Genomic DNA, 52615 nt, shown 5'->3' on the forward strand with positions numbered 1-52615 from the left:
ACGCCCTTGCTGTTCGGCTAACGGTTCCCATCACCAGGGCCCGTAGAGGACTTTCACCTCCAAGTCATCGACCGGATACCATCCCGGTCAAACGGTGATTGCGCACCACGCGCCATGCTCGGCGCACCCAATAAAAAACCCGGCTTTTGCCGGGTTTTTCGTCAATCAGGTTGGAAGTCTGATCAGGCCTTCTTGCCGTGGAAACCACGGATAGCACCGATGATCTTGTCGTGATCGGCTTCCGACAGATAGGGGTGCATCGGCAGGCTCAGAATACGGTTCGGCAGGCTTTCCGAAACCGGAAGACCGCCCGGTGCAACCGGATAATGCTTGTATGCGGTCTGCTGGTGCAGGGGCTTCACATAATAGATGACCGAAGGAATGCCTTCCGCCTGAAGATGTGCCTTCAGACCGTCACGGTTTTCGCTCTCGATGGAATATTGAGCCCATGCCGAACGGTTTCCAGCCGGAAGGGCGGGAACCTTGACGACATCCTTTAGCGCTTCATTGTAGCGCTTGGCGATACGGTCACGTGCTTCCATTTCGTCTTCCAGGATCGCAAGCTTTTCCAGAAGGACAGCGGCCTGGATCGTATCGAGACGCGAGTTGATGCCGATACGGACATTGTCGTACTGGGTCTCGCCCTTACCATGGAACAGGACTGAACGCAGCGTATCAGCCAGTTCGGCGTCGTTGGTGAACATGGCGCCGCCGTCGCCGTAGCAGCCGAGAGGCTTGGCCGGATAGAAGCTCGTCGCGCCGACATGGCCGAACGCACCGCACATGACATTGTCACGCTTGCCGCCGATCGACTGCGCAGCATCTTCGATGACGAACAGACCTTCGCGGTCGGCGATGGCGCTGATGCGGTTATAGTCGGCAGCCAGACCGAACAGATCGACCGGGATGATCGCCTTTGGCTGCAGGCGGCCTTCCTTGCGGATAGCGGCGATGGCAGCTTCAAGCTGCTCGACATTCAGATTGTAGGTTTCCGCATCTACGTCGATGAACACCGGCTCTGCGCCGACCAGCGCAACAACTTCCGCCGTGGCAGCAAAGGTGAAAGACGGAACGAAGACAGCGTCACCTGGGCCGATGCCGCGTGCCATCAGGGGCATCTGCAAGGCGTCGGTGCCGTTTGCACAGGCAATGACATGTTCCACGCCCAGATATTCGCCGAGCTTCTTTTCGAATTCGGCCACTTCCGGTCCAAGAATATAACGGCCTTCCGCAACAACCTTGGAAATGGCGGCATTGAGACGGTCTTCGATACGCGCGCGCTGCGCTCCAAGATCAATAAACTGCATGTTGGCTCCAATATATCTGGCCCGCACAAATGGATATGCGAATCCTCGGCAACCTATTTATTCGCTTGCGCCCTGCCCCGCTATGGCCAGAGCGTTCAAAGTTTTGCGATTCCTGTAACACCGCTTGACGCAGATTACCCGGATCGCACGGCTCCCTTTTAACGCGGGTGCCGAACAGTACCTTCCGTGAGAATGCGCAGCACGCTGATCGCTTCCTTGCCATCGGTACGCGGCTTTTCGCGCGTCTCAATGCAATGCATGAAATGCTGCAATTCGCGTGTCAGCGGCATGCCTTCCTCAACCGGGATATAGACCGGCTCGACGGATTTGAAAGACCACTGATCGTTTTCCCGCCAGACTTCATGATTGTAGAGCGCAAGCTTGCGATCCCATGGCTCGCCGTCGTCGAACACGGCCATGCCCTTTGTGCCGGTGACGGTCAGGCGGCGCTCGCGATAGGCATTCAGGCGCGACGCAAACAGATGGCCGCGGATGCCATTCGGAAAATCGAGATGAAGATGGGCTATATCGGTGAGATGATCGAGCGTCGCGACGCCTTCGCCGCGAACCGCGCTGGGTTCTTCACCCGTGATGGCCAGAATCATCGAAAGATCGTGCGGCGCAAGATCCCACAGGGCGTCGAACTCGTTGTGGAATTTGCCGAACCCGACGCGATGCGAATGCACATAGCGAATATCGCCGAGCTCGCCGCTTTTCACCATGTCGAGAAGCTTTTCGAAGGCCGGATGGAAACGCAGCACATGGCCAACCATGAACACACGACCATTTTCGCGGGCAGCTTCCACTTCGGCTTCTGCAGCCGGAATGTCGAGCGCGATTGGCTTCTCGACCAGAACGTCCTTGCCGTTCTTCACTGCCTGAATGGCATATTGTGAATGAAACTGCGCTGGCAGCGCCAGAACGATGCCATCAATGTCCGGACGCGCGAACAATTCTTCGACAGGAACACTGGGAACATTGAACTCGGTCGCGAAGCGTTCCGCCTGTTCTGCCCTTGAGTCCGAGACTGCCTGAAGGGCACCGAGGCTCTTCAGGGTACGAATGTGATTGCCGCCCCAATAGCCGCAACCCAAAACCGCAATACGAGGTGCCATAAAACTATGCCTTTGCTGATGCAAAGTTCCTTATCGGTGCAAATGATAGAAAACAAGACGAAAGCTATGCGAAGAGTGCTTGACAGCTTTTCATTCCGCACATATACCGCCGCCATTCCTTGCAGGAACAACGATTTGTCCCACCGGAAACGGCGATCATGAAGTTGTCTCTGTAAAGCGACGCGTGGCGGAGTAGCTCAGTAGGTTAGAGCAGAGGAATCATAATCCTTGTGTCGGGGGTTCGAATCCCTCCTCCGCTACCAACGCACCCCCCAAACCACCGGGTGCATAATCTCCCGTAAGTGCTGACAGGTATGTGAAGACGTCGAGTTCGTAACCATTCGCGGCGCTATCGCTCACGATGACGTGAGAAATCAGTTCGCGCATTGCTTCGATTTTCTCTGGGTCTTTCAACATTTCATAGTTTTCATATTCGGCCTTGGCGCGCGAAAGCAGCTTGATAAAGCGTTCGACGGCCGCCGGGTGCAATTCAATAACCGGGACCGCTTCGCGTGCCGATGCGGCTTCATCTTCCAGCGCCTTCCGCTGTTCCTCCAACTCGGTCAATCGGGGCTTAACCCGGTCAAGATCGAGCACTCCGGTTTGAAACAGCGTGATAAGCCGCTCTTGCTCTCCTGCGACCTTGGCGAGCTTCGCCTCGATTTGTGACGCCGAGCGAGTTGCATTGTCGATATTGGCGCGCCGCTCTGCGACATATTCGCGGATATAGCGTTCGGCCGCTTCTTCATCTTCCAGCTTAGAAAGAATGCCGGTAACGACCGCGTGCTCGATACGCTCGGCGTTGTATTTGCGATTGTTGTCGCAAGAGCCGCTTTCGCGGTTCTGCGAACACTGCACCCGCAGCCTTCCGCCGTTGAAGCCGACGGAAGCCATACCCGCACCGCAGATCGAGCAACGCAACAGCCCGGACAAAAGACGCTTCGCCTTCTTTGTCGACGCGCCTTGTTCAACAAGCCGCGTGCGGTTCGCTTTGCGAGCTTGCGCAGCGTCATACGTTTCCCGGTCAACAATCGCCAAATGCGGCGCTTCGGCAATCTTCCATTCGCTTTCGGGATTGAAACGGCTGACACGCTTCCCGGTGTCCGGGTCGCGGACCATATGCACGCGGTTCCAAACGATTTGACCGTTGTAAAGCGCATTCACCAAAATGCCGTAAGAGCGGTTCTTGCTGCCGTTGATCGTGCTTGCATTCCATTTCGATCCACGCGGCGGCGGAACGCCCTCCGCGTTGAGACGCCCGGCAATGTCACGCGGCGACGCGCCGCCGACATATTCGCGAAATATACGACGAATTACCGCAGCCTGTTCCTCGTTAATTGTGCGCTCGCCCGGTTTGCCGAGCACGACGTCGTAGCCGTAGGCGTTCCCTCCTGCGACGCGGCCGTCGTTAACAACGCCAGCCATGCCCCGGCGAACCTTGTGCTTAAGGTCGGAGAGAAACATCGACCCGAGAAGGCCACGAATACCGACCTGCACGGCATCGGCGACACCTTCATGCACAGCGATGATCTCGACATTGGCAAAAGACAGGCGCTTAAAAACGCCTGCCAAATCTTCTTGATCGCGAGAAATTCGGTCTAAGGCTTCTACGATAACGACGTCGAATTTGCGGGCCTTGGCGTCGTCGATAAGGCTCATGATGCCCTCACGGCCGACAAGCGACGCGCTCGTTTGAGCGCGGTCGCTATAGGACTGAATTACGCGAAGGCCGTTCTTGCGGGCGTACTCTCGACATAGTGCCACCTGATCGTCAATGGAACGTTCTCTTTGCATGTCTGTCGAGTAGCGGGCGTAGATTGCGGCCCGCCGGATTGTGGTGGTTTGGTCGCGCAAGGCTTTTCATCCTTGAAATTGGCATTGGTGTTAGTGTTTTTGCAGTCCTCGCGGGCATCCACTTTTGCGAAAATGGAGACGAGGGATAACAGCTTCGGGTCGATTTCCATCCCGCCGCTTTTTTTACCTTTGCGTTTTCTAACTATTTTTTCTAGCCGCCCGCGTGTTTCATCCTGACAGCTTGGGGAAAAAACCCGCTTTTTCGTTTCAGTCATCGTTGGTTTTCTCACAAACAGGGCAAGGTAATCCCCGCCGGATTTCGGTTGCCGTAAGATTGAATTGCCATCCAGCATCATGCCCGCACCGGGAGCATTTGAAATGCCCGCCCTGTGCAGTGTGCCAGCCCGGCATTAAGCCGGGCGCTTCGCCGTGGTCGATCGCGTGCATTCGCACGACGCGGGGCTTGCGTGGGATAAGGCCGAATAGATCATTCATTTTTCCTCGCCTACCCATTCGTGAACGTCTCCCCGATGTGCTTGATTTTGATGCCCCACCGCGTTGCAAAGCGCTCTGCGCCGTTCTTGTCGGTCGAAACCCGGAACCTTATGGGGTGGCGAAGCCGAGAGTTCTTGTAATATCGATCAACGGTCCACCCGATATGAAAGACCCCTGCGCCGAGGTCGACCGCGCTGTGACGGTAGGATTTTGACTTGCCGTGGCGGCCCATTATGCCGCCCTCGCAATCTGATCGATATTCCCGAGGATCGGCCGGAAGGTGTAGGCGGCAACCCAAGGGTTGGCTTCCCACGCTGCGGGGCCATTGATTTCCGTCCAGAGCGATGCAAAGGACGCGATAGGACAATCGACATATCCGAGGCCGGAGGCGTCGCGATATCGCCGCCAGTGTCCTTTAGGCTGGAAGTCAGTGAACGGATCAATACCTTCCGCAATAGCATCTTCTTCGCTGATATCCTGCAAGCGCTCAACCTTGACGCCGGTCACTTCAAGCGTGATCCGAGAAGCCCACCGGGGCATATGCATAGCCTGCCGGAACTTCCCGGCCCAATCCGGCCGTTCTCCGATTTCGGGCCACACTGCGGACTTCCAGTCGCCGGGGGCGTCCTGATTTGCGATTGAGCCTCCCGCTTCAAAGAAAACCGTCATCGTGCGCGGTTTCAGATCACGGGGCGCTGTTTGGTCGTGCATGCGGGACACCCGCCACGCTTCGCGGACGTAAAGGCGATCGCCTTCATTGATCCGAAGGAACTTTCCTTCCCGGATTTGCCATTCGGCGGCTTCAATCACGCGGTCGCCCAACGTTACCGTTCCCGATGCCGTCGGCTGCGGCTTTATAATCCGGCGCGTCTGCGTTTTGCCGGTGCCCGGATTCTCGATTTCCCGGAGGATCGCGCGCACCATCGGCGCGCTGAAAAGGATAGGAAGATCGGCCATAGCTTACCCCCTCCATTCGGGAGCGAACGGAATTTCGTCGTCCAAATCGCGCGAGAAGCCGCCGCCGTAGCCGCCGGAGGATTGCCCCCGGTCGTCGTTCGAATACCTGCCGGACGACCTTGAACCGCGGTCGTCATCGCGGCCACGCGAATTGCGATCTCCGCCGTTGTCGTCTTTGCTGCCAAGGAGATAGAGCGAGCCGCCAAACGCACCGACGACAACTTTTGTCGCCTGCCTTTTCTGTCCGTCCTTTTCCCATTCCTCGTTATCAAGCTCGCCCTCGATCCCGATAAGCGAACCCTTATTGACGTATGGGCGAATGACGTTCTCGATCAGAGAGTTATTCAACACCTTGATCTTGTGCCAAGTCGTTTTCGATTTGCGCTCCCCGGTGTTTTTGTCGCGCCATTCCTTGGACGTGGCGAGTGAGAACTCGGCGACTTGGTCGCCACTGTTGAAGCGCCTGACTTCCGGGTCTTGCCCGACACGACCGACGAGAATTGTTTTGTTTATGCCTGCCATGGTTTTTCCTCGTGCGAAGCCCGCGTCTGCGCGCGGCTCCATCTGAATTCAGTGAAACTTTCAGTCGGTCCAAAGGACCGAGAGCGACGCCGCAGTCATGCCCGCAATTACAAGGGCGACCGTCCAATCCCGATGAACGAACTCTGCGCTCACAATCAGAGCGCACCGGCAGACCCCGAACGTGCCGATAAGGCGAAGGATGATGCCGTCGGTTTTCATGGCCGCCACCTCATTGCCGCGAGCGCTTCTTCCCGAGCCTGATTTAGCTCTGCCATTGCTTGGTGCGACCCGCCTTTGAGGTCGGGGTGAAAGTCTTTCGCCAGCTTCTTAAAGCGAGCCTCGATAACGGCCGCCGTGAGGTGATCCAAGGTCGAAAAACCGAGAACGGTTCGCCAGTTACGTTTCTCGCTTTGCGGCGGTAGCGCCATAAACCCGGCGAACATTTCCGCCATATCGGCCACGCCGTACCGCTCGATTGCCCGCGTAGCTTCAATGTGCTTCGCGATGGCTGCAATGTTGTCGGCAACGCGGTCGTAGCGGTCGCAAGGCAAACAGTGCGGTTTATCGCCAAGGTGGAAATAAAGGGCGACGCCACGGTCTTTCGGTTCGGCCTGTCCAGATCGAGGCAAACCGTCGAGCCGTAGCTCGACATTGCTCGAAAGGACGTACTGTTTCGCGCCGAGAAGATCGACTTCGCGTTGAAGGCGGCCGAGCGCGTCGGCGATCGAAAGCGATTGCGTTTCCGCGTAGGATTTCCCCGGCCGGACAACCTTTTTGTTGAAGGTTGCGCGAACTGGCGAAGACGTTCGCGGCCGGTGAGACGGCCAATGAAGGGGGAAAGCGGCAGTCATTGAACCACCGTCACTTTCTCGGCCGCGCGGGTAATGGCCGTGTAAAGCCAGCGCTCCGGCTCCGGGAAGATGCCGCCCTCGTCAAAGACCATGACATTATCCCATTGACTGCCCTGCGCCTTATGGCAGGTGAGCGCATAGGCGTAATCGAAAGGCTGGAAACGGCGCGCATCCTTCCAATGGAGGTCACGCTCCTGCCCTCGTGTCCAAGCGTGGTGCGTGATGACCTCGACCGGCTGTTTCGTCATGCCGCTATCGAGCGGCGAGACATACATCGAAGTCGTGTCGCGAGACTGCCGGAGCACCTTGTCAACGTTCCAGATGCCGCCATTCAAGAGGCCCATTTCTCGATTGTTTTTCAGGCAAACCACGCGGTCGTTGACCTTGAAGTCACCTTTCAAGCCCTTCAATTCCCGGAGGCGTTGATTGAAATTGCGGCGGGTGTTGTTCTTCCCGACGAGGATTTGGTCGGCCGCGAGAACTTCGGCAGTGTCAAGGCTTTCCCTGCGAATGACGCGGCTATCGCCGAATGCGCCAAAGTCGAGGGCTTCACGTTGCCGAACCTTCATCGACATAGCGATAATTGGATTGTCTGCCGCCTGCCGGTGAACCTCCGTAAGCATGAAATCGGGATCGCCTGCGGTGAAAAAGCCCTCGCCCTTGACCGGCGGAAGCTGCGCAGGATCGCCGAGAACAAGTACTCGCGTGCCAAATGATAAAAGATCGCGGCCGAGTTCTTCGCCAACCATCGAAACTTCGTCCACGATAATGAGGTCGGAAAAGCGAACTGCGCTATCGTAGTTTTTGACAAATCGCGGAATGGGGCTGTTCGGGTTCTCGATCTTATAAATCAGGCTGTGAAGCGTGCTCGCGTCCTCGCAGCCTTTTGAACGCAGGACGAGCGCAGCCTTGCCGGTGAAGGCTCCGAAGCAAACACGGCCGATATCCTCGGCGAGCCGACGCGCAAGCGTCGTCTTGCCCGTTCCAGCGTAGCCGGCGAGATAGAACGTTTGTTTAGCCGCCGGGTCTTTCAGCCAAGTGGAAACGGCCTTGAGAGCCTGATCTTGTTGCGGTGACGGCTTCATACTTCGCCGCCTTCCGTCGCCGGCTGTTCGCCAGTCAAAACCGATGACGTCGTCGAGAGCTTTTGGGCGATAAGCACCAACTGCGCGGCTGTAATCGAAAGGCGTCCCGCTTCGATCCGCGTAATCGAGTTTTTCTTGACGCCAATAACTTCGGCCAGATCGTCGGCCGACAACCCGCGAAGGATACGGAAGGCACGAATGCGGCTTCCGATTTTGCTATTGAGTTCGTCGACACGCATCACATTTCCCCCCGATTTTTCAGGTGGACGCGGGCAGTGTGGACGAGGTCCGGTTTGTCCGTGACCTTGCGGACTATCCATTTGAGATAGTCGCTCGGCACTTCTTTGAACGGCTTCCCGCGGTGCTCGCCAAATGGAACCGCTTTCAACAAACGCAAAGGCTTCTCGCCTTGCGTCCAATTGATCAGGGTGTCGACCTCGGCGCCTTGGTCGATGATAAATTTCAATAGGTGCGCGGTGACGTGGCTGTCGGGGCCTGCCCGGTGAGACATTTCCGCGATCTCACGGTCAACCGGCAAATTATGCAGATACCGCAAGAACTGGTTTTGATGCTTTTCAGCATCCGGCCAAAGATGAAGCGCAGCCTTGTAGGTGCAAATCATTGGCCGACCGCCGCCCGTAAAGAATTGCTGATCGAATTCCAGATTGTGCGCTGCGAAAGCGTCGGCCCCATCTGAAAGGGTTCGGAGGGCGACTTCGGGAGCCGGAGCGTCCACAAGGTCCGACTTTTCGATATGATGGGTGGATAACGCTCCGATCGACATTTCAAGCTGCGGTGCAGCTTCAAAAGGATTGACGAGCATTGAGGTTGTGCCGCGAACCTCGGCCTTGCCGTCATCGACAAGAAGGTCAGTCCAACCGGCCTCAACGATGGCAGCGCCGGGAGGGAACCCGGTGGTTTCGAAATCAAAAACGCGAATAAGCATGTTGGTCCCTTAAAGTGGTGGTTAGGGATATCGGGGAGATTGGCGGCGACCCTTGCAGTGGTCGCCGCTCTCCTGCCGTTGAAGTGATTAGAACGGGTGTTCCGCGTCGGATTTGGACGGCGCGAGATAAGCCGAGCCGGCTTCTTGCAAAAATGCTTCCCGGGCCTCGTCGCGCTTGCGCTCGACCCGCTCAAGGGCCTTTTGAATTGCCACACCAAAGCCGTTGTTTTTCATCATATCGTTGATGACCCGCTCGGCGTTCCCTGCGACGACAGGGTCGGGATGCTCGACTTTGATTTTGAGCCGGTGTCGACCTCCCTCGTCGGCAAACTGCCGAATGAGTTCCGCAAGGGCTTCGGCTTCGCGCCACTTATCCATAAGCTTTGCGTAATGGGTGCGTTCGCTGGTCAATTGCGTGCCTCCGCTTCTTCCTCGGCCGCGGCGTCGTAGCCTTCAAGCCAAGCGTTGCGCTCCTCCTCGCGGCCCCTAGCGTTGAATTCGCGCGGGCACGTTTCCCGTGGCATGCCGTTGTGGAATGCGTCGTGTCCCTTATCGCGAGCGATTTCGAGGTCGTCGGACGTCGGTGGAAGGATTTCGGCGTCCTCGTCGGCAGGCTTTTCCTCTTTAGGCTTGCCGGCCTGTTTCTCGGCGGGCTGTTTCGTTTCGGCCTTTTTGCCGCCGTCGGAACCGGCCTGTTCCTTGGTCTTTTCCTGCCCGTTTTCGCCCTTGGCGAAGTCGTTCATTTTCTGGCTGGTCGACCTTTTGTCGCCCACGGCTTTGGTCTGGCCGCCGAACATGCTCTCGACGGTTTCCTCGCCGGATTTGAGCGCGGCGTGCATACCGGTTAGCAAGGTAATCTCGTCCATGCCGACATCATCGATCCCCCCGATATCGAGCGCCGTAAAGATTTGCTCCGGTTTCACTCCGAAGGCAGCAAACGCCTTGAGCATTGCGTCCCGGCGCTCCGAAAGGGTTTTGATATCGCCCTTGATCGTTGCGAGCGCAGCCTCATAGGCTTTGCGCCAGACCGCTTTCGGGACGCCCGCAAGGATCGCGTTGCGCTTCGCTTTTGAACAGACGGCATTACCGGTGACGATGATCATATCGTCTGAATAGAGCTTGCCGTATCTATCAACGATCCTCGTGCGAACACGCGCCGTCGTCGCCGCATTTGTTTCGAGATCGATATAGACGCCTTCCGCCTCGACGTATTTTTCGGCCCGGTCAACATGAACGACCCGAGCGCCTGTGCGGTTGTTTCCATATTCCGAGGCGATGATCTCGGCGAGGCGGATTGAGGGGCCGGTGATCGGCTTGCCGCCGCGCGGGAGCGCATAGTTGCACTCTTTCGCGCTTTCCTCGTCGATTGTGACAAGTTCGAAGATAGCGCGCTGCGCCCTCGCGATCGAGCGCGGATAGCGCTTCGCCGTCGCGACCTGCTGGTCGATCTCCGCTTTGGCAAGACCGATAGCGAGGCTGCCAGACCCGATATCAGTTTCGGTGATGATTTCGCCGTCCTGCGTGATAATTTCTTGTCCTGACATTGGACATTTCCTTCTGTGGTGGTTGAAAAGTAGCCCGGGCTTCGCTGCGACACACTGATCCGCTGCTACTCGCCGGGCCTCCGGCTACCGCGCCGGATTTAGAAGCTGCCTAGGAAGCCCGAAGCACTGGCCTTGCGGCGGGTTTTCGGGAGCTTTTCGGCTGCCTTTTCCTTGGCGTAATGAACCGCAGGCGTCGGCAACTCTCCGATGCGCAATAGTTCGCCCAAGAGGATGCGCGCGCCTTCGGCATCGTTCATTGCTTGGTGCGCGCCGTTAAGTTCGTGGCCGAAATGGGCCAGTGCCTCGCCAAGATTAGGGAATTTGAAGCCGCCGCGATTTGCATTTGGAATTCTGCAAATCTTCATCATGGGGCGCATTACGCAGACGTTTTTCGTCTGCTCGAAAAGGTCTGGAACGCCAGCCCGGCGCATTTCGCCGCGCATAACCTTAAGGTCGTACTGTGCATTGTAGGCGACCAGTACCAAGCCCCGGAGGATTTCCTCGCGATACTGTTCGAGAACGACGGCGATATCCGCACCGTTCGCGTGCAAGAACTCGTCCGTCAAGCCATTGACGGCCCCCGCAGAACCTTCCCCCTGCGGCATTGTCCAGCCGTTCGGGCGGACATATATGTCCTGACGGTCAAGTTCGTTGCCTTCGGCGTCGGCCCAAATCATTGCCAGATGGGCAAGCCGGGGCTGTCCCTCGGCATCGGCTGGTTGTTTGAAGTCGAACAAGCCCGTCGTTTCAGTGTCGATAACAAGATACTTCATTGGATTTCTCTTTCCGGCCGTGCCGGTTGAATGGGTTAGCCGGCGATCAGCGGAATGTCGCTTTCACGTCTTCGAAGACGTCGACGCCTGGGATTTTTGTGTTGCCCTTATGAATGGCGACCTTCGACCGAATGGCCTTCTCGATATCCTCCACACGGAAGAAATCTTTCAGGCTGTTGAGGTCGACCGCTGCGAGGTCGACAATGCGGAAAGCCCATTTCGTGGTTGCCGAGGCGGTGACACCGTTGCCGGTGCGAACCTTCGTCAACTCGGCTGCGCTCGCTGCGGTGCGTTGTTCCGCACTGGTCGCTTGATGGCCAAGGCTTGCGGCCTCGTCCTTCTTGCGCTCGGCGGTGCTTTCTCGCTTAACCTCTTGGGCTTCCTTGAGCTTGCGCTCCTCCTCGGCCCGCAGGCGTGCGGCCTCCTCGGCAGCCCGACGCCGTTCGGCATCGGCCTTATCGCGCTGATACGACGACGCGAGCGCTTCAAACACGTCGACGATACGGTCGAGGCGATCAGTCAGGGGGTGGAAGAACTGGTCGACTTCGCGGCCACCTTTGACGAAAGGTTCCTTCTCAACCTTGCGGGCAGTTTCGATGCGCTTCGACAGGGCCTTGGCGTCAAGAACGATTTCGCCGAGCGGCCCGAGGTCTTCGTCGCTTTCGATCTTTCGCGGATGCGCATTGGCGCGTTCCGCGATCGGCTCGATCTGGTCGACCAATTCTTTGTATTGATCCGCGAGCGCTTCTTTTATAGGGGGATTGTTACCGCCGATAACGGCGCGTTCATTCGTTTCAGCTACCATAGCGAATGGTGCCTCCTGTTCGTGGTGGTTCAGGGGTGCATCAGGACCGGCGACGTTGGGTTGCAGCCTTTAGCCGCCGGTCCACTTCACGCGTCAGGCGGAGGGGTTCGCAGGACGCGGAATTCCTTGGGTGGAGCGAAATAACCGGCTCGTTTTTGAGTTAGCCACGTGACTTTTTTCCCACCCGCAAGATGCGCAATCGATGCGCCTTGCATCTTGTGCTTAATCTCGGCTTCGACTGCCGAAATCTTTCGCTCAACCTCTGTAGCGTCCGCTTTTAGGCGGTAACGTTCTGCAATCAGTTCATAAATCTGATTGTCCCTCGTGAGGTCGATTTCCTCGCCTTCCTCTCTCGCATACATTCGCTCGATAAGGTCAGCGTCGAGGCTGTAATCCGGCACGACTTCCGTGCCGCTTTCGACTAGTTCCCAAAATGCCCCGCACCTTTCGCGGATGCGGTCAACTGCGCCGTCGAGGATGGGAATATCGATAATCGGCATATCCACACCGTGGCCGACGACGATCGGGGCAACCGCAGCCCATTTGCTGCCGGTCAAATAAGCTTCGACGACCGCTTGCATTGCGATCCAGAACGGCGGTTCGGGTAAATCACCGCCAGCGAGCCACTTCCGACGAAAGACGCCCTGCTCGACAGACTTGATTTGAACAATGCCTTGTCCGCGCTTCTTATCGACCGCGATAACGTCGGGCGTAGCTCCCAGACGAACTTCGTTATCCCGCCAGTAGTCACCGGGATTGGTGTTATGCTTGATCTTCCAATTCGGCCGTAGACGCCGCAGTAGCTTAACCGCTACAGGCTCCAATAGCTGGCCGCGAAGCATGGCGGGGGTTTCCTCCGGGTCCGCTGTAGCCCTGCCGGACTTGAACGCCCATAGGGCATAAGGCGTTACGAATTCATGCTCCCCAAACAAAGCCCCGACGACGGACGCCGTGACGTCTCGCGACCTGCGAGCATGCCATTCGGCACTTGTCTTCACGTTGATCCGTTCAATCGTCATTTTGCTTGCCCTGCCCCGATTTCCTCTTGCGCCGCCTGCGCAACTTCCGCCGCCAATGCAGCGATAGCAGGTTCGCCAAAATTCGCCTTCCGTAGGGCGGAAAGCACGTCATCGAAATTCGAAGGTTCGACATTGCTTTCGATAATGGTATCAATCATTTGGCGCTTGATTATGCTTACGAGGGACGTCCTCACTGCGCCTGTTGCATTCACAATCGTTGTCATTTTGTTGCCTGCTTTCGTTAACCCTTCGAAAGGAAATCTTGGTTCCTTAAGGATCGGTTTTGACACGAGCGGCGCGGGGTGAGGATAACTTTCCTATTTCCCTATCGCGGTGTGATTAAGCCGTTGAATTCCTTGAAATATGCCAAGGAAGATATTTCCAACGGCCGCCAATCGGTCGCAGGTCAATCGAGGAACGTCGTAAACGAACCGTGTCTGTGACCTGTTGGTTTGAAAGGGCCAATTATTTCGGTGGGGATTGGCATGATGCTTCCTGATGCTGTCGTAACCATTCGTTTACGAAGATAGAAATAATCTAACTTTTTGCGGTAAGCAATCCATAAAGTTGGAAAATTTCTAACTTTTTGTCAGGATGATTTTTAATTAATAGTAATCATTTGGTTAGATAATTTTTGAATTAATAAAAATGGGACAGGGGGTTTAATACCCCCTGTCCCTATTTAATTATATAAATAATTATACGCACGTACGCGCGCGAGATTTTAGAAAACCACGATAGCTTGCAGAACAAGGCCGAGCACGATCCCACCATCCGAGGCGTGTAAAGGATCGATCGCGCCGTCGTCTGGATACGCGTCGAAGCGCATGCCCAGCGCGTCAAAAGCTACTTTTCGGATTGTAATTTCCGCCTTGTCCTCGACGGCCGTGCGGGACACGACGACGACGTCGCCCGCGATCAGTTCGCGCCCTGCGTCCCTTAGTGCATCGGCACTGGCCACCACGACAAACGCTTCGCTTGGAATGTTCAACCCGGCAGCATGCCCCCCGCGAACCTGAAATATTTGTTGAGCTTCGATCGGATATCGAGGGTCCGGTTCAATCGCAACCGTCAGACCTTTGGGAATTCCTGCCCCCGGTGACCGCAACGCGCCAGCTTCGGCGATACCTGAAATCTTCGTTCCGTCAGGTGTGCCACCGCGTCGTGGCGTCCGCTGCTCAAGAGTTAGATATTCAGGATCGCAATCAAGCGCAAAAGCGGCCGCGTCAAGGTGCTTAAGGTTGAAGCGGTCTTTTTTGTATTTTCCATTTTCAAGACGGAACAGCTCATAGAAAAAATTCCTTGTCAGTCCGCCGCGTTTGGCAGCCTCAAATGCGTTGATGCCGAGGGCATCAAGACGGCCTTGGACGCGCTTCCGTAGAACATCGCTCATTACGCAGAACCCATATTTACGGTTGAACCCTTAGAAATTTTCTATTTTTATTCTGTCTAAGTTCGACAAATAAAACATTTTTCGCATAAATCAATCATTTTCTATCTACTGACAGTTTTGATGATGCTCCCTCTTGCAGTTAGATAATTTCTAACTTAACAAATGGTGCATGAATTACCTCGACCTCTTCCGAACAAACATTCGAGCTACGATGGATGCATACCGGAAAGCCACCGGGTGCACACAGACGAAGCTTGACGAGATTGTTTCCGGCTATCGCACGTTCTCCCACACGATTGACCGTGCCGATATGCGCGCCGGGACTTACGACAAGATCATGTCGCGGTTTTCCGCGATATGGCCGGATGGTGTGGCTTGGCCTGCGGGCGTTGAACGCCCGGAGCCTGCCGTCCTTGATGCTCAAACCCTCAAACTCGTATCCGAGAACCGTAAACCTGTCAGCGGCATTCATCCCGAATGGCCCGTTGGGGAAGCGTGGCCCTCGGATATTCCGCAGCCTGTCGCCGTTTAACGCCGACTGAAACCAAGGAGCATGCAGCATGGCAAGACGCGCAAAGAAAGCCGACGTTACGTCGAGCAAGTCGTCGATCACCTCCGATGAACTGCGCCGCGTAGTAAACCAGTTCATGAGCGAAACCGCAGAAGCTTCCGAGCATAACGGGGCTGCCGGTTCTATCGTCAAGAACGCTCTCGATCGTCACGGAATGGACCGGAAGGCTTTCCGTTTCATTCTCGGCCTCGCCAAGATGGAAACCACAAAGCGGCAAGCTACCCTTCGCGGCGTGATCGAGCTTGCCGACAAGATGGGCTATTTCGACGACGTCGACATGTTCGATGACGTTATTTCGACGATGGCGAACATCGTCGATGGGAAACGCCCTGCCGAGGATGAAGCTCCGAAGAAGGCAAAGGCTCCGCTTACGCTCGCCACCGTGAACTAGTTTGATAGTGCGCGCCCTCTGCAACCGGGCTGCGCACATCAAGGCCGGTGCCTCCGCTCCCTACACTCCCCGCGTTGTAGGCACCGGCCACCGATTACGGGCCGGGCATCCATTGCCCGGCCTTTGCTTTACCAAAACCACCACAAGGAAACTGCCATGCCGATACAGCGTCTTTCAGTGACGACGGTCGTCCCTTCGCGCCGTGATCCCTACAAGTACATTTCATTCACGTTGGAAACCGAGGCCGAGAGCTTCGACGACGTTTTCGAGAAGCTCGCCGAAGACGGTTGCTTAAAGGGCCACCGTATCCAGACGAATGAGATTGCAGACGGTACGCGAGTTGCCGTTGAACGCACCCCGCACATTGTCGGTTTGAACGGCATTGCGGTCATTTGCCCGGTTCATTTCGACTATGTCTATTCGCAGGAGATTTCCGCCGATGCGTAATCTCCCCCAACGAATGATTTTGTTTCTCGACGTCGCAACCCGCACCGGTTGGTGCGCAGGTCGGCCAGGCGAAACGCCGGAATACGGTTCAAAGCGCCTTGCTCCTGAAGAAGCGCCGCCAGTGGCTATCGTTGCTCATTCGCAAATATTCATCCGTGAACTAATCGAAACCTACCGTCCGAACGTCATTATTGCGGAAAAGCCGGTATTTGCCGGAGCGATGAGAGGCAAAACTAACCACAAGACAACACGTCTCTTGCAGTGCCTTCCTTGGGCTATGGCCGCGACGGCTTACCACGAGAAAGTGTTCGACTACCGCGAAATGGATCAAGCTTCGATCCGCTATTTCATCCTTGGCCGGAAGCCGACCACCGGAAAAGCCAAGGAAGAAATTATGCGAGCTATGGAAGCGCTTGGCTTTGAACCGCAGGACGACAACGCTTCGGATGCCCTCGCGGGCTGGCTGTTCGCGTGTGGTGAGATTGCGCCGGATGTGAACCCCGCTCACACGACGCCGCTTTTTTCGCAACGAAGGGAAGCTACGACGGGGGATTTGTTTTGATGGAACCAAAACTCCGAATTCTCTCACTTGGTGCGGGCGTCCAGTCTACGACGCTTGCGCTAATGGCCGCTCGCCGTGATATCGGCCCTATGCCCGACGCTGCAATCTTCGCTGATACCGGTTGGGAGCCGGAACATGTTTATCGGCATCTCGAATGGCTTGAAAAGCTCCTGCCGTTCCCTGTGCATCGCGTTACCGCAGGGAACATTCGCGACGGGCTTATTGGTGGCTCGAAGGGCAACCGTTGGGCTTCTATCCCAGCATTCACCGACACCGGCCCGATTAGGCGTCAATGCACCAAGGAATACAAGATCGTCCCGATCCGTCGAAAAGTTCGGGAATTAGCAGGGATTGCAGGCAAGCGATCGCCAAAGTTCCCAATCGTCGAGCAGTGGATCGGAATGTCCTTCGACGAGGTAATTCGTATGAAGCCGTCGCGGGAAGATTGGCAAGTCAATCGCTGGCCGTTGATCGAGTTGCACATGACGCGGCGTGACTGTCTCAAATGGATGATGGAGCGGCAATATCCCGAACCCCCTAAATCAGCCTGCATAGGTTGCCCCTACCACAACAACGATATGTGGAGGGACATGCGGGATAACGATCCCGTTTCGTGGGCCGATGCGATCGAGATGGACAAGACTATCCGATCGGGTTTCCGGGGGATGAAGAAAGAACTTTTTCTCCATCGCTCTTGCGTCCCCCTCGATCAAGTCGATCTTTCGACAGCCGAGGACCGAGGCCAACTCAACCTTTTCTTGAATGAGTGCGAAGGGATGTGCGGGGTATGAGCCGAAAGCGCGCCGGTCTTTGGACCATGTTGCAGACGGCATCGAGCGAAGCGGATCGGATTTACGGGATACAAAAGGCGCTTGTCAGAAACGGAATGCGTGACAAGCCGTGTCCCGATCAGATCGCAAAAGCAGACGTCTTTTCCGACATAGCCGATCTCATATCGACGATTATCCCGGTGAAAGCAGACGTCGCGAAAGTCCTCGCACCCGTCGCCAAAGCTAGAGCGAAACCCGGTCAAACCGGGTTCGCCGACCAGCAATCAGACAATCAAATCGACAATTCAGAACAATAGGGGCGGCTTTCGATGGCTGACAATGGCGATAAGTTTGCAGGCTTTGCCGGTGAGGTTGCCCGCGAACTCCTCGGCGAGCCAAACAAGCACCTTTCAACAACGAGCGAGCTTCGCTTCGGGAACAAGGGATCAGTTTCGATTGATCTTGAAAAGGGCACTTGGTTCGACCACGGCGAAAACACCGGAGGCGGCGTTCTCGCACTCATAGAAAGAGAAACCGGCCGCAAGGGCCGGGAGGCAGTCGAATGGCTGCGCGAGAAAGGCTTCCACGTTGAAGACAAGGCATCGTCCAGCAACCGGGACTATGCGCCGGACAATGGCAATTCTCGCCGCAATGACGAGAACATGAAGCCGGTCAAGACGTGGGACTATGTCGACGAGAAAGGCGTTCTGCTTTTCCAAGTTGTGCGGCTTGAGAACGGCGAAGTAGGAAAAGACGGCAAGCCGGAGAAAACATACCGGCAACGTCGCCCGGACCCTTCGAAGGGCGGAGGCTGGAACTGGTCGACAAAGGACGTTCGGCAGGTTCCCTATCGGCTGCCCGACCTTCAAAAGGCATTGGACAAAAACCACATCGTTTTCGTGGTTGAGGGCGAAAAGGCCGCCGACAGGCTGCTCGACCTTGGGGTTCCAGCAACGACAAATGCACGCGGTGCCGGGAAATGGCTCGCGGAACTTAGCGACTATCTCAAAGGTGCCCGCGTTGTCGTGCTCGCGGATGACGATCCGCAGGCCCGACACCAAAAGACCAATGAGCCACTATTTCATGATGACGGACGCCCAAAGTTTGTCGGTATCGACCATGCAAATAGCGTGGCAGCATCCCTGCTTGGGAAGGCTTCGGAAGTCCGCGTCGTCCAATTGACGGACAACAAGAAAAAAGAAGACGTCGTCGACTGGCTTGATGACGGTCACACTGTCGAGGAGCTTTACCAGATCGCGGCCAAGGCTCCCAAATTCACGCCCCCGGCCTTCAAATCGAAGTTCAACGCGGTTCCGTGGGACGCCTTCGACGCCCCAGCCCAAGAGCACGAGTATCTAATCAAGGGCATTCTCACTCGTGGGGAAGTGTCGATAGTTTCAGGCGCGTCAAAGAGCGGGAAAACATTCTTGATCCTTGATGCGGCCATGGCAGTTGCTCGCGGCGTTAACTGGATGGGCCGCAAGTCTCGCCGTGGCGGCGTGATCTATCAGGCGGGTGAAGGCCAGAAGGGCCTCCGAAAGCGCATCAAGGCATATCGCCAATGGCACGGCCTTGTTGCTTCCGACAATCTGCCGTTCGTATTCATGCCCGCCCGGCTCAACCTGTACCAGAACGACGACCAGACAAACGAGTTCATTGAAGAAGCCAAGTATTGGGCGTCAACCTTCGATGCACCGCTTGAGCTGGTCGTCATCGATACTTGGGCGACGGCGACGGTCGGCGCGAATGAGAACGACGGCAAAGACGTCGGATCGGTATTGGAACGCGGACGCCGCATATCGGAAGCGTTGAACTGCCACGTTCTTTTTGTGCACCACATGAATGCGGAGGGCACGAAGGTTCGTGGCCATTCCTCGCTTATTGCCAACCTCGAAAACGCTCTCATTGTCCGTTTGGCCGATGGGTTGCACGACGAAGATGGGCGGCAAATCCGCGAAGTTTTCTTGCAGAAGAACAAGGAAGGCGAAGACGGGATCACGTTCCGATTTGCTCTTTCGCAGGTCAAGATTGGCAAAGACGAGGACGGCGATCCTATTACGTCTTGCGTCGTCGTCACGCCAAAGGGCGAAGGCTCAGACGAGGCACCGGAGAAGCGACCGAACATATCCGACAAGGAAAATGTTCTCCTGACCGCGATCCAGAACGCGCTAACCGAACACGGCACCGATGCGCCGCCTTCGATGGGGCTGCCCAGCGACGTGCGCATTGTCCATTGGCAAAAGGTTATCGAGGCTTTTGACAAGCTCGATTTCGAATATGCGGCCGAGAAGAACGACGACGAGAAAACCCGTCAGCGCAAGCTTGATGCACGCCGCAAGGAACTCGGCCGTCGTGGCGAGCGGCTATTCCACAAGGGGCTTATCGCCCGCGATAGCCCGCATGTCTGGCTAACGCCAAAGGCTAAGCGGCGCTTCCATAAGCAGGAAGACACACGCCAGCCGATCACACCCACCGAACCAAGCAACGTCAACATGGCGGCCGTCGAAGAAGCGGGCGTACTATGGGGGAACGATTGACACACTACGATGATGTTTGGACCCCGAAACTTGTCGGGGAAGTCCTCGTCGATGCTGCAAAATGGTCGATTGCCAGCGCCGGGCGCACCGGCCCGGCTGACGACCGTAACGGCATTCTCGAAAAGCTCGACCCAGAGAATGTCGTCCCTTCCCGCAAGTGGATGCTTTCACCTGCTCGCGTTTCGCTTCTCGAAAAAGCGATCCATTGGCCAACGATTTACCTCAAAGGCAACGACGGCGCAGCGCGCGTGCTGCAACTCTGGTTGCGGTGCAAATGCACCCGCTACCGCTTTGGGAACGCTGTCGATGACAAGGGCTGGTCACGTGCCACCGCCTACAGGCTCCGCGACAAGGCTCTCTCCACCATTTCCCAAGGATTGGACCGCGACGAGATTGAGGTTCCGCGCCGATGACACAGCCAAATCTAATCTTCATTCGTCGCGCCCGTAAATCGGCCTGCCCGGTTCGCGTGTTTCAGAAGCGGCCATATGCCAAGGCGGCCGCGATAGGGATGCATCGCGCGGGGGTTAGTCAGCGGGAGATTTGCCGGAGGCTGGAAATTAGTCAATCGCTCCTGACCTCGTTTATTGCCCCCTTCTCGATCTTTCGGATTTGAGCCATACTGAGAAAGCCCCGCTAAGTCGGGGCTTTCATTTTATTTGCTATTAGCTAATTTTTATATTGCATTTCGATTAGCATATTGCTAACTTCAACTCATGAAACAGATCACTTACTCCCGCGAAGCAACTAAGACCTTGATCAAGATGCCAGCCAACACGGCGAAGCTGATCCGGTCGAAGATTGAACAGTATGCAGCCGATCCGGCAAGCCTTGCGAATAACGTCAAGGCGCTCAAGGGCGGCGAAGGATTGCTTCGCCTGCGGGTTGGCGACTGGCGCGTTATCTTCACAGAAGACGGGCGCATTCTCGAAGTAATTAAGATCGCGCCGCGTGGCGGCGCATACGAATAAGGAGAACGGAAATGAACGTTCAAATCATCAAGACGCCGCAGGGGGAGGAAATGGCAGTTCTCCCCAAGGCCGATTACGATAAGCTGCTTGAGGCTTTCGAGGATCGCGAAGACATTGCAGCCGCCCGCACTTTCCGCGAAAAGTTGGCTGCTGGCGAAGAAGAATTGATCCCGGCCGAGTTCGTCAACCGCATGATTGACGGCGAGAACAAAATCAAGGTTTGGCGTGACTATCGCGGCATGAGCGCAAAGGCACTCGCAGAAACCGCCGGTATCAGCGCCGCCTACTTGTCGCAGATTGAAAAGGGTGTCCGCGAAGGCTCTCTCGACGCGATGAAGAAAATCGCGGAAGCGCTTAAGGTTACGATCGACGAACTCGTTTGAGGTGAGATTGCCATGAAAATCCGTCAGCGCCGTAATGGTGAATGGTGCATGGAGCACAACGGCGTGGAAGCGCCGTACGACGTCGAGAAAGAGAGAGGCGAAGCGTTTTCCGTTTACGACCTCGAGGACGAGGATCGCGAAAAGCCGATTGCCTTTCATGTCGATCAGGACACAGCGGAAGCGCTTACCCGCGCTCACTTCAAGACGATCGCGGGCAAGCTTGGGCTTCGGGGAGATTGAACATGATTATGCCCGGCAATTCGCGCGAGGTGGTTGTCAAAGCCCTTGAGGGCCTTTCACTCGCGCCGCACACTCTCGCAAGCAAGGTTATCAATGATCTTGAAGACGCTGGTTTCCGCGTCGTCGAATACCAAGAGCTATCCGGCATAATCCGGGATTTGCTGGATATGGCCGAACGACATGGCAGCATGCACCCGTCCGTTATCCGGGCAAAGGCGCTTATCGAAATCCTAGGCGCATAGAGGAGGAGAAAGCGGCATGTGCGGACGCTTCACGCAAACTTACACGTGGGCCGAAATCTATGCGATGTATAACCTAACGGCGACCACGCCCCGGAATATCCAGCCTCGATATAACATCGCCCCGACGACGCAAGTCGGCGTTATCACGCAGGAAGGCGAACACCTGGCCTATTCAGAAATGCGATGGTGGCTTGTGCCGTCTTGGTGGTCGAAGGATTTGAAAAGCGTCCCGACAACGTTCAATGCGAGGTCGGAAGATATCGCAAGCAAGCCGATGTTTCGGACGGCCCTGAAAAGCACGCGCTGTTTGATACCTGCAACGGGCTTTTTCGAATGGTCGGGGCCGAAAGAGGCGCGCTTACCGTGGTTTATTTCGGCCAAAGACGGGCGTCCGTTGACGTTCGCAGGATTGTATGACCGTTGGAAGGATCGCGAAACCGGCGAGGAGGTGACAAGCTGCACAATTATCACCTGCGATGCGAACCCTTTCATGCAGAAAATCCATACCCGCATGCCCGTCATTTTGCAGGAAAGCGACTGGCGCGCTTGGCTCGCCGAGCCGCGCGTCGATCTATTGAAGCCTGCGAATGACGACAACTTGCAGGCTTGGCGCGTTTCCACGAACGTCAATTCGAGCCGCTATCAGGGCGAAGACACTATGCAGCCCATCGAGACGGGCGGCCTACTGGACGGCTAATTTCGACGCCCTACCTTCCATCTTCAATGAGGGAGCCGTCGATATGCCATTTCATTTGAATTCCGTGCCCGGTCCAAAACATGAGGGTAAATATTCTGACCGCAACATCGATTGTCAGGAAGCTGTCGCGGGGGCTGTTGTCGATATCATCGAACAAGCGGAAAAGGCTGGTTGGACGGCCGTAGAGGCCGCCCGAGCGATCAACGATGTTTCGCGGGGATTGTTCGTCGGCATTCAGGGAAAAGACCCGAACGAATAGCCTCACCTGCCACGTCTAAGCCAGTTTGGGAAATTGGCTTCCGTTAGACCGTCTGGCAATGTTCAGCCCGTCAGCTTGATTTGTTCCGCTATAAGCTGCTGTTCGGACGAGGCCCATTTGATGCCTAAAGCTCGTGCTTCTTCAAATGGGTTTTGTGCGCTCTCTCTTTCGAACGTGATTAAATCAATTAACAAATTCATTTTACGCACCACGGTTCACGTTTGCCACGCCACGGGCGGGCAAGTTCTTCCTCTATTAAGATCGACCCGACGTCAACGCCTTCGACGTAGGCCGTCGCCAGTGTGCGGCCGTAGCGATCCTTGTTGCGGCCGGACTTCGGGTCGCCCCGTTCCATTTCAAAACCCGGTGATGCAAGCAATTCCTGCAACCGACGCTTGGCGACGCGCCCGAGGCGTCGCTCGGCATCACATTTCGCGTTGCGGGTTTCCGGTGCATCGATATTCGCAATGCGGACATGCTCGCCGTCAATGACGAATGTGTCGCCGTCCAATGCCTGCGGTGCGCTGGTCATGATGGCCGCCGCAAGAAGAACCTCAATCATAATTACCCCCGATTAGTATCCCCTCGCCGACTTCGGAAGTGGAGCGGCAACCGCCCCTGCACCCGAATTACTCGGAAAATCAAACATGAGCCGAACCCGCCTCGACCCGCAGGACGGGCACTTCATGCGATCCTGCAAAAAGGTTAGCGGCATGTCCCTACCGCGCGTGCAGACGAGCGTTTGAACGTCAAGTTCCGTGCTAAACAAGCATTCGCGAACCGACTTCATTGCGTCTCTTTTGCCCCACGCGCACCGCAGTCTTATGCGGACGCTGTGCGTGTAGGCGTCTCCTAATGTCTCAACCTGCATGAGAACATCATGAGAACAAAACTTGGCGAACGTCAATGCGCGGCGTGTTCACGAACAGAAACAAGCGGCGGAATAGCGCAGGTTTTCCCCGCTGTTCAACTATCGATTAAGTGGTCGGTCACAGCGAACCCGACGAGCGCTTTATAAGCGGAAAGCGCCGAAATCCCCCATAAAACCGCATGAACGTACCAAGGCCACACCTCGGACCCGAGCCAATAATTCAGCCCAACGCACACGATGACCCCGAATATCCCGGCCGTAATCGCAAGCTTTTCGGATTTCTTCATATGCCCTCTCCCGCTTCAAAATCGGGAGAGAGGCTAGTTCGAATTTAGACCGGGTTCAATTCCCCTGTTCTATCTCGTCCGACAAAGCGGCTCGGGCCTCCTCCGATGCGGCCAGCTTTGTTTCGAAGCTGGCAATTGTAGCCAGATGGGAACGTATGATTACGTCCTTTTCCGCCAATAGCTCCACAACCTGCGATCGGGTGTATAAAGGAAACGGCCCTTCGGTAACATTCTCTGACCGAGGATAATTGACGGTCGGCAGATACCCGCTTGCCATCTTCTTACCGCCAAGCTCAAACCAACCGTAGCCCCAAGGCTCCAGTCCCGTATCTGTAGCGGCAGGCGCGGGGCGGGTGGTCGCGGGCTTCAAACGCGGGTCGCCATCAGGGCAACATGTCAGGCAAACCGATCCTCTCATGTTGCGTGTTCCGCACACATAGCAGATGTCACTCGCCATAACGGTCGCCTCCTGATGGGTGGGGCGGATGGTTGCGCACCCACTCAAGCCCGGCGCGGGTGTGGACCGCCACGCTGGCCTGATTGAGTTTTCCTTGGATCAGTCCCTTGGCTTCCAATGAGCGCATGACACGCTGATCCAGCGAATAGCCAGAAATGCCGCCGCCATTCGTTTTGACGATATCGCGGAGCATCTGCGCTTGCTTCGGTCCGAGCTTGCTCATTCCGCGCCCTCCGAAGCTGGTGCAGAGGGGAGAGTTCCTGACAAGCTAGTGTAAGCACCAAGGACGTCGTTCATCGCATCGACATACCCTGCACCGTATTGATCCACGCGATGCGCATGGCCATCCCTCATGGAAACGATGAATTGAGCTAGTTTGTGCGAGCATTCCTCCAGCGCCTGCAAGCGCGCCGCTGCCGGTTCCGAAACTGGACACTTTGCCGTCATGGCATGCCAGATGTTGTGCACTGTGGCGCGCTCGTCCTCGTTGTCCCAATCAACAGCAAGGGCCGCGTTGACCATTTCGTCGGTCGCATCTGCTGGTGTAGCAACAGGGACGTTGCGAAGTGCTTTGGCTGCAAGACTGACCAACGCTTTATTGCCGATGGATGCTCCGGCCCAATCGCACTTTTCGAGGGCGTCAGCAATTTGGCAGTTCAATAAGTCGCTCATACCCTTGCCTCCGGCTGTCTGATTGGAGCGCGATAGCCCTTCACCTTCGCGCGACCGTTGAACACGTAGCCAAAGCCAGCACCGCCCGGGATGCTCCAACCCTGACGACGGAGAAAGGCAATATCCCGGTAGATTGTGCGGGGTGTCACCTGCAGAAGTGCCGCAAGGCTGTCTGAGGTATGACGGCGGCCGTCCTCAACGGCGCGAATGAGCTTCAAAAGGCGTTCGGTTCTATTCATTGTCGGCATCCTTTTGGCTGTCTTTGATTGCCTTCAACGCGGCAACGTCTTCCAACGAAACGCGGGGAATTGCTCGGTAGGCGCGCTCCGCTTTTGCGTGAGCGGCGCGAAGCCCTTCGCATGCGATAAGGTATTCGCCCCAAGCCCTTTCGGCTGCCGGTGTGGAAGGCATCAATTCGTTGATATTGGCTTCCCGGCGAGCCACTTTCGTCGAATGCGCGCGTTGGGCTACTACCGCGACAATGTGCTTTTCCGTAGGTTCGGCGTCGCGCCCGTAGAAGCTCTTTTCGAGCTTTGTTCCAACGAAATCGACGATCAGCGATGGCGTAAGAGTTGGCATGCTATTGACGCCGCCTTTCGACATTTCAAAAACGTCGACGGCAGATTGCTTCCGCATGTCCAAGTACATTTTGTCTATGCGAGCTTTTACCTTGGACAAGCTCGGGCTGCCGAAGTTGACGTCGAGACAGTGCCATTCCTCAGAGTTACCGCCATAAGCGATCGTATGCCCCCGGTACTCCGTCTTGATATGGGACATTCAAAATCCTCCTAGAAATGGAACGTTTCGCTATCGAGCAAGTCGGCGCGCGTGAGGCCGTCCGTCCCGGCAATCGGGGCGTCGATAGAGACGTTCTTGAAATGATCGAATTGGCGGTTGTAGGCGGTCACTGCCGCTTTGACGGCTTCATTCAGCTTAATGAACTCGACCCTGTTCTTGAGGGCCATTTCCATAACCGCCGCGATCACATCCATCTTTGCCGATGGGTCGAGATAGCCGGGGACCATCGCACGGATAAGCGCTCGCAATTCGTTTGGCTTCTCCCGCGCCATTTTCAAAGACTTGTTGCGGTAGTATCGGCGCATTCTTATTGCCCGCTCGTTTTTGTTTGTGTATATTCCGGTGCGAGCTCTACTTTCGCGGCGAAGCTGCCTCGCCCTTTCGAGTAGTACGGGATCGCCCCTTATTTTATCCTGCTTTCGCTTGTCTATTTCCTTAGCCTTTTTCGGGTTTTTCTTGCGCCATTGGCGGACATACTCGCGTTTATATTCGCGGTACTTCTCCCGGTTTTCTTCGCGCCATTTACGCTTGTATTCGCGTAATTCGTTCTTGAGCCGCTCAACCTCGTCGAGCGCTTCTTCCGTGTCCATCTGGAGGATGCGATCAAAGTCCGCTCTCTTCATCCATTTCGGGCACTTCATCTTGGCCTTCGACAGCTTAAAGGACATTACTTCCCCTCCGCTTTCTCGATAGCCGCGCGCAACTGCGCGACGGCCTTTTTCACGATGCCTTTCTTGAAAATCGGACTGTCGAGCGCGTCTTCGACATAAGGCAGGGCGACGAGAACAGCATCGAGCAATTCGGGAGCGGCCGCGCCGAGCGCCGCGTCTTCCGGCCGCTGAAATACCGCTACCAGTTCGCGGCCGCGCCCCTCGTCGGCCGCCCTAAAATTCGCGAAAACGCGAACTCTTTCCGAAGCCTGCACTTCGTCGCGCACTTCCTTCGTCCAACGTCGTGTTGTGGCCGTGGACAGAAGTTTGCCTTGGGACCATGGCCCCGGCGTTGTCTTGCCCGTCGTCATAGGACTGCCCTCACTGGAACAGTGTCGATGCGGGCAAATCCGTCGACGTATTGAAGAACTCGGCCGTTGCGCAAGAAGATCGCAAACTCGTCCCGGTTATCGGACCAACGAAAGCCCTCAACATGCGGATGGCCGCAAGCCGCGATTGCCGCCTCGTCGGCATGCATCAGGGCCAGCCGAGAAAAGGCTTGATCGGGCGTTTCGTGATTGTTGAGCTCGTCGGACAAAAGGCGGCGGACGGCTTCGACTTCCGTGTCGATACCCGTTGCTGCCATGTAGTTGAGCAAGCGGGCGTGAAGGTCGAGCGGCAAGTTATAAACCCGCCGGATCGTCGGGCCTTTGGCCCTGAAATGTTCAATGGCTGTAATTGCGAGTTCGCACATGATGCCAAGCTCCGATTAGACATAGCTTCGCCGTGGCGCTGAAACGCGCGCTCAATCGACAGAAAGTAAAAAGGATTAGTGTTGCCGGGCCGCTACTCGGCCGGCGTGTAAAGTTGGTGCTGCCAGCTTTCTTGCCAGAAAGCGACCACCTCGCCGCCCACTAGGACGCCGACGCGAATATCAAGGCGAGAACCGAAGGAATAAGAGTAGCAATTCCCCGGCTCAAAGTTCCGGATCGCAACCGGAGCGACTTCAAGCACCACATGCGGAATGCCCTTATGGTCATAGATTGACGTTAGCTTCGGGGTGACGATATCGCCGGGTTTGAACTTGCAGCGTTCCTGATAAGCGGCGCTCGCCTCGTGGAGCGTTTCAATTTGGGCTTCCGGCAATGGGCGCTTAAGGGCTTCCCGGCGCTGTTTTGCCCCCGGCAATTCTACTTCAAAAATTTGCATGGTGATGCCTCATGTGGTGGTTAAGCATTCGGGAAACAGACTTATTCCCAACGCCGGGAAAAAGTCGGAAACCGGAAGGCTTATTTCGTCAATGCGTTCTTGGCGGCTTCGCGGATATCAAGGAAGGCAAACACATCTGCGCCAAATCCAGCGGCATTAGCTTCCGTCATGCGCTTGCTGCAAAGGTCGATAAAATCGCGCATGACGGCGCGATAGCGTGTCGATTTCTTTTGCATCCGGCGACCAAATCTAACTGATGCAAGCTCATGTGCTGCGATGGAGCGCAATGTGCTGCTTGAAAGGTCGAGCTTTTTCATTTTGAGCGTCTCCCAACTCTTTTGAGCATTTGAGAAACCCGCCCCTGACTGGAGGGAAAGAGACGGGAAACTGAAAGGCTCATTCACCTTCCTTAAGTGCCTTGTAAGAACGTGCTAGTTGGTAGCCGTCGGCGTCATTGCACAGCCAAGCTTGGTGCATGAGAGCGGAAAGGCCGCGCACTGTCTGAGCCTCATAGAAGCGCTTTTGATCCGCCGCAAAAGCCGGGTCGAGGCTTGCGGCCTTGGCGACGTAGGCGTCAATTTCAGCGGGGCTAAGAACGTGGCTCCATGCGCTCATGTGCATATTCTCTCTAACTGGCTCGGCTATAAAATCGCTGTTTGTGATTACTGTTTGACAGGTTTTATCTAACCCCGCAATAGCAAAGTTAGATTTTTTCTTACTTTTTTGTCAGGCAAATCACCTGCTGCGGATGGCGACTTGCAAGTGATTGATAATTAACGGCTGCCGGACATACGCGCCTACGAACCGGACAAAATGCGCATTCAACCGGACAGAAACGGCAGGAATGCCGGACATTCCATTGTCCGGCATGTCAGTTATTCTTTTAAATTCAAAACGTTAACGCTGTGTCCGGCAGAATGAGCCTGAAAAGCTCCCGGACACGCATGCCGGACAAAATTATTTTCACATGTCCGGCACGGCTAAAAATGCCCGATGCCTCAATGACTTAGATTTGTTTCAATCGTGTCCGGTTAGATAAAATCGCGTCCTGTACGAAAAATTCGTATTGACGAGTGAGACAAAATCGCTCTTTCTCTCGCGTTAAGACGATGGGGTCGCACGCGGATCGTAGAGCACTGACGAGAGCGAGGCGACGGGAGACGACAAGTCTCCCGGAGAGACGAGCGATCTAGTATTGTTATTCTGATCCCTCGTTAAAATTGAAAATCTTTAATTTTTAAATCCGCATGCGAGCGCGCGAGATGCCTATCGGCACCGCGCGTTTTTTCATGCCGGGTTCTTATCGGGTGAAATCATGGCAAGCATCGTCATCACCACGGACGGCGTATTCAAGCGATATGGCAAAGCGCTGGAAGCAATCGGCGAACGTGATGCAAAGCGTGTATTCGCCCGAGCACTCAATCGCGGTGGTGACCAAGCCCGCACGCAAGTCAAGCGTTCGCTGGTCGCTCAAACCGGGATCAAGTACGGCCTGATTAACAAGGCCGTCAAAACCATTCGAGCGCACCCGAACAAGCTCGAATACAAATTGGAAGCGGAAGGCGGGGAAACAAACCTCAACCTGTTCAATGCCCGACAAGGCAAGAAAGGTGTGAGCGCTGCCCCATGGAAAAAGCGCCGGGTTTTCAAGTCGACTTTTATCGTCCCCGCATATGACGGCAGGGTGTTCAAGCGTGAAGGCAAAGGGCGCGGACCGCTCGAACCGCTGTTCGGTCCCAACATCGCCCGCGAGGTCGTCAAAGACCCGACAGCCGAGAAGTGGCGCATGGTCGGGGGCTTTGTCATGACCCGCGTCGAGCATGAACTCATGCGCCTATTCAAGCTCTCCTGACCCCGATCAGTCGAAAGCCTCAAATTTGACCGTAGAAGCGCGTTCTTTCGCGATGGTCAAATCGGTATCGGCGGGGTGACCACGCGCGTGGGTGACCGCCTCCGAGGCGAGGCACCCCCACCCCTTTAGGGACCGTACCCTACCCCAAAGGCATGCGGTGCCGCCGCAGCCCCGAATTTGAGCGTTTTTCAGCTTTCGAAAATCGCGGTTTGCTTTGTACCCGAAGGAACATTCGCAATGGCGAAAAAACCGACCGTCGCACCTCCGGCGACGCGCGTCCTAGCCCTGACTGGCGACGAAGTGATTTCCGCCAGTGGAGCGGCTTCCCTCTTGGGAGTTACGACGCAATGGCTCCGGCAGTTGGCGGCGAATGGCTATGTCCCGGCTGCGGTCAAGGGCAAGTACCCGCTCGTCGAAGCGGTGCAAGGCTACGTCCGCTCTCTCAAAGACGAGGAGCGGCGCTCGACAAAGTCGGCAGCGGACAACGGCTTGAAAGCAGCGCGACAGCGCGAAGTCGAACTCCGCATAGCCAAAGAGGAAGGCCGTCTCGTCGAATTGGACGACGTCGAGGCCGTTTCATCCAGCATTTTAGCAACGCTCCGGGCCGAACTGGCAGGGCTTCCCGCGTCGGTGACGCGTGACGTGAAGCTCCGGGATGAGATTGAGAAGGGTCTAAATGGCGCGTTTGCTCGATCACAAAACAAGTTCCGGGAGGCAAGCGAGGCTCTACGAGCTGGCCGCGATCCTTTGGGAACCGACAGAGAAGACGACGCCTGACAAATGGGGCGCTGACAACCGGGTATATCCTCCCACTTCCGGCAAGCCGGGTGAGCGCGACCCTTTCCTTACGCCTTATGCCGTGCCGTTCACGCGAGGTTTCGACGACCATCGCTATACGCGCAACGTCCTCGTGACGGGCGCGCAGAGTGGAAAGACGGAAAGCATTCTCGACGTCATCGGCTACCGCTGCGACACGCGCCCGGTGCCGATCCTTTACGTCGGGCCAAGCAAGGACTTTCTGACCGATCAGTTTGAACCGCGCCTTATGGGTCTTTTCGACGAAGCTCCGAAGCTCAAGGCGAAACTGTCGCGCGGCAAGCGGATGAAGAAAACCTTGAAGCGGGTCGCGGGCGTGACTGTCCGTCTCGCGCATGCTGGTTCGTCAACCGCCCTCAAGTCCGATCCTGCCGGTCTGGCTCTCGTCGACGAGTACGACGAAATGCTCGCGAACATCAAAGGCCAGGGCGACCCGCTCGGCCTCGTCGAGGCTCGCGGTATTACCTACGCCGATTTCATGACCGGCATCACGTCCACGCCCTCCCAAGGAATGGTTGAAACGGAAATGGACGAGGAAACCGGCCTTGAATTCTGGAAGGTCGCGCCGCCGGATGACGTCGCGTCGCCAATCTGGAAGCTTTGGCAGGAAGGGACGCGCCATCACTGGTCTTGGCGTTGCCCTCACTGCCGGGAATGGTTCGTTCCACGTTTCAAATGCCTGTCATGGCCGAAGACGGCGACCCCGGCGCAAGCTCGGCGCGAAGCTTTTCTCGAATGTCCGCGCAACGGATGCGTGATCGAGGAAAGCGACAAGGCCGAAATGAACGCGACCGGCGTGTTTGTCGCTCCCGGCCAGACGGTTGACGAGGAAGGCAACGTCTTCGGCGATCCGCCTGACACGACTACGCTTTCGTTTTGGGTGTCTGGTCTTGCGTCTCCGTTCGTTTCCTTCGGGGAGCGCGCAGAAACGTATTTGAAGGCGCTTGCCTCGGGCGATAGTTCCAAAGTTCAAACCGCCGTTAACGCGGGTTTCGGCGAGGTGTTCACACCGGGCGGCGGCGATGTGCCGGAATGGGAAGAAGTTGCGAGGCTCAAGGCCCCATATCTTCCCCGGACATTGCCGGATCAAACCATTTTCTTGACGGCCGGTGTCGACGTCCAGAAAAACCGCCTTCCGTTCGTTATTCGAGCATGGGGGCCGCGCGCGACCTCTTGGCTTGTCGATAGCGGCGACCTTTGGGGCGAAACATCGCAGCAAGACGTTTGGGACGATCTTGCCGAACTCCTAACGCAGCCGATCGACGGCCTGCCGATAAGGCTCGCATTCGTCGACAGCGGCTTCCGGCCCGGCAAGAAATTCGCCGTGCCGGAACATCGCGTCTATGAGTTTGCAAGGCGGTTCCCGCGTTTCGTCTTCCCGACCAAGGGACGACGCACACAGTCAAAGCCGATCATTCAGTCGAAAATCGAGGTCAAATCAGACGGCAAGTCGGCCAAGTACGGCTTGACGCTGCACCTCCTCGATACGGACCATTGGAAAAGTTGGGTGCATGAGCGGCTTCGCTATCCTCATTTAACCGAGGACGGCAGGCCCGCACTTGGTGCGTGGTATCTCCACTCCCAAACCACGGACGACTATTGCCAGCAAATTGTAAGTGAAGCTCGCACAACTTCGCCCTCCGGCACGCCGGTATGGGTGCAGCGGTCGCGCGAAAACCACTTGCTTGACTGCGAGGCACTGGCCGCCGCCGCCGGTTACCAACTCAATGCGCACCGCCTCGGCCCGAATGCTCGACGACGTGACGACGACGATCGAGCGGAACCGCAAATCGCGGTTCCCGATGCAAATGGACAGCCGCAGGAAACGAAAGGGTCGAAGTTCGACCGCATCGCTTCAATCGCGGCTCGATTTAACGGGTTGTGATGATGAACGCACAAACGAAACCGCGCATTCGCGTCGGCACGGACGGGACCATTATGGGCGCTGTTCCGCAGACGTCACCACAGCATTCAGCCGAATATTTCCGTTCGCCGGGAAGTGGTGGCGCTGCGGCATTGTTCGCTTGGCGTCCTGCACTTCGGGACGCTCGGGACGACGTCGCGAAATCCTACATCGAGGCGGCCGCCCGCGCGATTGATGCCCTTCATAACTCCGGCTGGATTGCCGGGGCGATTGAACAGGCAGTCGCAAGCACCATCGGGACAGGGCTTCGACTTTCGCCTCGCCCGGATCGCATCGCCCTCGGTTGGGATGAAAAGCAAGCCAACGAGTGGACGAGTATAGTCGAACGCCGCTGGATACTGTGGAGCGAGAACCCGGTCGAATGCGACGCCGCAGGCAAGCACACGATGGGCGAGCTTACGGCAATGGAGCTTAAGACGTGGTACGCCTATGGCGAGGCGACGGGATTGCTCCCGTCCATCCGTCGAAGCATTTCGCAATCCAGAACAAAGGTTCAATTGGTTCTCCCGCACCGATTGGTGCAGGACACGGAACCGTTGTCCAAACTCTATCAGGGTGTGAGAACGGACGACTTCGGCTTTCCGCTCTCTTATCGCTTCATGCGCGACGGGGTGTTCCGGCACACCGTCGATATTTCCGCTCGCGATGGAGCGGGGCGACCGCAGGTTTTTCATATCTACCAAGGCGCACCGGGGCAAATTCGCGGCATAACGCCATTTGCTCCGATCCTCCGCGTTCTTCGTCAATATGACCAGCTTGCGGACGCCACCCTAACAGCATCGCTCATTCAGGCACTTTTCGCGGCAACCATCGAGAGCGAAGCGCCGACCGAAGCTCTATTGCAGGCTCTGCAAGACCCAACTGAACAGGACGGGGCCGACGGAAGCCCTGCCGAGAGCTTATTCGGGTTCAAGCAAGCTTGGTACAATCAGACGAAAATTGACCTCGGGGTCGGCGGCCGTATCGCCCACCTGTTCCCGGGCGAAAGTCTCAAAATGAACCGTTCGGAACACCCGAACGACACCTACGAGGCTTTCACCAAGTTTCTCCTGCGGGAAATCGCGGCTTGCCTCGGCATGACCGTGGAAACTCTCACGGGAGATTACACCGGAGCGACATACTCGTCGGTGCGCATGTCCACGGCGGAAAAATGGCCCATCACGCTTTCGCGGCGGGCATATATCTGCGGCCGTTTCTTACAGCATGTCTATGAGGCATGGCTTGAGGAAGAAATTGAACGAGGAACAATCCCCTTCCCCGGTGGACCGCGCGCATTTCGCGCGCAACGGGCCGAAGCCTGTTCCGCAGACTGGCGCGGGCCACCCAAGCCACAAGCTGACGACCTCAAATCGGCCAAAGCGCACGAGATTTACCAACGGCTCGGCGTCGTAAGCGATGAAATGATCTGCAACGACATGGGTGCGGATTGGGAAGACGTTTACGATCAACGTGCACGAGAGCAGAAGAAGCGGAAAGAGCTTGGCCTCCCCGAAGTGGGGCCTATCGTTCCCGATCCCGTCGGCGACAAACTCGTAATTGAGGATGAAAAATAATGGTCGAAAAAATCGGACCTGTCGCCATTGATTGGGATGATCCATGCGCGAGAGCAAAAGCACTTCGGCAAGCCTATTTTGACAGGCTTGCCGGAGGCACCGCCCAACGGGTGCGCTTCCGACACGGCGATAACGAACAGGAGGTTCAAACTTCTGTTCTGCAAGGCAACCTCGCGTTGCTGCGGCAAGAAATGCAAAGGGCGGAGGATGAATGCCGCGAGCTTAACGGCCTTCGACCTTTGAACCGTCGTTTCGCAATTGTCGGCGGCTCTCGTCGCCGTTAAATCCAAAGGAAAAATCATCATGCCAGCAACGCGCGCTCTCCGGGCAGCGCTTGCGGAGCCGTGGGCGATCACAGCCGAAGGGCTGGAACTCGTCCTCTCCGTTGCCGCCCGCGAAAATGACGTCTCGATAGAGGCTCTTGAAGCCTACCGCGCCGAGCATGTCCCGACCGCAGAAAGACTAACTCGACGTGGTGCGGTCGCAATTCTTGATGTTCGAGGCCCACTTGTCAGCCGGGCAAACCTTTTTACGGCCATATCCGGCGCGACCTCCTACGACGTCTTGCGGCGTGATCTTCAAGCGTCGCTCGACGACCCGTCGATCCGCGCGATTGTCATGTCTTACGACACGCCCGGCGGATCGGTGACGAATGTCGACGAGTTGGCGAAGGCCGTTCGCGCAGGAAAGGCGATTAAGCCGATTGTCGCTTACGTCGGCGGTGCTGCGGCCTCGGCTGGCTACTGGCTTGCCTCGCAGTCAACGGAAATCGTGATCGCCGATACTGCTTTGCTCGGTTCGATCGGCGTCCGCGCGGCCTTGCAGGACACCAGCAAAAAGGACGCCGAGGCCGGACGTATCGAATTCATTTCCTCGCAATCCCCCGGGAAGCGAACGGACCTCTCAACAGACGAAGGGCGAGCGCGCATTCAGCGCACGATTGATGCGCTCGCCGAAGTTTTTATAGCCACGGTCGCGGACGGCCGAGGCGTAAAGCCCGACGACGTGATTGCCAAGTTTGGCGGCGGAGACGTGCTTATCGGATCGGCCGCTGTTGCGGCCGGAATGGCTGATCGCATCGGCAATTTCGAGGCGGTCATCAAAGAACTGGACGGGCGATCCCCTTCCACAACCTCCAAGTTTAGGAGCACTACCATGAATGAACAAATGATCGCTCGCGCGGAACACGATGCCGCCGTAGCAGCCGCCCGAACCGAAGGCCAGACGGTCGGAGAAAAGGCGGGAGCGACCGCAGAGCGGACCCGCATTCAGGCCATTCTCAACCTGCCGGAAGCCAAAGGCCGCGAAACCTCGGCAATGCACCTTGCATTTACGACGGACCTTTCGGCGGAAACGGCTAAAGGCGTGCTGTCAGGGCTGGAAGCTGCAAAGCCGGAACCTGAAAACGACGCCGATATCGACGGGCAGCGTTCACATGAGGCCGTCGGCGGCCTCGTAGTGTTTGACCCCAAGGCCGACAAACAGCCGAACAAGGCGGAAAAGACTAAAGCCGCGTGGGGAGAAGTCACAAGCAAGCTCAACGCCCGCATGTGATCGCGGGGCGCTTTCAAGCGCCCTCCCACATTTCCCAAAATCGTTTTCATTGGAGATTGAACAATGTCGAAAGTGTTCATCGAACCCCGCCACGCGGGCGAATTTATCTTGAGCGAGGCGAACGGCCACCGCTCGCGCGAAAACGTGACAGTCGCTGCAGAGCAGGCCATTGAGGCAGGAACGATCTTGGCGTTCCTCGCAATGGCGACCGGCGTAACCGCAACGGTTGCCGCAGGTGCCGAAAATGCCGGTAACGGCACGCTGACGATGGCGGGCACCCCTGTTTCGTCCAAGGCCAAGAATGGCACCTATGTCGTGATCGCGACTTCGGACACAGCCTTTGCAGTCGAGGACCCGAAAGGCGTCAACATCGGCAATGCCACGGTAGGCACCGCCTTCAATAAGGAGGTCAAGTTCACTATCGCGGCCGGTGGTACTGCATTTGCCGCAGGTGACCGCTTTGAGGTGATCGTCGGCGTTGAGGCCGGGGATTATCAGGCAGTTGCCTACAATCCGGACGGGGACGACGGTAGTGAAAAGCCCGCCGCCATCGCGATCTATCCGGCCCTCACTGGCGAGGGTGAAACTGTCAAGATTGCGGCGCTCCGCCGTGACGCCGAGGTGAATAATCATTGCCTCGCTTGGCCGGAGGAGATTGTAGCGGAGAAAAAGGCTGCGGCAATTTCCGCGCTCGCCGCCCTTGGCATCATCGTTCGCTAACGCCTCCTGCCGCAGCAACGCACCACACTTCGAAAATTTGGAGACAACTTAAATGTTGGATATTTTTAACGACGCGGCGTTTTCGACCACGAGCTTGACTGACGTTATCAACGAACTGAAATTTGTGCCCGGTCGCATCGGCGAAATGGGCCTGTTTGGGGTCGAAAGCGTCGATACGACAACGATCGCCATCGAGAAGAAGGGCGATATTCTGGTTATCGTCCCGCCAACTCCTCGCGGTGGACCGGGCACGACGATCGCCAAGGAAAAGCGCGACCTTCGCTCGCTGATCGTTCCGCACTTCGAAATCAATGACGCGATTTATGCGGAAGAAGTGCAGAACATCCGCGCTTTCGGCCAAGAGCGCGCATTGATGACTGTCATGCAAAAGGTTGGACAACGACAGGTAACGCACGTCAATAGCATGGCAGCGACCGAAGAATTCGCGCGCATGGGGGCCGTACAGGGCATCGTAACTTATGCCGACGGTTCAACATTGAACCTGTTTACCGAGTTCGGTGTTCAGCAGTCGGCTGCAATCGATTTCGATCTCGATGCAGCGAACCCGGGAGAAGGCATTCTTCGCAAGAAATGTGCGTCCGTCGTTCGTCGATCGGCCGATAGTCTTGGCGGTGTCCCGTTCACTGGAATACATGCTTTTGTGGGGGACAACTTCTTCGATGACCTCCTATCGCATCGTGAAGTTCGCGAGACTTATAAAGGCTGGTCTGAAGCGCAAATCCTGCGCGACGGTTATGTCGGCCCGAACCGTTCAAGCTACGGCATTTTTGAGTTCGGCGGCATCGTTTGGGAAAACTATCGCGGCTCTGTAGGTTCTACGACCTTTATCGATGCCGATAGCTGTCACCTGTTCCCGGTTGGTGTACCTGGCTTGTTCAAAACAGCCTACGCACCTGCGGATTACGAAGATACCGTCAATACGATGGGGCAGCGTCTCTATAACCGACAGTACGCAATGCCTACCGGCAAGGGGCGTCATCTGGATACGCAGATGAACGCGCTCCAATACTGTACCCGTCCGAAGGTGCTCTTGAAGGGCAAGCGGACCTAACCGCTATGCGCCCCAACAGCATCGCAGCGCGCACCGCCTTACGGGCGGTGCAGCGTGAGCTTGGGGAATTTGTTCGGGTCGTACCTCGCATTCAAAGCGATTATAGCGAACCCTCTCCCGATCCCGACCGTCGAATTGTAGACGTTTTCGTCGTCGTTTCATTGACGCCGGAAACCGCACCTTTTGACGGATCGCGGCGCGGCACGAAGATCAACACTTCAACGCGTCTTTCACAGCGTGAGGCGGCCATTTGGTTCGATCCTACGATCTATGAAGCGTTGAAATACGAGCTTCGCGAAGGCGACCAAATTCTCCTAATCGAGCGGCCGAATGAGCCGCCCTACGAAGTATCCCGCGCGCCGGAAAGTTCCGACCGTGGCGACGTTATCGTCTCTCTTGTACTGGATGGAAACAAATGAGCCTCGTAGCCCTCGTTATCCGTATCGCCACGGTTCGCGCATTACGTGGGCGCACCTTTGCCGAGGAATTGGTTTTCGACAGCAAGATAAATCCGGTCAACCTTGTCGCTAAAGACGAGCAACGGAACGTAATTGTCGTCACGACCGACGACGACAACGTCGACATAACGGGGCGCGACCTGCGCGCGGGCGACCATAAACTTGAACTAGTGATCGAGACGGCGGTTACGCAAAAGGCTTCCGTCAATGTCGCTGACGGCGAGACGACGGAAGTCGTGACTATCCCGGCGACAGACGCCGGTCTTGAAACGACTGTCGGAATTATCGGCTACCAGATTGCAAAAGCCCTATCCGCCGATGGTGGTTTTTGGGGCGACATTTGGCGAACTCTCGTCCCGAAGGTTCATTCGATTTCAAGCCGACGTGGCGCGGACGATGCAAACGGCGTCAGATACGCCGCCCGCCAGTTTATCTATGTGATTGACCATATTAACGAGCCAACGCCGGGCGAAAAGCCCTCGGGCGTATGGGTGAAAGTGCTCGACGCCATGAAAGCCGACCCGGATTTAGCGAAGCTCGCCAAGATCATAGAAGCGGAGATTTCAGGCGGCGACTATCTGCCTTGGGAAATCGCGCGCGGACAGCTTGGCCTTGCGAACGACGAGACGGATATCATCGGCAGCAAGCCCGTTGGAATAGCCGAGATTGTTCCTCTCGCCGCCGTTGATATGTCAGACGACTTTACAGTCGACGAGCAAAAGGCCGTCGAAGTCGACGGGCCGGAGGAGCTACAATGAGATTGGATAAGCTCCTCGTCGAAGTGCTACGACGGACTGCAGAAATAGAGCGGCGCTTCGACGGCATGGTCAAGCAAGGCCCGGTCGCGGAAGTTGATCCAAAATCGGGGACGGTTCGCGTTCGCCTTGGCGGAAGCGACAAAGAGCCGATGCTCTCGCCTCCCATCCCATATGCGCAAATTGCAGGCGGCTTGAAGGTTCACGCGCCGCCCACAGTCGGCCAGCAAATGACAGTCCTAAGCGGATCGGGCGACTTTCGGCAAGGGCTTGCCGTCCCGATGACGTGGAGCGACGCGAACAAATCGCCGAGCGAAAAGGGAAGCGAAAACGTGCTGACTTTCGGCGATGCGCGGATCGAACTTCGCGGCGACGAGCTGTTGCTCACAATCGGCGGTTTTTCCGTTTCGTTCAAAGCATCCGGGGCAACGTTTTCCGTCGGAGGCGTCACGCATCAAATTTCAGCCAGCGGTTTGACCACCACTGGCGGAAAGATCGAGCACGACGAAAAGAATATCGGTTCCGACCACATTCACGGCGGGGTTGAGCGAGGCGGGGCAAGAACTAGCGGCCCGGCCAACTAGGAGAAACACCGATGAAAAGAACTTACCTCGTTACCGAACGTGCGGGCGAATGGGTTGCCGGGCAGCGAAGGCCCGAAGACGGAAAGCTCAATCTTTCCGACGATCAAGCTGCCTACGAACTTGCGCTCGGTACAATCGAGCTTGCACCGCCTGACACCGGGCCAGAACCAAAGAAGCAACGGCGGAAAGTCGGGAAGTAGCCGGAGGAACTACCATGTCGCTTAACTCTGCCCTTGGCATCGATATCGATCGCCAAACCGGGGAAGTCATCGAAGGTTGGGCGCATGTCGAGCAATGCATCGGTGATTTTCTTTCCACGTTCTTCGGTGAGCGCGTCATGCGTGAATGGTATGGCTCGATCGTCCCGCCATTGATGGGCGAAAATCTCACCACTGAAACGATTGTTCGGTTCTTTGCTGCGGTGACGTCAGCAATCGACCAGTGGGAGCCTCGCTTCAAGATCGCGAGGATTACGCCGCTCTCCGTAAACCGGAGCGGCGAGTTCCAAGTTCGTATTGAGGGCGACTATCGCCCCCTCGCGCTGATCGGCATTTTCTCGTCGGGCAGCCCGAAGCATTTAACCATTAGTGGGGCCGTGGGCCGGGGGCTTGTTTTGATATGACAATCAATCTCGAAAGTTACCCGTCGCCGGACGTGATCGAACCGATTGAGTTCGAGCAAATACTTGCCGACATGCAGGATGAGCTAATTCGTTTGTTTCCTGCAATCGAACCTACGCTCGCGCTGGAAAGCGCGCTTTCAAATAAGTTGCTGCAAGTTGCGGCATTCCGGGAAATCCTTGTCCGTGCTCGCGTCAATGATGCAGCCCGGGCAAACCTCTTGGCGTTTGCAACGGGTGCGGACCTTGAACACCTTGCGGCGTTCTATGATGTCGAGAAATTGGAAGGGGAAGACGACGAGGCTTTCCGCAGCCGGACAATTCTCGCCATCCAAGCCCGTTCACCTGCGGGGGGTGCGAACTGGTATAAAGCGGCGGCCAGACGTGCCGACGTTCGTATCCGGGACGTTGCCGTCTATCGTGAGGATTTCTGGCCGATTATTCACGTCGCCATTCTATCCCGCGAAAACGACGGCATTCCCGATGCTGTTATGCTTGACGCGGTTCGGACGATCGTCACGAGCGACGACGTACGGCCGTTAAACGATACGGTTGTCGTCGAAGCGGCTGTCCAGAACCGGACGGACATTGAGGCGAATGTTTGGCTACTTCCGTCGGCTCCGCTCGCGGATTTGACGCCGCTTCAAGATGCTCTGCGGAAGGCTTGGACAACGGAAACCGGGATCGGCTTCGACCTCGTGCCGTCTTGGGTTGAGGCGCGCTTGCATATGGCAGGCGTCCAGCGTGTGGAAATGCTTAGTCCGAGCGCCCCTCTCGTCGCAGCGCCCGGCACTGCAATCGCCATAGGCGAGATAAAACTCAACTACATGGGGCGCGATTACTGATGATCGAACGTATCGCATTGCTTCCGGGCAATGCGACGGCGCTGGAAAAGGCATTCTCGGAGGCTCTTGACCGAACCCCGGAACTGTCGCCCGGCATCGTCGAATTGCGCGGGTTCAAGTTTCATCCGATCGACAGTGTTATTCCGTATCTCGTCGCGGAGTATGGCTTGTCAGAGGTCGCCGAGTTCCTCCCCAACCTGCGGGACGTCATTCGCGAAGGTATCCAATGGCAGCGAATTATTGGAACGCCCGCAGCGATCCACAAGGCATTACGCTGGATAAATCACGATGGTGATATCGAGGAGTTTCCGGCGACGGCGCGCAAATGGTGGTGGTTTCAAGTCCACCTCCCGTTTGAACCGACCAACACTCAATTCTTGCGGCCGACAACGCAACTTGTTCAATCTTCGAAGCCCTTACGCTCAGAATTCGCCCGGCTAACCGCAGGGTGGGACGTCCGCGCATTTCGATTGAACGAGCACCGCCTAAACGGCGGAGCCGGGTTGAACACTTGGTCCGGCACTCGCAAGGAACCCGGCGGGCCTGTGGTTTCAATTCGCGTCAATCACCGCAAGCAAGTCATCGTCCCGACGGGCGGGCGCGTCGACGTCAAAGAGGTCCAACACATTGAGATGGTTCGAACCGTCAAATCGATCATTCCAGTGAACCAGCTTTCGGCGCGTTTCGCATCGCTGGCGGCGGTTCGGGTCGAGTACCGCAACCGCGCAACGGTCGCATTCCAGAATGCGCCGTTTGTTCATCAACCTTTCGGTGCTCCGGTGCCGCGTGTCCAAACAGGATTAGAATAAATGGCTGTCTTTACCCAAGACGGGCGCGTCGCATTGGCGAAAGCGCTCTACGACATGACGCTCTTTCTCGCCGTCGGCGAGGGCCTGCCGGAATGGGACGACCAGCCCCGCCCGACAACGCCCGAAGAACAAGCGGCTCAAGATGCCGCATGGTCAATCCTGACCAGCCTCGAAAATGCAGTAGGCATGACGAGAACCCGCGACAAATATTTCGTAGTGCCCGATCCCAATGGCGAAATTGTCATGGCAGACGGCGCGAAGTTTTCCCAAAGCTCCGAACCGACCGGGTTCATCTTCATCCGGTTTCAACTCGACCTCGACGACGCCAGCACAAACACGTTGCGGGAAACAGGCATGTATGTCGGCACAAAATTGGCCGAGAGCGTGCCCGCCGGGGAGATGTATATCCCCGTCGCCAATGTCGTCGATCTTGGGAAAATGATCGAGGTCGATCGCTTCTCGCCAATCATTCGCGATGGCTCGATCGGCCAGACATTCACTTTCGTTCTGACAATGTGAGGTGCCATGAGCAGCATCATTAAGCGCGCCGGTTACGGCGATCGATTTGATCGTGCGTTACGTCGCCACGCAATCGCGTTTCAGGACGTCGGCCGCGACAAAAAGGGCATCTACCTTCAATCGACTGACTTGAATGAAATGCAGTCGATGAACATCGACCACATGCGGCGCGGGTTTGATTATATCCTTCAAGACGGTCGCGTCATGGATGGTCAAGACCCCGTCGTCGAAATCGAAGACGACGACCACATTCGCGTGCGGCTCCCTGCCTGCCCGATCTATATCGAAGGTATCGTCCACGACGTGCCTGCGGCGACCTTTGTTCTTCCCAACAAGGGCGACCTGACTATCGGTGTGAGGAGCACTCAAGTCCTCATAACAGACGTGGTCGACGTCGATTTGAAAGGTTCGATCCCCGGCACAGAAGCCTATATGGAGGAAGGTCCAAGCCGCATCGAAATCACGGTGATTTGGGGTCATTCGCAGGACGGCGATCCCTCCCCGCTGGTTTCGGTATATCAGGTTCGAGACGGTGTTATCCTCACGACTTCAACCAACATCGACTTTTCGGAAATCTACAAGGCCATTGAAGGCTATTCGCGCGAGAGCAACGGCTCTTATGTCTTCAACGGCTTCCTGATTACTGCGCTCGGCCCGAAGCCGGACGGAAAGCAGGGGTTCTCCGTTTCAGAAGGAACGGCCTATGTGAACGGCCGCCGCATCGTGCGGCGACAATCATATCCGTTTGATGTTGAGGAAAAGCCGGACCTTCGCAACGTCGACGCCGAGCCGCACCCGTTTACCGAGGCGACCGGCGGAACGCAGACGTTCAAGGTGTCCAAGGCACCGATTTCGAGCGTTCGTCGGGTAACAGTGGAAAAGGAGGTCACTGAAAGCGTCCTTCACGGGCCTTATTCCGGTGTCGTCGATCCGCTGGAACACCCGTCGGTCACTGCGATCCTTGAAATCAAACAGGGCAGTACGGTCTATACCTCGCCCGCAAGCTGGTTGCTTTCGCAGGGTCAAATTGACTGGTCGCCGTCCGGCGCGGAACCCGCGCCCGGAACGACCTACACGGTCAAATATCGGTACAACGAGAATATCCAGCCGGACGAGGTCACCCGCGACAGCGTCACGGTGACCGGGGCGGCCAAGGATACGAACGTTCTTATCGACTATGCATACAAGCTGCCTCGCATAGACGCTGTTTGCATGGATATGACCGGGTCAATGGTTTACGTGACGGGCACTTCTGCGGTGTCTCGCCCGCGCCCTCCGATTGTATCGGACAGCATGATCGAACTCGCCCGGATTTCGAACGATTGGGGTCAAAAGCCCCTCGTCGAGGTTACCGGCGTCCGGAATGTGCCTTACAGCGAAATTCAGGACATTCGAACGATGTTGCTCGACGTGTACGACCTCGTTGCGCAGGAACGTCTTAAGAACGACGTCTCCGCTCGCGATGTTGGCGCAAAGCGTGGCCTGTTCGTCGATCCGCTTCGCAATGACGCCATGCGCGATCAAGGCATCGCACAGACGGCGGCCGTTTTCGGCGGCAAGATGACCTTGCCGATCTACGCTCGCATGCATGAATTTCCGGCATTCGTTGGTATCCGTCATCTGGATTTCTCCGAAGTCGCCGTCATTCGCCAGCCACGGCGAAGCAAGGCGATGAAGATCAACCCCTATCAGACATTCACTCCGATGCCAGGGCGCGCGAGCGTTGAGCCTTCAACCGACATTTGGACCGATAAGCAAACCGTTTGGACGTCACCGGAAACACAGGCTTTTGAAGCTGGCGAAGGTGAATTCATTAGCGGTATCTCGCTTGAGCAAAGGGTCGAGAAAGTCAGCGAGCGCGTAGTCAACGCCGAATTCATTCGGCAGCGGGACGTTAACTTCCGGCTGGAAGGCTTCATCGAAAATGAAACTTTGGTGCTCGTCGAGTTCGATGGCGTGCCCGTCGTGCCTACCGTGTCGGGGCCTGCCGACGAGGACGGTGTAATTTCGGGGCATTTCACCACGCCGCCGAACATTCCGGCCGGTTCGAAGTCCATTTACTTTGAAGGCTCTGTCGGAACGGAAGCTGGCTGCACCTACGTCGGACGCGGTTCGATCACGGTTGAGGAGTATCGCCTTACGTCGTCGCTCGAAACAACGACGGATACGATGCCCCAACCCGTCGTCAATAACACCGTCATCAATAACGTGACGAACGTCACCAACGTGACGAATGTTGCGGCGAATAACTCGACGCCGATCCGCAGAGAGGGCGGAAGCGATGGCGGCGGCGGGCACGATCCGCTTGCACAGACTTTTACGCTCGCTCAATCGTGGTGCCTCTCGGGCATCCGACTGATGTGCGCAAAAGTGGGATCGCGAAGCAACTCGATTGCGGTACAGCTTCGAACGGTTGAGGTCGGCATGCCGACGCAAACCGTTCTTGCCGAAGCGTTCGTTCCCGGTACTGATCTTGTCGAAGGCGAAGTCTTTACAGCACGTTTCAACTTCCCGGTTTTCATCCAAGGTGGCCGGGAATTTTCATTCGTGGCGCTAACGGACGACGCGGAGCATGCGTTGTTTGTGGCCGAGATTGGCAAGATCGACCTCGACACGAACGCGGTCATTTCGGAGCAACCGTTTACCGTCGGAGTACTGCTTTCATCGTCGAACGCTTCGACTTGGACCGTTCACAACGAGGCTGACCTCTGGTTTGAAATGCTCGGCTGTCGCTTTGACCCTGTCGAGCGGGTTGTCCCAATTGGCACGTTCAAGGCGAACAAAATGTCTGACGTGATTATTCGTGCTGGCGTCGAATACCCCGACCCTTCGGTCGATATCTCGATCCGGCTCCGCCGACCAAGCGGCGAAGTAATCACTTCGGCACCCTCGCAGACGATCCGGTTCGACGAGTATATCCAGAATGAGGATATTCAAGTCGAGGCAGTCTTGCGCGGAACCGAACGCATAACGCCGTTCTTGTTCCCCGATATCCAGATTATCGAGGGCGAGTTACAGACCACCGCGAACTATGCAACGCGAGCAATAGACGCTGCCGACACAAACAAAGTGTTGGTGACGCTCGACGCCCGCTTGCCTGCCGGTTCCTCCGCGACGGTCCAAATTGGAATGCCGGGCAATTACCCGAACATTCCGGTTTCGAGTGCAACCCAACTCGGCGACGGCCTCGTCGAGCAAACCTTTATTCGATCCGCCTACCCGGCGGCCCTCCTCGATGCGCGCACGTTGATTACGATTACCGGCACGCCAGCGGCGCGGCCGGAGTTGTCGGCGGTTCGCATGCTACTTTCAAAGGTGTGATAAATGGCCAACACGGCAAACTACAATTGGCCTTTGCCGTCTCCATCCGGCATTCAGATAAATGAGGTCGCAATTTTAGCGACCTCATTCACGGCGATCGATGCCAAGATCAAGGCATTCGAGACTTCGTTTAGCAATCACAAGCACAAATTCGCCGAGCTGGAAGAAAAACCGACAACGCTCGGCGGCTACGGGATCACGGACGGCATGACCGCCGACGAGGTTGCGCAGGCAATCAAAACGGCGGTTGACGACCTTATCAATGGTTCCGGGTCTGCGCTCGATACGCTAAAAGAGCTTGCCGACGCGCTCGGCAATGACCCGGAGTTTGCGACCACCGTCGGCAACGCCTTGGGCGTCCGCGTCCGGGTTGACGCTGCGCAGTCCTTTAGCTTAGCCGAAAAAGCGCAAGGCCGTTCCAATATCGATGCGCTCGGAATGGTCGACAAGGGAAAGGCGGACGGGGTTGCCAGCCTCGACAGCACCGGCAAGGTGCCTGCCGCTCAACTGCCAGCCCTGACAACGACAGCCACCGTTGGTGCCGCATTAGCCGGCGCTAATGGCAAGGCAACGCCTGATGATGGCGACTTTTTCGCCGGGGTGCTCGCTGGCGGTTCGACCCCGTTCAAAACGACATGGGGCAACATCAAAACTGCCATTACGGCTCTCGTGAACGCCATCGTTTCGGGAAACATGGCAGGGCGCGCATACCCAAGAAAGGTTGGCGGCGGCGTTGCCAACTTTAACTGGAGCGGCCAAGGCGGGCAGCCTACTTGGGTTTGGGGCGGCAGCGGCGCAGATGGTGACGCTGGCAATTATTTTGTTTGGAACCCCGCAAACTTTAGCGTGAATTACGCAAATTCTGCGGGCACAGCCGGAAACGTGGGGGGATGGACCGCGCAGGCGATCATAAATCAAATTGAAAGCCGCGCGGCTGCCTTCGCCGACGACCGAAAGAATGGGTGCGTAACCGACACTCGCTTTGCCGGATATGTGTCAAACGTAATGGCAAAGGACACAACTTGGAGTGCGCCAAGCGGATATGTCTTCACGGCAGCGGGACGTAATAGCGGTGATCAGTATACGTTCTATGCGCGTCAATTACAGGTCCACATTCCCTATCAGGGATGGCGGGCCTTTGGAGGTTTCTAATGAAGAACTTCGGCAAAATGGTTGCCTCGCGAGAAGTTATCGACATTCCCGGCGAACAGATAGGTGTGAATGAAGAAGGGGAGCCAGTTTTCGCCCCCGATCAGAAGCAACCCGTATTGATTTTCCGGGATGTCAACGGCGCGGACTGGTTCGACTTAGCGAAAGAATATCCGCACGCGTTTTATATCGCTCTCGACGATGAGAACCGCATTATCTCGATGACGGATGACTATCAGCATTCACAGATTGCTGACTACAATCTTGTGGGGATTGATAATGATTTCGGTTTTACGTTCGGCCCCGGTGGAACAGTCTATGGAGCAACTTGGACAGGCTCCGAAATCATATCTCCGGCATCTGATACGGTGCCGGACGAAATAAGCCGTCGTCAATTCTTCCAGCAACTAGCGGTCGCAGGAATTATTACGAACGCGGAAGCCCTCGCAGCCATGAAATCGGGGGCGGTCCCGCAGGCTTTGCAAGCGATCATCGATGCGTTGCCGACTGAACAAGATCGGTTTAACGCCGAAATGCTTGTAATCGGCGCGGATACTTTCAACCGCTTGCATGCCCTCACTGAAACGGTCCGTCTGGCAATGCAGTGGACCGAAGAACAGCGGGATAGTTTTTGGCTGGAAGCTTCTAAGCTTTAGTCGAATAGGGTCTGTTTTCGATTGAAATGTGAAGTGGCCGCAGTTATTTAAGCTTTGCTTATTGGGGGCTTTCATGGACGGGTCAAACTTCGCATCGGCGTTGCCCATTGTTATGGCAGCGTCGGACGAGCATTACTTTCGAAAACATGCGGTTGGTTTTGCAAAATCGGCGCTTGCGGCGGGTCACAATGTTCATTTGGTTGTCTCACCTGCACCGGGGCCGGGGCTTCCGAAGCGTGCAAGGCAGATAGAAAAGGACGTCGTTACGCCTTTTCTTGCTCGATTTGCAGCATCTGAAATTGCCCGCTTGGTTGTTGAAGTGGTCGAGAACCCTCGCGCTACAGCAGAAATGACAGACAACGAGGCCGTGGTTTTTTATCAATCGCTGCGTTTCTTCTATCTTCCGTCACTTCTTCGGAACTACTGCCGACCGATTGTTGTCCTCGACATTGACAGTTTGGTCATGCAACCAATTCCTGTCAGACGTGACGCCGAAGTGGGGCTATACCTCCGGCTTGGCTATCAGAAGGGAAAGACTGACTTCGAACGCGAAGGAATGCAGGTTCTCGGAGCAATGGTCTATGCCGATCCGAAGGGCGCGTCGTTCTTTGATGAAGTTGGCGAATATCTCGACCGTAATCAAAGACGTTACTACGTTGACCAACACGCGCTTTATCGCACGTACTTGGCTAATGAAGATGTGCGAATTTTTGACATCGCCGAAACAGGCTGGCTCGACTGGACCTTCAAACCCGGCGCGACGGTCTGGACTGCGAAAGGCAAGAAGAAGCGCAGAAATCTAACCTACGTGCGCGAACGATTGCGACTAGAAGGGCGTGGCGTTCTGGCCTCCGCCATTGTCTTGACGGGATACGCTCTTGGGTTGATCCGCACGTAGAAAAAGAGCCGCTTCCGGGCGGCTTTTCTGTTTCCAACGACCGCCCTTGAGGCGGTTTTTTTTTATGCCCGAAAGCCCGGCCATCGCGCCGGGCTTTTTTGTTTTTGCATTGCTCACAAAGGAGACTTGAGCATGAGCGATCCAACTTTCGGCCTGTCGATTACTCGCGTCGATAATGAGCCACGGCCCGCAATTCTAACCGACATGTCGATTGTCGGGCTGGTCTACACCGCGCCCGACGCCGATCCGGCCGCCTTCCCTCTTAACCGCGTCGTGCAGTTCTATTCTGATGACGTGGCCATGCTGGCGAAGATGGGCAAGACGGGCACCGGCCCGATTGCTGTTGAGCTTATCAATCAGCAGCTTGGCGAGTTTCAGGCCTCGGCGACTATCGTCGGCGTTCGCGTCGAAGAAGGGGCGGACGTTACAGAAACGATCGTCAATCTGCGCGGTGATATCAACAGCCGTACCGGTATGTACGCGCTCCTTAACGCAGGCGCGGAGCTTGGCCTAACGCCACGCCTTATCTGTGTTCCCGGGTACACGCCGCAGTCGACCGGCATCGTCAGCGGCGTGACAGTCGGCGCGGCAGGAACCGGCTATGTCGTGGGTGATGCTGTTACCGCGACGGACGGCGGCGGAAGTGGCTTCATTGCCGAAGTCTCCGCGATCGGTGTAGGCGGCGCAATTACAGCCGTCACCATCACCGACGGCGGGGCAGGCTACACCTCGCCTCCAACGCTGGCAGTGACTTCGACCGCAGGCGAAAACGCCGCCCTCATGGCAACCGTCGATACGGCGAGCAACGCGATTATTGCGGGCCTGCCGACGCTTCTCGACCGGCTTCTTGCCGTGGCGGTCGTTGACGGGCCATCGACTAATCAGGCGGCAGCCTTTGCTTGGCGCGAGAGCATCCAGTCGGAACGCATCATTCCGGTTGATAGCGGCGTCAAATACATGAACGACGAAGGCGAGGTCGTCGTCGTTCCCGCCTCGCCTGCAATCATCGGAGTTGCGGTTCGCCGGGATCACGAGTTCCAAGGGCGGCCGTTCCATTCGTGGGCCAACCAGCCGATTTACGGGATCGTCGGGCCGTCGCGTCCGATTGAGTTCTCGATCCTCGACGGGGCGACGGAAGGTCAACAGCTTTTGGCGAAGAACATCGGCGTTATCGTCCGGGGCGAAAGTTCCGACGGCGCTATCGCCGACGGCGGATATGTCTATGTCGGCACGGACACTTGTTCGGAAGATACGCTTTGGCGTTTCTACAATCAGGTGCGCGGCCGCGATTACATCCACCTGATGTTTATCAAGACGCTTCGCTATTTCCTCGGCCGTCGCAACATCGATCGCGGGACTATCGAAGACATTCTCGCGACGATGAAGGGCGGACTTCGCGACATTCAGGCTACCGGCGACCTCCTCGGCTTCCGCGTCGGCTTCAATAAGAACGCGAACAGCCCGGAACAGCTTCGCCTTGGTCGCTTCACTGTGGCGTTTCAGGCCGAAGAGCCGCCCGTCCTTCGTTACATCGGCATTCAGTCGGCGCGCTATCGCCCGGCGCTCGATGCCCTCCTCGACGACCTGCTTACGAGCCTCGACGTCGCAGCTTAACCCGGTTCGCGCGGCGGCTTAGGCCGCCGTTGCTCCCTCTTGTTCCTCGATTTCGGAGAAATCAATTATGTCGAACATTTACATCATGGAGGCTGCGAACCTTTTCGTCGGCGACCACGATCCGAAGAACTCGAAATTCCTCACTCTTGATGAGTTGAAGCTCCCCGACTTGCAGGAGACGCTTGTCGATCACACTCCCGGCGGTGGCAAGGTTGGCGTCGAGTTCGCCGTCGGCGTCCAAAAGCTTGAGCCAACGTTCAAACTCAAGGGTTGGGACGCGCCTCTCCTGCGTGACTTCGGCCTCGGAACGACAAAGCGGAAGGTTTTCACTGCCTACGGCGTCGTTCGAGACAAGAAGACGGGCGACGCACTGGAAGCAAAAGCAATCATGGAAGGACGTCTTTCCAAGGTTGCCCCCGAAGCCTTCAAGCGCGGCGAAACGATGGGACACGATTATTCCATCAATGAGGTGCTGCACTACGAGGTTTTCTTCGACGGCAAGGAAGAATTCTATTGGGACTTCTTCACGAACACGCTTCGGCAAGGTGGCGTCGATCCCGATCCGGACTTCAATAACATCCTCCGTATCAGCAACGGCGGTTAACCGCCGAATAGCTTCCCTCCCCGGCCCGCTCTCATGCGGGCCCTTTTTCTGTTTCAGGTTCCCAAATGACAAAGCACACGCTTCAATACCCGATCGAAATCAACGGCTCGACCGTGTCGTCGGTTACGATCCGCAGGCCGAAGGGCGGCGACATGGTCGTTATCGGTGACGACGTCGCTCACCTGATGCGCTTCTATTCGTCGAACGCGAAAGCCGCGCAAGAAATCAACACCGCTCAAGTCGCAGCGGAGCTTTCCGGTTCCGAGCCTGATTTCGACAAGATCGCATCGAAGATGACGCCGCCAGACAGCCGCGTCTATACGGCAATGGTTGCCATCGTCGGCCGTTTGACAGGGATCGGTGAAGCCGCCGAGGAACTGGACGTCGCCGACCTTCAAGATATCGCTGCGAAGGCGCTCAACACGGGGGAAGCTCCGGGGCGTGGGGCGGCGACGAATGGCGTCGAGCAATAGCTCTCGTTGCCAACGCTACCAACACGCCCCTGACGTTCTTTCTCGACCTGCCCGTCGGTGAACTGCTCGACTGGCTTGAAACTGCATCGAAACTACCCCCGAGGCGTATCTAAATGGCAAATCTTACTTCCGTTCTCACGGTTCGGCTGATCGATGCCGTTGCCGGTCCCGCTCGCGCGACCGCGAACTCAATTCGGGGCATCGGCAATGCCGTTGACAACACGAACGCGCGCCGCCTCGCCATTGGCGGGGCAGTCAGTACGATGGTTTCCGACGTTGGCAAGCAAACGCAAATCCTAAAGCGGAACCTTCACAGCATGACCACCGGGCTTTCAATGCCCGCTGGTTTCTTGACGTTCTTTGGCGCGCGCGCCGTTTATGACTTCGAAAAGACGTCGAACGCTCTGCAAGCTGTTACCGACATAACGGATGAACAGCGCAAATCTATTCAAAGCTACGCGAAGGAACTCAACGAGCTTTTTCCGGCCACGAATTCCGAAATCATGAAAGGTGCTTACGAACTCGGCCGAGCCGGGTTCAAGTATGACCAGATCATGGGTTCCATGAAGGGCATGCTTAACCTCGCGCTGGCTGGCGACATTGCGATCAAGGAAAGCTCCGATATCGCCACCAATATTCTGACCGCGATGCGCCTACCAATGAAGACGGTCGAGCAAGCTTCGGACAGCCTGACCCGCGTCAATGACGCCCTCGCCTATTCCGCTTCGAATTCGAACACTGACGTTCGAATGATGGGCGAAACATTCAAGTACGTCGGCCCGATGGCCGCCGCTGCGGGAATGTCAATTGAACAGGTTGCGGCCGCATCTATGGTCATGGCCCGTAACGGCATCCGAGCAAGCGAAGCCGGCGTCGCAATGCGATCCGCACTCGTCCGCATGGTCCGGCCGACGAAGCCGATGCTCCAAGCGCTAAGCCGCATGAACATCGATATTGATAAGTTCGTGAAAGGCGGCCGCCAGATTAGCGCGCAGGACGTCATATCGTCGCTTGCCGTCGACGGCATTGATGCGAGCTCGTTCTCGAAACAGATCGAGCAGGTTCTCAATGACCCGAGCCTTAATCAGTCATTGAGTAAGCTATCGGCCAAGCTTGCCGAAATCATCGGTGGCGACGGCACGGCCGTCGACAAGTCGAAGCTTGCCGAAACGATTACGGACGTTCTTACGGCCGCGGGTTCGGAAGTGGACTTTTTCGGCTTCATCCGCGCGCTTCGCGAAAAGGGTGCCGACCTTGGCGACATTGCCCGCATATTTGACGCTCGACAGGGTTCACGACTGATTACGCTTCTTGCGGGCGATCTCGATAAGGCCTTGTCCGACGTCGAGAAGAATTCGAAGGGCGCGACCGACCGCATGGCTAAAACGATGATGAAAGGCATCGTCGGGGATTGGGCCGAGTTCGAAGCGTCGGTCGAAAATCTATTTGTATCGATAGCGGAAAGTGGCGTCCTGAAAACCGCGTCCGAAGCTTTCAAGCTCGCCGCTGACGGGTTGAAGTCTCTCGCACAGTCGAACCCGAAGCTCCTCGAATTCGGAACTTACGCCCTCATGATTGCGGGTGTACTCGGGCCAATTGCCATCGTCGGCGGAGGCGTGATTTCATTCTTCACGTCCCTTCTCGCTATGCTCTTGCTCGTGACGAAGATCGGTCGTGGTGCGCTTGGGGTAGCCGGCGCTGCGATGGGTATCTCGGGGGCCGCTGGCGCAACCGGGGCTGGAGCGGCCGCCGCAGGCGCGGCGGCGGGCGCTGGCGCAGCGTCGAAGGGAAGCTCGCTTCTTGGAAAGGCTGCCAAGGGTGCCGGTATCATCGGCACGGCTTGGACGATAAAGGAAGTGCTCGACGCCGTGGACCCCGAGGGCAACCTTTGGGGCCTTACGAGCGGTATCGACGCGTGGATCGAAAGCAAGACCGGCATCAACCCGTCAAAGGTTGGCGGAAGCCAGCGTGTAGGGCCGGAAGCCACACCGGAAGAAGGCCGGGCGCATGACATTTCCGAATGGCAAGCACGCCAAGCGGAGATTGATGCCCGGCTTGCGCAAATCGAGAAAAACACTCACCCGGCAATGCGCGACATGCCGAACATCGAGCGGGACAACTTGCAGGCCGAGCGCTCAATGCTCGATCAGCAAATCAATGCGGCAATACCGCAGTCGCAACCTGCCGAGGCTGCGGCGGC

The 52615-nt window shown here is 56.6% G+C and carries 69 protein-coding genes and 1 tRNA gene (1 of these 70 cut by a window edge); 39 read left to right on the forward strand and 31 right to left on the reverse strand.

Going from position 1 to position 52615, the window contains the following annotated elements; all coding sequences use genetic code 11:
* Positions 1-182: 182 nt before the first annotated feature.
* On the reverse strand, positions 183-1307 hold the full coding sequence (locus tag F9K91_RS02060; protein WP_151555944.1) for a DegT/DnrJ/EryC1/StrS family aminotransferase: 1125 nt from the start codon (positions 1305-1307) through the stop codon (positions 183-185).
* A gap of 158 nt (positions 1308-1465) precedes the next feature.
* Positions 1466-2422: a Gfo/Idh/MocA family protein gene (locus tag F9K91_RS02065; RefSeq protein ID WP_151652558.1), complete on the reverse strand. Its 957-nt coding sequence runs from the start codon at positions 2420-2422 to the stop codon at positions 1466-1468.
* Positions 2423-2608: 186 nt separating this feature from the next.
* On the opposite strand from F9K91_RS02065, the gene F9K91_RS02075 reads away from it, so the two are divergent.
* Positions 2609-2685: transfer RNA gene (locus F9K91_RS02075), tRNA-Met, on the forward strand.
* On the opposite strand, the gene F9K91_RS26690 is transcribed toward F9K91_RS02075, so the two are convergent.
* From F9K91_RS26690 to F9K91_RS02160, 16 genes are all read right to left on the reverse strand, one after another.
* Complete coding sequence (locus F9K91_RS26690) at positions 2642-4216, reverse strand: recombinase family protein (protein ID WP_412842138.1); 1575 nt, start codon at positions 4214-4216, stop codon at positions 2642-2644. The genes F9K91_RS02075 and F9K91_RS26690 overlap by 44 nt on opposite strands.
* Positions 4141-4572, reverse strand: a complete 432-nt coding sequence (locus F9K91_RS02090) for a hypothetical protein (RefSeq protein ID WP_167522162.1) — start codon at positions 4570-4572, stop codon at positions 4141-4143. Before F9K91_RS02090 ends, F9K91_RS26690 begins: the two co-directional genes overlap by 76 nt.
* Before the next feature lie 370 nt (positions 4573-4942).
* Positions 4943-5668, reverse strand: coding sequence for a hypothetical protein (locus F9K91_RS02100; protein WP_151677067.1), 726 nt, complete (start codon positions 5666-5668; stop codon positions 4943-4945).
* Positions 5669-5671: 3 nt separating this feature from the next.
* On the reverse strand, positions 5672-6190 hold the full coding sequence (gene ssb, locus F9K91_RS02105; RefSeq protein WP_151677068.1) for a single-stranded DNA-binding protein: 519 nt from the start codon (positions 6188-6190) through the stop codon (positions 5672-5674).
* A gap of 60 nt (positions 6191-6250) precedes the next feature.
* Positions 6251-6409: a hypothetical protein gene (locus F9K91_RS25875; RefSeq protein WP_167522163.1), complete on the reverse strand. Its 159-nt coding sequence runs from the start codon at positions 6407-6409 to the stop codon at positions 6251-6253.
* Positions 6406-7041, reverse strand: coding sequence for a J domain-containing protein (locus F9K91_RS02110; protein WP_151677069.1), 636 nt, complete (start codon positions 7039-7041; stop codon positions 6406-6408). Before F9K91_RS02110 ends, F9K91_RS25875 begins: the two co-directional genes overlap by 4 nt.
* Positions 7038-8126, reverse strand: a complete 1089-nt coding sequence (locus F9K91_RS02115) for an ATP-dependent DNA helicase (protein WP_151677070.1) — start codon at positions 8124-8126, stop codon at positions 7038-7040. The genes F9K91_RS02110 and F9K91_RS02115 overlap by 4 nt, the downstream gene beginning before the upstream one ends.
* The gene (locus F9K91_RS02120) at positions 8123-8365 is read right to left on the reverse strand and encodes a helix-turn-helix domain-containing protein (protein WP_167522164.1); all 243 of its coding nucleotides are present in this window, start codon (positions 8363-8365) and stop codon (positions 8123-8125) included. The genes F9K91_RS02115 and F9K91_RS02120 overlap by 4 nt, the downstream gene beginning before the upstream one ends.
* Positions 8365-9072 (reverse strand): 3'-5' exonuclease, encoded by a 708-nt coding sequence (locus tag F9K91_RS02125; RefSeq protein ID WP_151677072.1) that lies wholly within the window; start codon positions 9070-9072, stop codon positions 8365-8367. Before F9K91_RS02125 ends, F9K91_RS02120 begins: the two co-directional genes overlap by 1 nt.
* An 87-nt stretch (positions 9073-9159) precedes the next feature.
* A complete protein-coding gene (locus F9K91_RS02130; protein ID WP_151677073.1) occupies positions 9160-9483 on the reverse strand; it encodes a hypothetical protein in 324 nt (107 codons plus the stop codon).
* Entirely contained in the window at positions 9480-10616 is a 1137-nt protein-coding gene (locus tag F9K91_RS02135) for a hypothetical protein (RefSeq protein WP_151677074.1), read from the reverse strand. The genes F9K91_RS02130 and F9K91_RS02135 overlap by 4 nt, the downstream gene beginning before the upstream one ends.
* Positions 10617-10714: 98 nt before the next feature.
* Positions 10715-11389, reverse strand: coding sequence for a 3'-5' exonuclease (locus F9K91_RS02140; protein ID WP_151677075.1), 675 nt, complete (start codon positions 11387-11389; stop codon positions 10715-10717).
* Between the two features lie 46 nt (positions 11390-11435).
* Positions 11436-12194, reverse strand: a complete 759-nt coding sequence (locus F9K91_RS02145) for a hypothetical protein (RefSeq protein WP_151677076.1) — start codon at positions 12192-12194, stop codon at positions 11436-11438.
* 86 nt (positions 12195-12280) lie between these two features.
* Positions 12281-13213 carry a YqaJ viral recombinase family nuclease gene (locus tag F9K91_RS02150; protein ID WP_151677077.1) on the reverse strand — a complete coding sequence of 311 codons (933 nt, stop codon included), beginning with the start codon at positions 13211-13213 and terminating at the stop codon, positions 12281-12283.
* Positions 13210-13437: a hypothetical protein gene (locus F9K91_RS02155; RefSeq protein WP_151677078.1), complete on the reverse strand. Its 228-nt coding sequence runs from the start codon at positions 13435-13437 to the stop codon at positions 13210-13212. The genes F9K91_RS02150 and F9K91_RS02155 overlap by 4 nt, the downstream gene beginning before the upstream one ends.
* A 500-nt stretch (positions 13438-13937) precedes the next feature.
* Positions 13938-14606: a helix-turn-helix domain-containing protein gene (locus F9K91_RS02160; RefSeq protein ID WP_151677079.1), complete on the reverse strand. Its 669-nt coding sequence runs from the start codon at positions 14604-14606 to the stop codon at positions 13938-13940.
* Between the two features lie 211 nt (positions 14607-14817).
* On the opposite strand from F9K91_RS02160, the gene F9K91_RS02165 reads away from it, so the two are divergent.
* The 14 genes from F9K91_RS02165 (at position 14818) to F9K91_RS02230 (ending at position 22676) form a co-directional block, all read left to right on the forward strand.
* Positions 14818-15138 (forward strand): hypothetical protein, encoded by a 321-nt coding sequence (locus tag F9K91_RS02165; RefSeq protein ID WP_006471867.1) that lies wholly within the window; start codon positions 14818-14820, stop codon positions 15136-15138.
* 28 nt (positions 15139-15166) lie between these two features.
* Positions 15167-15568 carry a hypothetical protein gene (locus F9K91_RS02170; protein WP_151677080.1) on the forward strand — a complete coding sequence of 134 codons (402 nt, stop codon included), beginning with the start codon at positions 15167-15169 and terminating at the stop codon, positions 15566-15568.
* Positions 15569-15724: 156 nt separating this feature from the next.
* On the forward strand, positions 15725-16015 hold the full coding sequence (locus F9K91_RS02175) for a hypothetical protein (protein ID WP_151651071.1): 291 nt from the start codon (positions 15725-15727) through the stop codon (positions 16013-16015).
* Positions 16008-16577, forward strand: coding sequence for a RuvC family protein (locus tag F9K91_RS02180; protein ID WP_151677081.1), 570 nt, complete (start codon positions 16008-16010; stop codon positions 16575-16577). Before F9K91_RS02175 ends, F9K91_RS02180 begins: the two co-directional genes overlap by 8 nt.
* Positions 16577-17368, forward strand: a complete 792-nt coding sequence (locus F9K91_RS02185) for an adenine nucleotide alpha hydrolase family protein (RefSeq protein WP_151677082.1) — start codon at positions 16577-16579, stop codon at positions 17366-17368. Before F9K91_RS02180 ends, F9K91_RS02185 begins: the two co-directional genes overlap by 1 nt.
* On the forward strand, positions 17365-17664 hold the full coding sequence (locus F9K91_RS02190; RefSeq protein WP_151677083.1) for a hypothetical protein: 300 nt from the start codon (positions 17365-17367) through the stop codon (positions 17662-17664). The genes F9K91_RS02185 and F9K91_RS02190 overlap by 4 nt, the downstream gene beginning before the upstream one ends.
* Before the next feature lie 12 nt (positions 17665-17676).
* Positions 17677-19884, forward strand: coding sequence for an AAA family ATPase (locus F9K91_RS02195; protein WP_151677084.1), 2208 nt, complete (start codon positions 17677-17679; stop codon positions 19882-19884).
* Complete coding sequence (locus tag F9K91_RS02200; RefSeq protein WP_151677085.1) at positions 19881-20297, forward strand: hypothetical protein; 417 nt, start codon at positions 19881-19883, stop codon at positions 20295-20297. Before F9K91_RS02195 ends, F9K91_RS02200 begins: the two co-directional genes overlap by 4 nt.
* A gap of 303 nt (positions 20298-20600) precedes the next feature.
* The gene (locus tag F9K91_RS02205) at positions 20601-20855 is read left to right on the forward strand and encodes a type II toxin-antitoxin system RelE family toxin (protein WP_036565277.1); all 255 of its coding nucleotides are present in this window, start codon (positions 20601-20603) and stop codon (positions 20853-20855) included.
* 11 nt (positions 20856-20866) lie between these two features.
* Positions 20867-21238 carry a helix-turn-helix domain-containing protein gene (locus tag F9K91_RS02210; RefSeq protein ID WP_006471875.1) on the forward strand — a complete coding sequence of 124 codons (372 nt, stop codon included), beginning with the start codon at positions 20867-20869 and terminating at the stop codon, positions 21236-21238.
* A 12-nt stretch (positions 21239-21250) separates the two neighbouring features.
* On the forward strand, positions 21251-21478 hold the full coding sequence (locus F9K91_RS02215) for a hypothetical protein (RefSeq protein ID WP_151677086.1): 228 nt from the start codon (positions 21251-21253) through the stop codon (positions 21476-21478).
* A 2-nt stretch (positions 21479-21480) separates the two neighbouring features.
* A complete protein-coding gene (locus tag F9K91_RS02220; RefSeq protein WP_006471877.1) occupies positions 21481-21720 on the forward strand; it encodes a hypothetical protein in 240 nt (79 codons plus the stop codon).
* Positions 21721-21736: 16 nt separating this feature from the next.
* Positions 21737-22417, forward strand: a complete 681-nt coding sequence (locus tag F9K91_RS02225) for an SOS response-associated peptidase (protein WP_006471878.1) — start codon at positions 21737-21739, stop codon at positions 22415-22417.
* 43 nt (positions 22418-22460) lie between these two features.
* Positions 22461-22676 (forward strand): hypothetical protein, encoded by a 216-nt coding sequence (locus tag F9K91_RS02230; RefSeq protein WP_151677087.1) that lies wholly within the window; start codon positions 22461-22463, stop codon positions 22674-22676.
* Between the two features lie 196 nt (positions 22677-22872).
* On the opposite strand, the gene F9K91_RS02235 is transcribed toward F9K91_RS02230, so the two are convergent.
* From F9K91_RS02235 to F9K91_RS02300, 13 genes are all read right to left on the reverse strand, one after another.
* Positions 22873-23238 (reverse strand): thermonuclease family protein, encoded by a 366-nt coding sequence (locus F9K91_RS02235; RefSeq protein ID WP_006471879.1) that lies wholly within the window; start codon positions 23236-23238, stop codon positions 22873-22875.
* 404 nt (positions 23239-23642) lie between these two features.
* The gene (locus tag F9K91_RS02245; protein ID WP_151677089.1) at positions 23643-23834 is read right to left on the reverse strand and encodes a hypothetical protein; all 192 of its coding nucleotides are present in this window, start codon (positions 23832-23834) and stop codon (positions 23643-23645) included.
* A gap of 55 nt (positions 23835-23889) precedes the next feature.
* Positions 23890-24252, reverse strand: coding sequence for a hypothetical protein (locus F9K91_RS02250; RefSeq protein ID WP_151677090.1), 363 nt, complete (start codon positions 24250-24252; stop codon positions 23890-23892).
* A 28-nt stretch (positions 24253-24280) separates the two neighbouring features.
* Entirely contained in the window at positions 24281-24514 is a 234-nt protein-coding gene (locus F9K91_RS02255; protein ID WP_151677091.1) for a hypothetical protein, read from the reverse strand.
* Positions 24511-24963, reverse strand: a complete 453-nt coding sequence (locus F9K91_RS02260; protein WP_151677092.1) for a hypothetical protein — start codon at positions 24961-24963, stop codon at positions 24511-24513. Before F9K91_RS02260 ends, F9K91_RS02255 begins: the two co-directional genes overlap by 4 nt.
* Positions 24960-25202 (reverse strand): HTH domain-containing protein, encoded by a 243-nt coding sequence (locus F9K91_RS02265; RefSeq protein WP_167522165.1) that lies wholly within the window; start codon positions 25200-25202, stop codon positions 24960-24962. The genes F9K91_RS02260 and F9K91_RS02265 overlap by 4 nt, the downstream gene beginning before the upstream one ends.
* The gene (locus F9K91_RS02270; protein WP_006471885.1) at positions 25195-25740 is read right to left on the reverse strand and encodes a hypothetical protein; all 546 of its coding nucleotides are present in this window, start codon (positions 25738-25740) and stop codon (positions 25195-25197) included. The genes F9K91_RS02265 and F9K91_RS02270 overlap by 8 nt, the downstream gene beginning before the upstream one ends.
* An 11-nt stretch (positions 25741-25751) precedes the next feature.
* A complete protein-coding gene (locus F9K91_RS02275; RefSeq protein WP_151677094.1) occupies positions 25752-26351 on the reverse strand; it encodes a hypothetical protein in 600 nt (199 codons plus the stop codon).
* Between the two features lie 77 nt (positions 26352-26428).
* Positions 26429-26782 (reverse strand): hypothetical protein, encoded by a 354-nt coding sequence (locus F9K91_RS02280; RefSeq protein WP_006471887.1) that lies wholly within the window; start codon positions 26780-26782, stop codon positions 26429-26431.
* Entirely contained in the window at positions 26779-27165 is a 387-nt protein-coding gene (locus F9K91_RS02285) for a hypothetical protein (RefSeq protein ID WP_006471888.1), read from the reverse strand. Before F9K91_RS02285 ends, F9K91_RS02280 begins: the two co-directional genes overlap by 4 nt.
* 92 nt (positions 27166-27257) lie before the next feature.
* A complete protein-coding gene (locus F9K91_RS02290) occupies positions 27258-27620 on the reverse strand; it encodes a hypothetical protein (protein WP_151677095.1) in 363 nt (120 codons plus the stop codon).
* Between the two features lie 80 nt (positions 27621-27700).
* Positions 27701-27937 carry a hypothetical protein gene (locus F9K91_RS02295; protein WP_151677096.1) on the reverse strand — a complete coding sequence of 79 codons (237 nt, stop codon included), beginning with the start codon at positions 27935-27937 and terminating at the stop codon, positions 27701-27703.
* A 79-nt stretch (positions 27938-28016) separates the two neighbouring features.
* Positions 28017-28235, reverse strand: coding sequence for a hypothetical protein (locus tag F9K91_RS02300; protein ID WP_151677097.1), 219 nt, complete (start codon positions 28233-28235; stop codon positions 28017-28019).
* A gap of 700 nt (positions 28236-28935) precedes the next feature.
* Here F9K91_RS02300 and F9K91_RS02305 point away from each other — a divergent pair.
* The 24 genes from F9K91_RS02305 to F9K91_RS02420 all read left to right on the forward strand — a co-directional run.
* Entirely contained in the window at positions 28936-29472 is a 537-nt protein-coding gene (locus tag F9K91_RS02305; RefSeq protein WP_151677098.1) for a phage tail protein, read from the forward strand.
* A 237-nt stretch (positions 29473-29709) separates the two neighbouring features.
* Entirely contained in the window at positions 29710-30249 is a 540-nt protein-coding gene (locus F9K91_RS02310; RefSeq protein ID WP_151677099.1) for a hypothetical protein, read from the forward strand.
* Positions 30149-32173, forward strand: coding sequence for a terminase gpA endonuclease subunit (locus tag F9K91_RS02315; RefSeq protein ID WP_151677100.1), 2025 nt, complete (start codon positions 30149-30151; stop codon positions 32171-32173). The genes F9K91_RS02310 and F9K91_RS02315 overlap by 101 nt, the downstream gene beginning before the upstream one ends.
* Positions 32173-33765 (forward strand): phage portal protein, encoded by a 1593-nt coding sequence (locus F9K91_RS02320; protein WP_235912739.1) that lies wholly within the window; start codon positions 32173-32175, stop codon positions 33763-33765. The genes F9K91_RS02315 and F9K91_RS02320 overlap by 1 nt, the downstream gene beginning before the upstream one ends.
* On the forward strand, positions 33765-34049 hold the full coding sequence (locus F9K91_RS02325) for a hypothetical protein (protein ID WP_138785343.1): 285 nt from the start codon (positions 33765-33767) through the stop codon (positions 34047-34049). Before F9K91_RS02320 ends, F9K91_RS02325 begins: the two co-directional genes overlap by 1 nt.
* 19 nt (positions 34050-34068) lie before the next feature.
* Positions 34069-35319: a S49 family peptidase gene (locus tag F9K91_RS02330; RefSeq protein ID WP_151677101.1), complete on the forward strand. Its 1251-nt coding sequence runs from the start codon at positions 34069-34071 to the stop codon at positions 35317-35319.
* Positions 35320-35382: 63 nt separating this feature from the next.
* Positions 35383-36039 (forward strand): head decoration protein, encoded by a 657-nt coding sequence (locus F9K91_RS02335; RefSeq protein ID WP_151677102.1) that lies wholly within the window; start codon positions 35383-35385, stop codon positions 36037-36039.
* Between the two features lie 52 nt (positions 36040-36091).
* A complete protein-coding gene (locus tag F9K91_RS02340) occupies positions 36092-37111 on the forward strand; it encodes a major capsid protein (RefSeq protein WP_151677103.1) in 1020 nt (339 codons plus the stop codon).
* Between the two features lie 5 nt (positions 37112-37116).
* Positions 37117-37530 carry a hypothetical protein gene (locus F9K91_RS02345; RefSeq protein WP_151677104.1) on the forward strand — a complete coding sequence of 138 codons (414 nt, stop codon included), beginning with the start codon at positions 37117-37119 and terminating at the stop codon, positions 37528-37530.
* A complete protein-coding gene (locus F9K91_RS02350; RefSeq protein WP_151677105.1) occupies positions 37527-38327 on the forward strand; it encodes a hypothetical protein in 801 nt (266 codons plus the stop codon). Before F9K91_RS02345 ends, F9K91_RS02350 begins: the two co-directional genes overlap by 4 nt.
* Complete coding sequence (locus tag F9K91_RS02355; protein WP_151677106.1) at positions 38324-38908, forward strand: phage baseplate assembly protein V; 585 nt, start codon at positions 38324-38326, stop codon at positions 38906-38908. Before F9K91_RS02350 ends, F9K91_RS02355 begins: the two co-directional genes overlap by 4 nt.
* 11 nt (positions 38909-38919) lie before the next feature.
* Entirely contained in the window at positions 38920-39108 is a 189-nt protein-coding gene (locus F9K91_RS02360; protein ID WP_151677107.1) for a hypothetical protein, read from the forward strand.
* Between the two features lie 14 nt (positions 39109-39122).
* Positions 39123-39530, forward strand: a complete 408-nt coding sequence (locus F9K91_RS02365; protein ID WP_151677108.1) for a GPW/gp25 family protein — start codon at positions 39123-39125, stop codon at positions 39528-39530.
* Positions 39527-40372, forward strand: a complete 846-nt coding sequence (locus F9K91_RS02370) for a baseplate assembly protein (RefSeq protein ID WP_151677109.1) — start codon at positions 39527-39529, stop codon at positions 40370-40372. The genes F9K91_RS02365 and F9K91_RS02370 overlap by 4 nt, the downstream gene beginning before the upstream one ends.
* Entirely contained in the window at positions 40372-41181 is an 810-nt protein-coding gene (locus F9K91_RS02375) for a phage tail protein (protein ID WP_151677110.1), read from the forward strand. Before F9K91_RS02370 ends, F9K91_RS02375 begins: the two co-directional genes overlap by 1 nt.
* The gene (locus tag F9K91_RS02380; RefSeq protein ID WP_151677111.1) at positions 41182-41700 is read left to right on the forward strand and encodes a hypothetical protein; all 519 of its coding nucleotides are present in this window, start codon (positions 41182-41184) and stop codon (positions 41698-41700) included.
* A gap of 6 nt (positions 41701-41706) precedes the next feature.
* A complete protein-coding gene (locus F9K91_RS02385; protein WP_151677112.1) occupies positions 41707-45021 on the forward strand; it encodes a DUF4815 domain-containing protein in 3315 nt (1104 codons plus the stop codon).
* A gap of 3 nt (positions 45022-45024) precedes the next feature.
* Positions 45025-46173, forward strand: a complete 1149-nt coding sequence (locus tag F9K91_RS02390; RefSeq protein ID WP_151677113.1) for a DEAD/DEAH box helicase family protein — start codon at positions 45025-45027, stop codon at positions 46171-46173.
* Entirely contained in the window at positions 46173-46826 is a 654-nt protein-coding gene (locus F9K91_RS02395) for a hypothetical protein (RefSeq protein ID WP_151677114.1), read from the forward strand. The genes F9K91_RS02390 and F9K91_RS02395 overlap by 1 nt, the downstream gene beginning before the upstream one ends.
* Positions 46827-46899: 73 nt before the next feature.
* Positions 46900-47724 carry a hypothetical protein gene (locus F9K91_RS02400; protein ID WP_151677115.1) on the forward strand — a complete coding sequence of 275 codons (825 nt, stop codon included), beginning with the start codon at positions 46900-46902 and terminating at the stop codon, positions 47722-47724.
* 132 nt (positions 47725-47856) lie between these two features.
* Entirely contained in the window at positions 47857-49338 is a 1482-nt protein-coding gene (locus F9K91_RS02405; RefSeq protein WP_151677116.1) for a phage tail sheath protein, read from the forward strand.
* A 67-nt stretch (positions 49339-49405) separates the two neighbouring features.
* A complete protein-coding gene (locus F9K91_RS02410) occupies positions 49406-49942 on the forward strand; it encodes a phage major tail tube protein (RefSeq protein ID WP_138785357.1) in 537 nt (178 codons plus the stop codon).
* Positions 49943-50007: 65 nt separating this feature from the next.
* Positions 50008-50415, forward strand: coding sequence for a phage tail assembly protein (locus F9K91_RS02415; protein WP_151677117.1), 408 nt, complete (start codon positions 50008-50010; stop codon positions 50413-50415).
* 113 nt (positions 50416-50528) lie between these two features.
* A protein-coding gene (locus F9K91_RS02420; protein ID WP_151677118.1) for a phage tail tape measure protein crosses the window boundary here: on the forward strand, positions 50529-52615 show its 5' portion. Its footprint extends 187 nt past the window's final position; 2087 of the gene's 2274 nt are visible here — the first part of the coding sequence; the start codon lies at positions 50529-50531; its stop codon lies off the right edge, out of view.

It is taken from the genome of Brucella tritici (assembly GCF_008932295.1).
Lineage (GTDB): Bacteria > Pseudomonadota > Alphaproteobacteria > Rhizobiales > Rhizobiaceae > Brucella > Brucella tritici.

Excerpts from the sequence above, each read along its gene's own strand:
- F9K91_RS02060 (WP_151555944.1), bottom strand. The coding sequence starts at position 1,307 with ATGCAGTTTATTGATCTTGGAGCGCAGCGCGCGCGTATCGAAGACCGT.
- F9K91_RS02065 (WP_151652558.1), bottom strand. The coding sequence starts at position 2,422 with ATGGCACCTCGTATTGCGGTTTTGGGTTGCGGCTATTGGGGCGGCAAT.
- F9K91_RS26690 (WP_412842138.1), bottom strand. The coding sequence starts at position 4,216 with ATGCAAAGAGAACGTTCCATTGACGATCAGGTGGCACTATGTCGAGAG.
- F9K91_RS02090 (WP_167522162.1), bottom strand. The coding sequence starts at position 4,572 with ATGATGCTGGATGGCAATTCAATCTTACGGCAACCGAAATCCGGCGGG.
- F9K91_RS02100 (WP_151677067.1), bottom strand. The coding sequence starts at position 5,668 with ATGGCCGATCTTCCTATCCTTTTCAGCGCGCCGATGGTGCGCGCGATC.
- ssb (WP_151677068.1), bottom strand. The coding sequence starts at position 6,190 with ATGGCAGGCATAAACAAAACAATTCTCGTCGGTCGTGTCGGGCAAGAC.
- F9K91_RS25875 (WP_167522163.1), bottom strand. The coding sequence starts at position 6,409 with ATGAAAACCGACGGCATCATCCTTCGCCTTATCGGCACGTTCGGGGTC.
- F9K91_RS02110 (WP_151677069.1), bottom strand. The coding sequence starts at position 7,041 with ATGACTGCCGCTTTCCCCCTTCATTGGCCGTCTCACCGGCCGCGAACG.
- F9K91_RS02115 (WP_151677070.1), bottom strand. The coding sequence starts at position 8,126 with ATGAAGCCGTCACCGCAACAAGATCAGGCTCTCAAGGCCGTTTCCACT.
- F9K91_RS02120 (WP_167522164.1), bottom strand. The coding sequence starts at position 8,365 with ATGCGTGTCGACGAACTCAATAGCAAAATCGGAAGCCGCATTCGTGCC.
- F9K91_RS02125 (WP_151677072.1), bottom strand. The coding sequence starts at position 9,072 with ATGCTTATTCGCGTTTTTGATTTCGAAACCACCGGGTTCCCTCCCGGC.
- F9K91_RS02135 (WP_151677074.1), bottom strand. The coding sequence starts at position 10,616 with ATGTCAGGACAAGAAATTATCACGCAGGACGGCGAAATCATCACCGAA.
- F9K91_RS02140 (WP_151677075.1), bottom strand. The coding sequence starts at position 11,389 with ATGAAGTATCTTGTTATCGACACTGAAACGACGGGCTTGTTCGACTTC.
- F9K91_RS02145 (WP_151677076.1), bottom strand. The coding sequence starts at position 12,194 with ATGGTAGCTGAAACGAATGAACGCGCCGTTATCGGCGGTAACAATCCC.
- F9K91_RS02150 (WP_151677077.1), bottom strand. The coding sequence starts at position 13,213 with ATGACGATTGAACGGATCAACGTGAAGACAAGTGCCGAATGGCATGCT.
- F9K91_RS02155 (WP_151677078.1), bottom strand. The coding sequence starts at position 13,437 with ATGACAACGATTGTGAATGCAACAGGCGCAGTGAGGACGTCCCTCGTA.
- F9K91_RS02160 (WP_151677079.1), bottom strand. The coding sequence starts at position 14,606 with ATGAGCGATGTTCTACGGAAGCGCGTCCAAGGCCGTCTTGATGCCCTC.
- F9K91_RS02165 (WP_006471867.1), top strand. The coding sequence starts at position 14,818 with ATGGATGCATACCGGAAAGCCACCGGGTGCACACAGACGAAGCTTGAC.
- F9K91_RS02170 (WP_151677080.1), top strand. The coding sequence starts at position 15,167 with ATGGCAAGACGCGCAAAGAAAGCCGACGTTACGTCGAGCAAGTCGTCG.
- F9K91_RS02175 (WP_151651071.1), top strand. The coding sequence starts at position 15,725 with ATGCCGATACAGCGTCTTTCAGTGACGACGGTCGTCCCTTCGCGCCGT.
- F9K91_RS02180 (WP_151677081.1), top strand. The coding sequence starts at position 16,008 with ATGCGTAATCTCCCCCAACGAATGATTTTGTTTCTCGACGTCGCAACC.
- F9K91_RS02185 (WP_151677082.1), top strand. The coding sequence starts at position 16,577 with ATGGAACCAAAACTCCGAATTCTCTCACTTGGTGCGGGCGTCCAGTCT.
- F9K91_RS02190 (WP_151677083.1), top strand. The coding sequence starts at position 17,365 with ATGAGCCGAAAGCGCGCCGGTCTTTGGACCATGTTGCAGACGGCATCG.
- F9K91_RS02195 (WP_151677084.1), top strand. The coding sequence starts at position 17,677 with ATGGCTGACAATGGCGATAAGTTTGCAGGCTTTGCCGGTGAGGTTGCC.
- F9K91_RS02205 (WP_036565277.1), top strand. The coding sequence starts at position 20,601 with ATGAAACAGATCACTTACTCCCGCGAAGCAACTAAGACCTTGATCAAG.
- F9K91_RS02210 (WP_006471875.1), top strand. The coding sequence starts at position 20,867 with ATGAACGTTCAAATCATCAAGACGCCGCAGGGGGAGGAAATGGCAGTT.
- F9K91_RS02215 (WP_151677086.1), top strand. The coding sequence starts at position 21,251 with ATGAAAATCCGTCAGCGCCGTAATGGTGAATGGTGCATGGAGCACAAC.
- F9K91_RS02220 (WP_006471877.1), top strand. The coding sequence starts at position 21,481 with ATGATTATGCCCGGCAATTCGCGCGAGGTGGTTGTCAAAGCCCTTGAG.
- F9K91_RS02225 (WP_006471878.1), top strand. The coding sequence starts at position 21,737 with ATGTGCGGACGCTTCACGCAAACTTACACGTGGGCCGAAATCTATGCG.
- F9K91_RS02230 (WP_151677087.1), top strand. The coding sequence starts at position 22,461 with ATGCCATTTCATTTGAATTCCGTGCCCGGTCCAAAACATGAGGGTAAA.
- F9K91_RS02235 (WP_006471879.1), bottom strand. The coding sequence starts at position 23,238 with ATGATTGAGGTTCTTCTTGCGGCGGCCATCATGACCAGCGCACCGCAG.
- F9K91_RS02245 (WP_151677089.1), bottom strand. The coding sequence starts at position 23,834 with ATGAAGAAATCCGAAAAGCTTGCGATTACGGCCGGGATATTCGGGGTC.
- F9K91_RS02250 (WP_151677090.1), bottom strand. The coding sequence starts at position 24,252 with ATGAGAGGATCGGTTTGCCTGACATGTTGCCCTGATGGCGACCCGCGT.
- F9K91_RS02255 (WP_151677091.1), bottom strand. The coding sequence starts at position 24,514 with ATGAGCAAGCTCGGACCGAAGCAAGCGCAGATGCTCCGCGATATCGTC.
- F9K91_RS02260 (WP_151677092.1), bottom strand. The coding sequence starts at position 24,963 with ATGAGCGACTTATTGAACTGCCAAATTGCTGACGCCCTCGAAAAGTGC.
- F9K91_RS02265 (WP_167522165.1), bottom strand. The coding sequence starts at position 25,202 with ATGAATAGAACCGAACGCCTTTTGAAGCTCATTCGCGCCGTTGAGGAC.
- F9K91_RS02270 (WP_006471885.1), bottom strand. The coding sequence starts at position 25,740 with ATGTCCCATATCAAGACGGAGTACCGGGGGCATACGATCGCTTATGGC.
- F9K91_RS02275 (WP_151677094.1), bottom strand. The coding sequence starts at position 26,351 with ATGGACACGGAAGAAGCGCTCGACGAGGTTGAGCGGCTCAAGAACGAA.
- F9K91_RS02280 (WP_006471887.1), bottom strand. The coding sequence starts at position 26,782 with ATGACGACGGGCAAGACAACGCCGGGGCCATGGTCCCAAGGCAAACTT.
- F9K91_RS02285 (WP_006471888.1), bottom strand. The coding sequence starts at position 27,165 with ATGTGCGAACTCGCAATTACAGCCATTGAACATTTCAGGGCCAAAGGC.
- F9K91_RS02290 (WP_151677095.1), bottom strand. The coding sequence starts at position 27,620 with ATGCAAATTTTTGAAGTAGAATTGCCGGGGGCAAAACAGCGCCGGGAA.
- F9K91_RS02295 (WP_151677096.1), bottom strand. The coding sequence starts at position 27,937 with ATGAAAAAGCTCGACCTTTCAAGCAGCACATTGCGCTCCATCGCAGCA.
- F9K91_RS02300 (WP_151677097.1), bottom strand. The coding sequence starts at position 28,235 with ATGAGCGCATGGAGCCACGTTCTTAGCCCCGCTGAAATTGACGCCTAC.
- F9K91_RS02305 (WP_151677098.1), top strand. The coding sequence starts at position 28,936 with ATGGCAAGCATCGTCATCACCACGGACGGCGTATTCAAGCGATATGGC.
- F9K91_RS02310 (WP_151677099.1), top strand. The coding sequence starts at position 29,710 with ATGGCGAAAAAACCGACCGTCGCACCTCCGGCGACGCGCGTCCTAGCC.
- F9K91_RS02315 (WP_151677100.1), top strand. The coding sequence starts at position 30,149 with ATGGCGCGTTTGCTCGATCACAAAACAAGTTCCGGGAGGCAAGCGAGG.
- F9K91_RS02320 (WP_235912739.1), top strand. The coding sequence starts at position 32,173 with ATGATGAACGCACAAACGAAACCGCGCATTCGCGTCGGCACGGACGGG.
- F9K91_RS02325 (WP_138785343.1), top strand. The coding sequence starts at position 33,765 with ATGGTCGAAAAAATCGGACCTGTCGCCATTGATTGGGATGATCCATGC.
- F9K91_RS02330 (WP_151677101.1), top strand. The coding sequence starts at position 34,069 with ATGCCAGCAACGCGCGCTCTCCGGGCAGCGCTTGCGGAGCCGTGGGCG.
- F9K91_RS02335 (WP_151677102.1), top strand. The coding sequence starts at position 35,383 with ATGTCGAAAGTGTTCATCGAACCCCGCCACGCGGGCGAATTTATCTTG.
- F9K91_RS02340 (WP_151677103.1), top strand. The coding sequence starts at position 36,092 with ATGTTGGATATTTTTAACGACGCGGCGTTTTCGACCACGAGCTTGACT.
- F9K91_RS02345 (WP_151677104.1), top strand. The coding sequence starts at position 37,117 with ATGCGCCCCAACAGCATCGCAGCGCGCACCGCCTTACGGGCGGTGCAG.
- F9K91_RS02350 (WP_151677105.1), top strand. The coding sequence starts at position 37,527 with ATGAGCCTCGTAGCCCTCGTTATCCGTATCGCCACGGTTCGCGCATTA.
- F9K91_RS02355 (WP_151677106.1), top strand. The coding sequence starts at position 38,324 with ATGAGATTGGATAAGCTCCTCGTCGAAGTGCTACGACGGACTGCAGAA.
- F9K91_RS02360 (WP_151677107.1), top strand. The coding sequence starts at position 38,920 with ATGAAAAGAACTTACCTCGTTACCGAACGTGCGGGCGAATGGGTTGCC.
- F9K91_RS02365 (WP_151677108.1), top strand. The coding sequence starts at position 39,123 with ATGTCGCTTAACTCTGCCCTTGGCATCGATATCGATCGCCAAACCGGG.
- F9K91_RS02370 (WP_151677109.1), top strand. The coding sequence starts at position 39,527 with ATGACAATCAATCTCGAAAGTTACCCGTCGCCGGACGTGATCGAACCG.
- F9K91_RS02375 (WP_151677110.1), top strand. The coding sequence starts at position 40,372 with ATGATCGAACGTATCGCATTGCTTCCGGGCAATGCGACGGCGCTGGAA.
- F9K91_RS02380 (WP_151677111.1), top strand. The coding sequence starts at position 41,182 with ATGGCTGTCTTTACCCAAGACGGGCGCGTCGCATTGGCGAAAGCGCTC.
- F9K91_RS02385 (WP_151677112.1), top strand. The coding sequence starts at position 41,707 with ATGAGCAGCATCATTAAGCGCGCCGGTTACGGCGATCGATTTGATCGT.
- F9K91_RS02390 (WP_151677113.1), top strand. The coding sequence starts at position 45,025 with ATGGCCAACACGGCAAACTACAATTGGCCTTTGCCGTCTCCATCCGGC.
- F9K91_RS02395 (WP_151677114.1), top strand. The coding sequence starts at position 46,173 with ATGAAGAACTTCGGCAAAATGGTTGCCTCGCGAGAAGTTATCGACATT.
- F9K91_RS02400 (WP_151677115.1), top strand. The coding sequence starts at position 46,900 with ATGGACGGGTCAAACTTCGCATCGGCGTTGCCCATTGTTATGGCAGCG.
- F9K91_RS02405 (WP_151677116.1), top strand. The coding sequence starts at position 47,857 with ATGAGCGATCCAACTTTCGGCCTGTCGATTACTCGCGTCGATAATGAG.
- F9K91_RS02410 (WP_138785357.1), top strand. The coding sequence starts at position 49,406 with ATGTCGAACATTTACATCATGGAGGCTGCGAACCTTTTCGTCGGCGAC.
- F9K91_RS02415 (WP_151677117.1), top strand. The coding sequence starts at position 50,008 with ATGACAAAGCACACGCTTCAATACCCGATCGAAATCAACGGCTCGACC.